The 57,671-nt window shown below is 67.4% G+C and carries 49 protein-coding genes (2 of these 49 cut by a window edge); 33 read left to right on the top strand and 16 right to left on the bottom strand.

The window, feature by feature from the left end:
- From WS66_RS05115 to WS66_RS05100, 4 genes are all read left to right on the top strand, one after another.
- Positions 1-557, top strand: partial view of an HPP family protein gene (locus WS66_RS05115; RefSeq protein ID WP_059607250.1) — the end only. Its footprint begins 619 nt before the window's first position; the window shows 557 of its 1,176 coding nt (coding positions 620-1,176); its start codon lies beyond the left edge, outside the window; the stop codon is at positions 555-557.
- A 103-nt stretch (positions 558-660) separates the two neighbouring features.
- Positions 661-1,074 carry a MarR family winged helix-turn-helix transcriptional regulator gene (locus WS66_RS05110; protein WP_059607248.1) on the top strand — a complete coding sequence of 138 codons (414 nt, stop codon included), beginning with the start codon at positions 661-663 and terminating at the stop codon, positions 1,072-1,074.
- Positions 1,075-1,104: 30 nt separating this feature from the next.
- Complete coding sequence (locus WS66_RS05105) at positions 1,105-2,892, top strand: chloride channel protein (RefSeq protein ID WP_059607246.1); 1,788 nt, start codon at positions 1,105-1,107, stop codon at positions 2,890-2,892.
- Positions 2,893-3,317: 425 nt separating this feature from the next.
- Positions 3,318-3,650, top strand: coding sequence for a hypothetical protein (locus WS66_RS05100; RefSeq protein ID WP_179955248.1), 333 nt, complete (start codon positions 3,318-3,320; stop codon positions 3,648-3,650).
- Between the two features lie 112 nt (positions 3,651-3,762).
- Here the strand turns inward: WS66_RS05100 and ppnP are convergent, their stop codons facing one another.
- Positions 3,763-4,083 (bottom strand): pyrimidine/purine nucleoside phosphorylase, encoded by a 321-nt coding sequence (ppnP, locus tag WS66_RS05095; protein ID WP_059607244.1) that lies wholly within the window; start codon positions 4,081-4,083, stop codon positions 3,763-3,765.
- 178 nt (positions 4,084-4,261) lie between these two features.
- Positions 4,262-5,164, bottom strand: coding sequence for a LysR substrate-binding domain-containing protein (locus WS66_RS05090; protein ID WP_059607242.1), 903 nt, complete (start codon positions 5,162-5,164; stop codon positions 4,262-4,264).
- A gap of 181 nt (positions 5,165-5,345) precedes the next feature.
- Here WS66_RS05090 and WS66_RS05085 point away from each other — a divergent pair, with 181 nt between their 5' ends.
- Positions 5,346-6,530 (top strand): M20 aminoacylase family protein, encoded by a 1,185-nt coding sequence (locus WS66_RS05085; RefSeq protein ID WP_108064619.1) that lies wholly within the window; start codon positions 5,346-5,348, stop codon positions 6,528-6,530.
- A 43-nt stretch (positions 6,531-6,573) separates the two neighbouring features.
- A complete protein-coding gene (locus WS66_RS05080) occupies positions 6,574-7,893 on the top strand; it encodes an MFS transporter (RefSeq protein ID WP_059607240.1) in 1,320 nt (439 codons plus the stop codon).
- A 195-nt stretch (positions 7,894-8,088) separates the two neighbouring features.
- Here the strand turns inward: WS66_RS05080 and WS66_RS05075 are convergent, their stop codons facing one another.
- From WS66_RS05075 to WS66_RS05055, 5 genes are all read right to left on the bottom strand, one after another.
- Entirely contained in the window at positions 8,089-9,192 is a 1,104-nt protein-coding gene (locus WS66_RS05075; protein WP_059533872.1) for a porin, read from the bottom strand.
- Between the two features lie 63 nt (positions 9,193-9,255).
- A complete protein-coding gene (locus tag WS66_RS05070) occupies positions 9,256-9,675 on the bottom strand; it encodes a DoxX family protein (RefSeq protein WP_059607238.1) in 420 nt (139 codons plus the stop codon).
- 176 nt (positions 9,676-9,851) lie between these two features.
- Positions 9,852-11,129: a cytochrome c gene (locus WS66_RS05065; protein WP_059607236.1), complete on the bottom strand. Its 1,278-nt coding sequence runs from the start codon at positions 11,127-11,129 to the stop codon at positions 9,852-9,854.
- A 2-nt stretch (positions 11,130-11,131) separates the two neighbouring features.
- Positions 11,132-12,751: a GMC family oxidoreductase gene (locus tag WS66_RS05060; RefSeq protein WP_059607234.1), complete on the bottom strand. Its 1,620-nt coding sequence runs from the start codon at positions 12,749-12,751 to the stop codon at positions 11,132-11,134.
- Positions 12,751-13,257 (bottom strand): sugar dehydrogenase complex small subunit, encoded by a 507-nt coding sequence (locus tag WS66_RS05055; RefSeq protein ID WP_059607232.1) that lies wholly within the window; start codon positions 13,255-13,257, stop codon positions 12,751-12,753. Before WS66_RS05055 ends, WS66_RS05060 begins: the two co-directional genes overlap by 1 nt.
- 304 nt (positions 13,258-13,561) lie before the next feature.
- Here WS66_RS05055 and WS66_RS05045 point away from each other — a divergent pair, with 304 nt between their 5' ends.
- Entirely contained in the window at positions 13,562-19,594 is a 6,033-nt protein-coding gene (locus tag WS66_RS05045) for an alpha-2-macroglobulin family protein (RefSeq protein WP_059607230.1), read from the top strand.
- Between the two features lie 10 nt (positions 19,595-19,604).
- Positions 19,605-21,842, top strand: a complete 2,238-nt coding sequence (gene pbpC, locus WS66_RS05040; protein ID WP_059607228.1) for a penicillin-binding protein 1C — start codon at positions 19,605-19,607, stop codon at positions 21,840-21,842.
- Positions 21,843-21,859: 17 nt separating this feature from the next.
- Here pbpC and WS66_RS05035 read toward each other — a convergent pair whose 3' ends face one another.
- Together WS66_RS05035 and WS66_RS05030 are read right to left on the bottom strand one after the other, a co-directional pair.
- The gene (locus WS66_RS05035) at positions 21,860-22,480 is read right to left on the bottom strand and encodes a LemA family protein (protein ID WP_059607227.1); all 621 of its coding nucleotides are present in this window, start codon (positions 22,478-22,480) and stop codon (positions 21,860-21,862) included.
- Positions 22,481-22,560: 80 nt separating this feature from the next.
- Positions 22,561-24,090, bottom strand: a complete 1,530-nt coding sequence (locus tag WS66_RS05030) for a TPM domain-containing protein (RefSeq protein WP_159086515.1) — start codon at positions 24,088-24,090, stop codon at positions 22,561-22,563.
- Between the two features lie 88 nt (positions 24,091-24,178).
- On the opposite strand from WS66_RS05030, the gene WS66_RS05025 reads away from it, so the two are divergent.
- Positions 24,179-24,871 carry a hypothetical protein gene (locus WS66_RS05025; RefSeq protein ID WP_059607223.1) on the top strand — a complete coding sequence of 231 codons (693 nt, stop codon included), beginning with the start codon at positions 24,179-24,181 and terminating at the stop codon, positions 24,869-24,871.
- Between the two features lie 46 nt (positions 24,872-24,917).
- Here WS66_RS05025 and WS66_RS05020 read toward each other — a convergent pair whose 3' ends face one another.
- A complete protein-coding gene (locus WS66_RS05020; RefSeq protein ID WP_059607221.1) occupies positions 24,918-26,165 on the bottom strand; it encodes a multidrug effflux MFS transporter in 1,248 nt (415 codons plus the stop codon).
- Between the two features lie 38 nt (positions 26,166-26,203).
- Here WS66_RS05020 and WS66_RS34655 point away from each other — a divergent pair, with 38 nt between their 5' ends.
- A complete protein-coding gene (locus WS66_RS34655; RefSeq protein ID WP_257792075.1) occupies positions 26,204-26,329 on the top strand; it encodes a hypothetical protein in 126 nt (41 codons plus the stop codon).
- 136 nt (positions 26,330-26,465) lie between these two features.
- Here WS66_RS34655 and WS66_RS05015 read toward each other — a convergent pair whose 3' ends face one another.
- Positions 26,466-27,362 carry a glutamate/aspartate ABC transporter substrate-binding protein gene (locus tag WS66_RS05015; protein ID WP_059607219.1) on the bottom strand — a complete coding sequence of 299 codons (897 nt, stop codon included), beginning with the start codon at positions 27,360-27,362 and terminating at the stop codon, positions 26,466-26,468.
- On the bottom strand, positions 27,326-27,577 hold the full coding sequence (locus WS66_RS33545) for a hypothetical protein (protein ID WP_159086514.1): 252 nt from the start codon (positions 27,575-27,577) through the stop codon (positions 27,326-27,328). The genes WS66_RS05015 and WS66_RS33545 overlap by 37 nt, the downstream gene beginning before the upstream one ends.
- A 198-nt stretch (positions 27,578-27,775) precedes the next feature.
- Between WS66_RS33545 and WS66_RS05010 the strand changes: the two genes are divergently transcribed.
- The 3 genes from WS66_RS05010 (at position 27,776) to WS66_RS04995 (ending at position 33,724) form a co-directional block, all read left to right on the top strand.
- Positions 27,776-29,422: a S8 family peptidase gene (locus tag WS66_RS05010; protein ID WP_059607217.1), complete on the top strand. Its 1,647-nt coding sequence runs from the start codon at positions 27,776-27,778 to the stop codon at positions 29,420-29,422.
- 716 nt (positions 29,423-30,138) lie between these two features.
- Positions 30,139-32,910, top strand: a complete 2,772-nt coding sequence (gene mgtA, locus WS66_RS05000) for a magnesium-translocating P-type ATPase (RefSeq protein WP_082729054.1) — start codon at positions 30,139-30,141, stop codon at positions 32,908-32,910.
- A gap of 67 nt (positions 32,911-32,977) precedes the next feature.
- Entirely contained in the window at positions 32,978-33,724 is a 747-nt protein-coding gene (locus WS66_RS04995) for a transporter (RefSeq protein ID WP_082729058.1), read from the top strand.
- A 72-nt stretch (positions 33,725-33,796) separates the two neighbouring features.
- Here WS66_RS04995 and WS66_RS04990 read toward each other — a convergent pair whose 3' ends face one another.
- Both WS66_RS04990 and WS66_RS04985 read right to left on the bottom strand, forming a co-directional pair.
- Positions 33,797-34,081 (bottom strand): hypothetical protein, encoded by a 285-nt coding sequence (locus WS66_RS04990; protein ID WP_059607319.1) that lies wholly within the window; start codon positions 34,079-34,081, stop codon positions 33,797-33,799.
- A gap of 71 nt (positions 34,082-34,152) precedes the next feature.
- Positions 34,153-35,028, bottom strand: coding sequence for a LysR family transcriptional regulator (locus WS66_RS04985; protein WP_059607213.1), 876 nt, complete (start codon positions 35,026-35,028; stop codon positions 34,153-34,155).
- A 93-nt stretch (positions 35,029-35,121) separates the two neighbouring features.
- On the opposite strand from WS66_RS04985, the gene WS66_RS04980 reads away from it, so the two are divergent.
- The 6 genes from WS66_RS04980 (at position 35,122) to WS66_RS04955 (ending at position 39,574) form a co-directional block, all read left to right on the top strand.
- Positions 35,122-35,367: a hypothetical protein gene (locus tag WS66_RS04980; RefSeq protein ID WP_082729057.1), complete on the top strand. Its 246-nt coding sequence runs from the start codon at positions 35,122-35,124 to the stop codon at positions 35,365-35,367.
- Between the two features lie 197 nt (positions 35,368-35,564).
- Positions 35,565-36,632, top strand: coding sequence for a serine hydrolase (locus tag WS66_RS04975; protein ID WP_059607209.1), 1,068 nt, complete (start codon positions 35,565-35,567; stop codon positions 36,630-36,632).
- A 46-nt stretch (positions 36,633-36,678) separates the two neighbouring features.
- Positions 36,679-36,915: a DUF7661 family protein gene (locus WS66_RS04970; protein ID WP_059607207.1), complete on the top strand. Its 237-nt coding sequence runs from the start codon at positions 36,679-36,681 to the stop codon at positions 36,913-36,915.
- 120 nt (positions 36,916-37,035) lie between these two features.
- Positions 37,036-37,491: a MarR family winged helix-turn-helix transcriptional regulator gene (locus tag WS66_RS04965; RefSeq protein WP_059607205.1), complete on the top strand. Its 456-nt coding sequence runs from the start codon at positions 37,036-37,038 to the stop codon at positions 37,489-37,491.
- Positions 37,492-37,559: 68 nt separating this feature from the next.
- Positions 37,560-38,123 carry an isochorismatase family protein gene (locus WS66_RS04960; RefSeq protein ID WP_059607203.1) on the top strand — a complete coding sequence of 188 codons (564 nt, stop codon included), beginning with the start codon at positions 37,560-37,562 and terminating at the stop codon, positions 38,121-38,123.
- Positions 38,120-39,574, top strand: coding sequence for a DHA2 family efflux MFS transporter permease subunit (locus tag WS66_RS04955; protein WP_059607201.1), 1,455 nt, complete (start codon positions 38,120-38,122; stop codon positions 39,572-39,574). Before WS66_RS04960 ends, WS66_RS04955 begins: the two co-directional genes overlap by 4 nt.
- A 29-nt stretch (positions 39,575-39,603) precedes the next feature.
- Here WS66_RS04955 and WS66_RS04950 read toward each other — a convergent pair whose 3' ends face one another.
- Positions 39,604-40,203, bottom strand: a complete 600-nt coding sequence (locus WS66_RS04950) for a LysE family translocator (protein ID WP_082729053.1) — start codon at positions 40,201-40,203, stop codon at positions 39,604-39,606.
- Positions 40,204-40,298: 95 nt separating this feature from the next.
- Between WS66_RS04950 and WS66_RS04945 the strand changes: the two genes are divergently transcribed.
- Both WS66_RS04945 and WS66_RS04940 read left to right on the top strand, forming a co-directional pair.
- On the top strand, positions 40,299-41,174 hold the full coding sequence (locus tag WS66_RS04945) for a LysR substrate-binding domain-containing protein (protein ID WP_059607199.1): 876 nt from the start codon (positions 40,299-40,301) through the stop codon (positions 41,172-41,174).
- 256 nt (positions 41,175-41,430) lie between these two features.
- Positions 41,431-42,672, top strand: a complete 1,242-nt coding sequence (locus tag WS66_RS04940; protein WP_059607197.1) for a mechanosensitive ion channel family protein — start codon at positions 41,431-41,433, stop codon at positions 42,670-42,672.
- Positions 42,673-42,730: 58 nt separating this feature from the next.
- Here the strand turns inward: WS66_RS04940 and WS66_RS04935 are convergent, their stop codons facing one another.
- Entirely contained in the window at positions 42,731-44,152 is a 1,422-nt protein-coding gene (locus WS66_RS04935) for an aminotransferase-like domain-containing protein (RefSeq protein WP_059607196.1), read from the bottom strand.
- A 152-nt stretch (positions 44,153-44,304) separates the two neighbouring features.
- Here WS66_RS04935 and WS66_RS04925 point away from each other — a divergent pair, with 152 nt between their 5' ends.
- From WS66_RS04925 to WS66_RS04865, 12 genes are all read left to right on the top strand, one after another.
- Complete coding sequence (locus tag WS66_RS04925; RefSeq protein ID WP_059607194.1) at positions 44,305-46,629, top strand: FdhF/YdeP family oxidoreductase; 2,325 nt, start codon at positions 44,305-44,307, stop codon at positions 46,627-46,629.
- Between the two features lie 12 nt (positions 46,630-46,641).
- The gene (locus WS66_RS04920) at positions 46,642-47,562 is read left to right on the top strand and encodes a bestrophin family protein (RefSeq protein WP_059607192.1); all 921 of its coding nucleotides are present in this window, start codon (positions 46,642-46,644) and stop codon (positions 47,560-47,562) included.
- Between the two features lie 161 nt (positions 47,563-47,723).
- On the top strand, positions 47,724-48,053 hold the full coding sequence (locus WS66_RS04915) for a hypothetical protein (protein WP_059607190.1): 330 nt from the start codon (positions 47,724-47,726) through the stop codon (positions 48,051-48,053).
- 247 nt (positions 48,054-48,300) lie between these two features.
- Entirely contained in the window at positions 48,301-48,633 is a 333-nt protein-coding gene (locus tag WS66_RS04905) for a hypothetical protein (protein WP_059607188.1), read from the top strand.
- A 138-nt stretch (positions 48,634-48,771) separates the two neighbouring features.
- A complete protein-coding gene (locus WS66_RS04900; protein WP_059607186.1) occupies positions 48,772-50,361 on the top strand; it encodes an ABC transporter substrate-binding protein in 1,590 nt (529 codons plus the stop codon).
- A 75-nt stretch (positions 50,362-50,436) separates the two neighbouring features.
- Positions 50,437-51,576: a hypothetical protein gene (locus tag WS66_RS04895; RefSeq protein ID WP_236872923.1), complete on the top strand. Its 1,140-nt coding sequence runs from the start codon at positions 50,437-50,439 to the stop codon at positions 51,574-51,576.
- 287 nt (positions 51,577-51,863) lie between these two features.
- A complete protein-coding gene (sapR, locus tag WS66_RS04890; RefSeq protein ID WP_059607184.1) occupies positions 51,864-52,751 on the top strand; it encodes a sap1 transcriptional regulator SapR in 888 nt (295 codons plus the stop codon).
- A gap of 16 nt (positions 52,752-52,767) precedes the next feature.
- Positions 52,768-53,331: a D-alanyl-D-alanine dipeptidase gene (ddpX, locus tag WS66_RS04885; protein WP_059607182.1), complete on the top strand. Its 564-nt coding sequence runs from the start codon at positions 52,768-52,770 to the stop codon at positions 53,329-53,331.
- Positions 53,332-53,401: 70 nt separating this feature from the next.
- The gene (locus WS66_RS04880) at positions 53,402-55,003 is read left to right on the top strand and encodes an ABC transporter substrate-binding protein (RefSeq protein WP_059607180.1); all 1,602 of its coding nucleotides are present in this window, start codon (positions 53,402-53,404) and stop codon (positions 55,001-55,003) included.
- Between the two features lie 10 nt (positions 55,004-55,013).
- Positions 55,014-56,084: an ABC transporter permease gene (locus WS66_RS04875; RefSeq protein ID WP_059607178.1), complete on the top strand. Its 1,071-nt coding sequence runs from the start codon at positions 55,014-55,016 to the stop codon at positions 56,082-56,084.
- Positions 56,085-56,150: 66 nt separating this feature from the next.
- Positions 56,151-57,065, top strand: a complete 915-nt coding sequence (nikC, locus tag WS66_RS04870) for a nickel transporter permease (RefSeq protein ID WP_059607176.1) — start codon at positions 56,151-56,153, stop codon at positions 57,063-57,065.
- Position 57,066: 1 nt separating this feature from the next.
- Positions 57,067-57,671, top strand: partial view of an ABC transporter ATP-binding protein gene (locus WS66_RS04865; RefSeq protein ID WP_059607174.1) — the 5' portion only. 310 nt of this gene lie beyond the right edge of the window; 605 of the gene's 915 nt are visible here — the first part of the coding sequence; it begins with the start codon at positions 57,067-57,069; the stop codon falls past the right edge of the window.

Genomic DNA, 57,671 nt, shown 5'->3' with positions numbered 1-57,671 from the left:
CCGATCTCGACGCCGTGCTGAAGCGCCGCGGCGAATGGCTCGACGTCGATCCGGACGACCTCGAGATGCTGCTGCGCGAAACCGAGATGCAAGCGTATGCGCGCACGTTCAGCCAGCTCACGTGCGCCGACCTGATGACGAAGAACGCGATCGAAGTCGCCCCGTCGACGTCGGTGACGGCGGCGCTGACGCTGCTCGACCGCCATCGCGTGAAGGCACTGCCCGTCGTGGACGGCGACGATCGCCTGATCGGCATCGTCACGCGCGCCGACCTCACGCGCCAGCTGCACCGCCCCGCTCCGCTGTGGCAGCAGCTGGCCGCGCGGCTGCCGCAGTCGTTCGGCGGCCAGCCACCCAGCGTCGCGACAGTGATGACCCGCGACGTCGCGTCCGTGCCGCAGACCATGCCGATCACCGCACTGGTGCCGCTGTTTACACATTCGGGCCACCACCACATCCCGGTCGTCGACGCATCGCGACGGCTCGTCGGCATCATTACGCAGACGGATCTCGTCACGGGCCTGTACCAGCAGACGCGGATGCTCGAGGCCGCGTAACGCCGACGAACAACGGAATGTGCTCCATTCCGCTGAAAATCGTCCATTTATATCATATTGTGATATATTTCACGTTACCGAAACCCCTGCCCGACCGACCGCAATGACCGATACCCGACGCTCCCTGACCAAAGCCGATTTCCAGCAACTGTCCGAGTTCCGCTACCAGATGCGCCGCTTCGAGCGCTTCTCCGAACGCGCCGCGCAAAGCGAAGGCGTGACGCCGCTGCAATACCTGCTGCTGCTGCACATCAAGGGCTACCCGCATCGCGAATGGGCCACCATCGGCGAACTCGCCGAACGCCTGCAGGCGCAGCATCACGGCGTCGTCGCGCTGGTGACGCGCTGCGAGGCGCTCGGGCTCGTGAAGCGCAAGACGAGCGAAGCGGACCGCCGGCAGGTCGAGGTCCACCTCGAGGAAGCCGGCGAAACGCTGCTCGCCCGCCTCGCGGCCATGCACCGCACGGAACTGAAATCGCTCAAGGGCACGTTCCAGGTTCCGCAGATCGATTATTGACCCAGGCTTGACCAACCTTTCCCTGCTCCGATGAACGCACCACACAAACGCGATTTCTCGACCAACGAACGCCTGCCCAGAATAGCATTGCTGGCTGCCGGGATCGGCGTGCTCAGCACGCTGGCGGCGTTCGTGCTGTTGAGCCTGATCCACCTGTTCACGAACCTGTTCTTCTTCCAGCAGTTCTCGTTCGCCGACCGCTCGCCCGCCCACAACACGCTCGGCGCGTGGGTGATCGTCGTGCCGGTGATCGGCGGGCTGATCGTCGGGTTGATGGCGCGTTTCGGTTCGGAGAAGATCCGCGGCCACGGCATTCCCGAAGCGATCGAGGCGATCCTGTTCGGCAAGAGCCGCATGTCGCCGAAGGTTGCGATCCTCAAGCCGCTGTCGTCCGGCGTCGTGATCGGAAGCGGCGGCCCGTTCGGTGCCGAGGGCCCGATTATCATGACGGGCGGCGCGCTCGGCTCGCTGATCGCGCAATGCGTGCACGTGACCGCGGCCGAACGCAAGACGCTGCTCGTCGCGGGCGCGGCCGCCGGCATGACCGCCGTGTTCGGCACGCCGGTCGCCGCCGTGCTGCTCGCGGTCGAACTGCTGCTGTTCGAATGGCGTCCGCGCAGTTTCCTGCCGGTCGCGCTCGCGTGCGCGGTGGCCGGTTTCGCCCGCGCCGTGTTCTTCGGTGTCGGCCCGCTGTTTCCGCTGGCCACCGCATCGCCGACGCCCGTCGCTCTGCTGTCGTGCATCGTCGCGGGCCTGCTGTCGGGCATGCTCGCGTGCGGCCTGTCGGCCGCGCTGTACCGCGTCGAGGACGCCTTCGCAAAGCTGCCTGTGCACTGGATGTGGTGGCCGGCGCTCGGCGCGATCGTGATCGGCATCGGCGGCTGGCTCGAGCCGCGCGCACTCGGCGTCGGCTACGACGTGATCGGCGACCTGCTGCACCAGCATATCGCGCTGAAGATCGCGCTCGCGCTGCTGATCGTGAAGGCCGTGATGTGGGTAATCGCGCTCGGCTCCGGCACGTCGGGAGGCGTGCTGGCCCCGCTGCTGATGCTCGGCGCCGGCCTCGGCACCGTGCTGTCGCCGGTGCTGCCCGGCGGCGATCCGGCGCTCTGGCCGCTCGTCTGCATGGCCGCGACGCTCGGCGCGACGCTCGGCGCGCCGCTGACCGCGATCGTATTCGCGTTCGGCCTCACGCACGACGCGAACGCACTGCTGCCGCTGCTCGCCGCGACGCTCGTCGCGCACGGCTTCGCGACCGTCGTGATGAAGCGTTCGATCATGACGGAAAAGATCGCGCGCCGCGGGTATCACATCTACCGCGAATACGGCGTCGATCCGCTCGAACGCCATGACGTGGCCGAAGTGATGACCTCGGCCGACGCGCTCGTCGCGATCAACGGGGCCATGACGCTCGACGCGGTCGAGTCGCAGTACTTCGGCGTAAAGCAGACACACCGTGCATACCCGGTCGTGCAGAACGGCCGCCTGCTCGGCATCGTCGATCGCGCGACGCTCGACGCGCAGCGCGCGCAGGCCGGTCCCGGCGCGGTGCTCGCGAACGCGTTCGCCGAGAATGTGCCGGCCGTCGCGCAGGCGCACGAAACGTGCCGCGTGGTCGCATCGCGGCTCGCGATGCTCGGCCTTGAACGCCTGCCGGTCGTCAACGATCCGCAATCGCTGCGCATCATCGGCATCGTGTCGCGCAGCGACTTGATCAAGCCCGCGCTCCAGCACTTCGACGACGAACAGAAGCGCGAACGCTTCCGTCCGGTCGTACCCGTCAACCTGCGCGACGCAGGTATGCGCAAGGCCGGCTGATACGCACCGCGCGCGCCGCCGCGTCCGGCGTTTAAACTTCGTTGACAATCGATCGGACGAAAGTTTGTCATCATGGTACTCATGCGACGGGGCCATCATTCAGCCGTTCCACATCGTCATCCAATAAAGAAGCGTCGCGGCGCGACATGCAGACACATGCAGCACGCCGCGGCCGTCAATCCGCCACACCTCAGGGCAGCGAGCCGACCTCACGACGCATGACGTCGTTGTCGCGTCTCCACACGGACCGCGCACGACGCATGCCGCCGCGCGACAGAACGCATTGCATCCGGAGTGCCGTTTGGCAAGCGCGTTAACAACTTGTTTCGGAATCGCCGGAACCGCATTTGTCCGATGCAATCTCACAGGCACGCAGTTCTGCTGCGCATCCCACTCAATCAATCACGACTCGAGGGAGATAAAACGTGAACGTGAAATACTTACCGCTCATCGCATTGACCGTGGCAATTTCTGCTCACGCGGCCGATCCGGCCGTGCAGAACGTGGGACAAAGCCAGAAGGCCGCCCCGGACGTCTCGGCGTGCATCGCCAAGACCTGGGCCGACAAGTCGCAACAGCAGGTGATCTCGCAGAACGTGCTCGCGAACGGCCTCGCGACCGATGTCTACGCACCGGGCCAGCAGCCGCCGAACGGCGTGGCCGCGATGGTTCGCCCGTCGTCGAAGCCGAACGCGAAGACGTGGGTCGGCGTGCGCGGCGACGCAGCTGCCGCCGGCGACATCAGCGCCTGCCTGTAAGCCCCGCGCCGGACGGCGTTGCGCCGTCCGCATGCGACAAGCCCCGCCTAGGCGGGGCTTTTTTGTTTGGGCGCACGGGCCGCACGCACGCGTCGCGACCGTGCTTGCGCGCTTACAGGTAGCTGCAGACGTAGTCGAGCGTCTCGAGCGCTTCGATGTCGAAGCGGCTCTTGCCCGGCACAGAGAACGATTCGCCGGCGCCGTAGGTCTGCCAGTCGCTGCTGCCGTCGAGCTTCACACGGCACTTGCCGGCCTGCACTTCCATCAATTCGGGCGCGTCCGTGCCGAAGTTGAGCGCGCACGGCAGGATCACGCCGAGCGTCTTGCGCGTGCCGTCCGGGAAGAGCACGGTATGCGACACGCACTTGCCGTCGAAATAGACGTTCGCGCGCTTGACGACCGATACGTTGTCGAATTGGGTTGCACTGGTCATGTGATGCCTCTGATTGCTGGATGCCGGATGGCGTGTTGTCGGAAGCCGGCCGGGGCGGCAGGCCGGCCGCTATGATACCGGCTCGCGGCGGGCGTGCCGCAAGCGGGGCCGATCGCAGGCGCGCGACCGATAATCAGGATCACTATTCGATGCATTGTGTGGCCCGCATGGAGCATGCTCAACGGAGCCCCTTGCGTCGCGCGGAATCGCGCAGGCAGTCGAGCAGCATTGCCGCAGCCGGCGTGAGCGGACTGTCGCGGCGCGTGACGACCTGCACGGACACGCCGGGCAGCCGCTCGCGGATCGGCAGCACCACGAGCTGGTCGCGCGCCCACTCCCCTTGCAGCAGCTGTTCGGGCATCGACGCGATCAGGTCGCAGCCCGTCATCAGGCTGTGCGCGAGGCCGAAGCTCGGGCATTCGACGACCCGCTGCGGCACCGGCAGCCCGTATGCGATGAACGTGTTGAACAGCACCTGGGTCGAGCTTTCCGGCGACGGATTCATCAGCCAGTCGGCCTCGACGAGATCGGCGAGCGACGTGGCCGACGCGAGCGGATGCCCCTTGCGCGCGACGATCAATGATCGGCTCGCATAGAGTTCCGCGTGATCGAACTCGGCCGCCAGCAGTTCGGGCACGACGACGGCCACCGCGAAATCGAGGGATCCGTCGTGCAGCCGCGGCAGCGCGACGCCCGGAAACCCTTCGATCAGATTGACGCGCGCGACCGGAAAGCGCCGCCGGAACGCGCGAAACGCATCGGGCAGGATCGTCACCGCGGCGGCCGGCGTGATCGCCGCCGCGACCGAGCCCGTCATCGCACCCTGCGCCTGCTCGATGTCGTCGCGCGCACGCTGCATCTCGGCGACGATCAGCCGCGCGCGCACCTGCAACTGCTGGCCGAACGCCGTGAGCTGCACGCCGCGCGCGGTGCGCACGACGAGCGACACGCCGAGCGCGATCTCCAGTTCCTTGACCGCCTTCGTCAACGCCGCCGGCGACACGTTCAGGCGCCGCGCGGCCGCTCGGATGCTCCCTTCGTCCGCGACGGTGACGAACGCTTTCAACTGATGGTATTTCATGGCGGCATGCGTGATTCGTGGAAACCCCCGTGCAGCGCGGCGCATGCAGGCTCAGGGTATTCCCGAGCGGCAACCGGTGGTGTGCACCAAAGCAATTTAGCAGCTTCTGGTGCGCAAAAGAAATTTATATCCTTTACCGTCATATGCGCGTCAAACGTCCACCGGCCCCACAGGAGACACCATGCTGCAAGCCGCGAACCCCGTCATCCCCGGCATCGCCGCGATCGCCCCGGACCTCATCGAAGTGCGCCGCCGCATCCATGCGCACCCGGAACTCGCGTTCGAGGAAACGCTGACGAGCGATCTCGTCGCGGAACTGCTCACCGGCTGGGGCTACGAAGTGCATCGCGGCATAGGCAAGACGGGCGTCGTCGGCGTGCTGCGCGAAGGACAAGGCACACGCACCGTCGGCCTGCGCGCCGACATGGACGCGCTGCCGCTCGCCGAGGCCACCGGCCTGCCCTACGCGAGCCGCCATGCGAACAAGATGCATGCATGCGGCCACGACGGCCACACCGCGATGCTGCTGTGCGCGGCGCGCCACCTCGCCGCGACGCGCCAGTTCTCCGGCACGCTGAACCTGATCTTCCAGCCAGCCGAGGAAAACTTCGGTGGCGCGAAATCGATGATGGCCGACGGCCTGTTCGACCGCTTCCCGTGCGATGCGATCTTCGCGATCCACAACATGCCGGGCCGGGCCGCCGGCGACATGGCATTCCGCACCGGCGCCGCGATGGCGTCGGCCGACCGTGTGACGATCACGCTGCGCGGCGTCGGCGGTCATGGGGCGATGCCGCACTTCGCACGCGATCCGATGTCGGCCGCGGGCAGCATCATGGTCGCGCTGCAGACGATCGTCGCGCGCGAGGTCGATGCGCAGCATGCGGCCGTGATCACGGTCGGCAGCGTGCAGGCCGGCGAGACCTTCAACATCATTCCCGAAACCGTCGTGATGAAGCTGTCGGTGCGCGCGCTGAACGCCGACGTGCGCGCGCTGCTCGCCCGCCGCATCGAAGCGCTCGCGAAGGGCCAGGCGGAAAGCTTCGGCCTCACCGCGGAAGTGGATTACGACTACGGCTACCCGGTGCTCGTCAACCATCCCGAACCCACCGCGTTTGCAGCCGACATCGCGCGCCGGATGCTCGGCGCCGAGCGTGTCGAGACCGAGGCCGCGCCGCTGATGGGCAGCGAGGACTTCGCGTTCATGCTCGAGGCGCGCCCCGGCTGCTATGCGTTCATCGGCAACGGGATCGGCAGCAAGGGCGGCTGCATGGTGCACAACCCCGGCTACGACTTCAACGACGACATCCTCGCGATCGGCGCGAGCTACTGGGTCCGCGTCGCCGAAGCCTGGCTCGCGGCCTGACGGCCCTTCATCACGCAGTTCCGCGCTTTAGCAGGGGAACCCCATGGAAACGTCCGCCCTTCCGTTCGCCGGCTCGCCGGCCGATGCCCGCGCCGCCGCGAAGAAACGCCGCCTGATCGCGGCCGCCGCAGTCGGCAACGCGCTCGAGTTCTACGACTTCACGGTCTACAGCTTCTTCGCAATCCTGATCGGCAAGCTGTTCTTTCCGGTCCACTCGTCGTTCGGGCAGCTGATGCTCGCGGTCGCGAGCTTCGGCGTCGGCTTCGTCACGCGTCCGCTCGGCGGCCTCGTGATCGGCATGTATGCCGACCGCGCCGGCCGCAAGAAGGCGATGATCCTGACGCTCTTGCTGATGGCGCTCGGCACCGCGACGATCGCGGTCGCGCCGACCTTCGCGCAGATCGGCATCGCCGCGCCGCTGCTGCTCGTGCTCGCACGCCTGCTGCAGGGGTTCGCATCGGGCGGCGAAGTCGGCGCGTCGACGACGCTGCTGCTCGAACAGGCACCGCAGCACCGCCGCGGCTTCTACGCGTCGTTCCAGTTCTCGAGCCAGGGGCTCGCCGCGCTCGCCGGCGCGCTGACCGGCGTCGCGCTCACGTCGACGCTCAATGCCGCGCAGCTCGAAAGCTGGGGCTGGCGCGTGCCGTTCATCATCGGCACGCTGTTCGTACCGCTCGGCTACTGGCTGCGCAAGACCGTCGATGAAGTGCCGGCTGCCGCGCACGCCGCCACGCACGACGAGCCGGTCGCGTCGCTGCCGCTCGCGGACGTGCTGCGCCATCACGGCAAGGCTGTGTTCGCGGGCCTCGGCGTGACGATCGGCGGCACGTCGATCCACTACATCATCGTGTTCTACATGGCGATCTACGGCGTGCAGGTGCTGCATCTTCCGACCTGGCTGTCGATGACGGCAGGCTGCGTCGCGGGCGCGATCCTGATGCTGGTGACGCCGATCGGCGGCCACCTGTCCGACGTCTACGGGCGCAACCGAATCGTCTGGTGGACGCGCATCGTGCTGATGGGCGCGATCTACCCCGCGTTCATCGCGCTGAACCGGTGGCCAGGCGCCGCGTCGCTGCTGTCGATCATCGCCGCGCTCTCTGTCGTGCACGCGATCAACATCGGCGCGACCGGTGCGATGCTCGGCGAGCTGTTCCCGCGTGCGGTTCGGGCGACCGGCGGTGCGCTCGTCTACAGCGTCGGCGTCGCGATCTTCGGCGGCTTCGCGCAGTTTTTCGTGACTTGGCTGATCGCGGCGACCGGCAACCCGAACGCACCCGCGTGGTATGCGATCGGCTGTGGTGCGATGACGCTGCTCGCCATTCGCTGCATGGACGAGAAGGCCGGGAAAGCACTCGATTAACTGACAGGCGATGCGCGGCACGTGCGCGGCCGCAACGTCGTCGATCCACCGACCCCGCCGGTTTCGGCGGGGTCTTTCCTTTTGTGTGATCGACACCGCTCACATGAACCGGCAGCGTCAGAGGACCGTCCGTCGCCGTAAACGCAACAAGGCACGGGCCACCATCACCCGTGCCTTGCGTGCGCTACGCCTCGATCAGAACGTATGCATCATCCCGACATACGCGCCCGTCTGCGATTCGCCCGTCATCGGGCTCGTGCCCGACGTCGCGTCGCGCGGCGACGCGAGCAGCGAGAAGTTCGAGTTGCCGCCGTTGCGCACATACGCGACCGTCCCGTACAGGAACGTGCGCTTCGACAGGTTGTACGTCGTACCGAGCACGTACATGATCGCGTGCCCTGACGGATCGTGCGACGCATCGCCGCCGCCGTCACCGACCTTCACGTAATACCCGCCGCCCGTCACGGCCCACTGCGGCGTTGCCGTGTAGGTCGCGCCGAGCCAGTAGTGATCGGCGCGATCGGCGACGCCCGCCGGGCTGTCCGGCGCCTGGTAGTGCGTATAGGCGCCCTGGATCTTGAACTTCGACACCTTCACGTTCGCGCCGACGAAATACTCGCGCGACGCGGTGAAGATGTTGCTGAACTTGCCGTTGTTGTCGCGCAGCTCGTCGTAGATACCGCGCACGTCGAGCACCGGCGAGTGGTACGAGATCATGATCCCGTCCGAGCGGCCGAAGTCGTCGGCCGCGCCGTAGTTGAAGCCGCGCGACTGGTTGCCGAACGCATATTGCGCCTGCACGTCGAAGCCGCCGATCACCGGGCTGTGATATTCGATGTTGTTGCTGCTCTGCTGCCAGTTGCGCCCGCGCACGAGCGATGCGGACGAAAACGCCTGCTGCACGAACGGATCGAATTCCCACACGCCATCACTGTCGATGAACAGGTTGCGGCCGGCCTGCAGCTGTCCCCACGTGTCGCTCTTCAGCCCGACATACGCGCGGCGCGACCACATGCGTCCGCCGCCCGTCGTGCCGTTCATCACCTGAAACGCGGTTTCCAGGTTGAAGACCGTCGACATCCCGCCGCCGAGATCCTCGACGCCTTTCAGGCCGAACATGCTGGTGCCCCAGTCGCCGCCTTCCGCGCTCCAGCGCGTCGAGCTGCCGTTGGGCGTCGCGATGTGGTTCAGGTATTCGACGCCGCCGTCGATCCGGCCGTACAGCGTCACGCTTGTCTGCGCGAACGCGGCCGCCGGCGTGGCGGCCACGATCAGCCATGCGAAATGTTTGAGTCGCAAAATGATGCCCCCTCGGAGTCCCGACCGTCCGACACGCGCCCCATGCGCGCGCCGGCGATCCGTTTACCCGCGATCGATCGAAAAACGTCCGGGGCCCGCCGCGCAGAGCGCGAGCAGGCCGCCCGAGATCGCGATGTTCTTGTAGAAATGAATCATGTTGTTCATCTGCTCGCCGCCCGTCATCGTCCAGTAGTGGTGGCCGATCAAGCCGGTGCCGATCGTATACAGCGCAAGCAGCAGCGCGAGCGGCCGCGTCTGGAAACCGACGAGGATCGCGATGCCGGCGAACAGCTCCATCACGACGGAGATTGCCGCCGAAACAATCGGTGCAGGCGCACCCTCGCTTCCCATGAACGCGATCGTACCGGAGAAGTCGACGATCTTCTTCCAGCCGAACATCACGAACAGGATCACGAGCAGGATTCGGGACAGCAGCAGCAGCACATCGCGCTGGGAAGCGAGAAACGGTTGATTCGGTGTCATGGTGTGATCAACGAAAGCGGTGCGCGAACCGCGCGCACCGGATTGCCTGTGAACCGGAACGGGCGGCTGCCGGCCGCCCGCCCCGCTCTGCAACAACCGGCATCGGGGCCCGCCCGATGTGCTGTGCGCCTCCTCTTGTCAGTGTTGCCCTGCTTCGTGCCGCGTCGCGTCCGGCGTCAACGCGCCTTCGCGACGTCCTGCTCGGTCACCTTCGCGGCCGGATTGCCGAACTGGCCGGTCAGGTAGTTCACCAGCGCGGCGATCTGCGCATCCGACAGCTCGTTGCGGAACGCGGGCATGCCGACGTCCTCGCTGCCGGCCTTGCGCTGCACGCCATTCAGGATCACCTGCACCAGGTTCGCCGGATTCGACGCACCCACCGTCGAGTTGTGGAACAGCGACGGGTAATAGCCGTCAGGCGTGCCCTTGCCCTGCATCTGGTGGCACGTCGCGCAGTTGCCGAGATACAGCCGCGCCGGATCGATGCCCGACGACGCGAGCGCCACGCCGCGCAGCTTCAGGCCGTCTTCGGCCGGCTTGCCCCACGACGAGCGCGACTGCTTCGCGTCGCCGCTGGCCACCGCCGGCACCGTGCGGATATACGTCGCGATCGCGCCGATGTCGGCGTCGGTCATCTTCGAGAAGCTGTGCTCGACCGCCTCGGCCATCGGACCGGCCGCCTGCGCGAGGCCCGGCACGCTGCCGGTACGCAGGTACTGGACGAGTTGCTGCTGCGTCCAGCCGCCGATCCCCGCGTTCGGGTCGGACGTGATGTTGTAGCCGTCCCAGCCCGCGAGCACCGAGCCCGACAGGAAGCTGCCGCCCGACTCGTCGAGCGACTTCTCCTGCATCGCGATGCCGCGCGGCGTGTGGCACGTGCTGCAGTGCGCGAGGCCCTGCACCAGGTACGCGCCGCGGTTCCACTCGGCGCTCTGCGTCGGCTTCGGCGCGTACGCGCCGTCCTTCAGGAACAGCCAGTTCCAGATCTTCAGCGGCCAGCGCATGCTCAACAGCGCGGGAATCTCGTTCTTCGGCGGCGTCTGCTTGACCGGTTCGACACCGTGCATGAAGTACGCATACAGCGCCTGCACGTCGTCGTCGTTGATCTTCGCGTACGACACGTAAGGCATCGCCGGGTACAGGTTGGTGCCGTTCTTCGACACGCCGTGACGCACCGCCCGCTCGAAGTCGTCGAACGTCCAGTTGCCGATGCCGGTGTCCGGGTCGGGCGTGATGTTGCTCGTATAGATCTTGCCGAGCATCGGCACCGGCATCCCGAGGCCGCCGGCGAACGGCTTGCCGCCCTTCGCGGTGTGGCAGGCCATGCAGTCGCCCGCGACCGCGAGATATTCGCCGCGCTTGATCTGCGCGGGATCGGCCGAGTCGGCCGCGCGCACGAGGCCCGGTAGCGCGAGGCAGCCAGCGAGGAGGAAGGTGAGAGTAGATTTCCGCACGGTCAGACTTCCTTCTTCAGCGTGTCCGACATCCGCAGCGCCAGCGCCGCGATCGTCAGCGTCACGTTCACCGTACCGACGGTCGGCATCGTCGAGCTGCTCGAGATGAACAGGTTCGGATGGTCGAACGTGCGGCAGTCCTTGTCGACGACCGAGTCGCGTGCATCCGCGCCCATGATCGTCGCGCCCGTGATGTGGTTGTTCGGCGCGAACTCGTCGTTGAACACGACGTCCGTGCCGCCCAGCACCTGCGCCGCGGTCGCATAGACTTCGCGCGTGTGCACGGCGCCGCGCTTCACGTAGTCGTCGATCGCATAGGTGATTTCCGGGCGCGGAATGCCGATCGCGTCGGTGGCGGTCTTGCTCGGCACGATGCGGTTCTCGGGCTGCGGCAGGATTTCGTGGAAGCAGTCGAACTGCACGTAGCGGGCCGAACGATCGCGGATCTGCGCGTCGAGCTCGTCGGACTTCATCAGCTTGCCGGCCTTGAAGATCTTCTGCGTCTCCTGGTTGATGCGCGACATGTTCGACAGATGGATCTTCTTCGCGGCTTCGGTCGCGCGGAACGGACCGTCGCGGAAACCGATCAGCGACGTCATTTCCTGCGGACCGCGACCCGGCCACAGCTTCTCGCTCGCATAGAACGACACGCCCGTGCCCGGGTGGTCCATCAGGTTGCGCCCGACCATGTCGGAGCTGTTCGCGACGCCGTTCGGGAAGTCGCGGTTCGCCGACATCAGCAGGATCTTCGGCGTCTCGATGCCGTTCGCGGCGACCACGAAGTACTTGCCCTCGACGCGATGGTCGGCGCCCGTCTTGTCCTTGTAGATCGCGGCGACGATGCGCTTGTCCGGACCCGTCTCGAGCTTGTAGACGACCGCGCTGTCGATCAGCTTCGCGCCGGCCTGCTCGGCCTTCTCGACGTGCACGATGCCGTTGTACATCGCACCGATCGGGCAGATCGGCATGCAGTTGTTGTTCCCGCAACAGGTTGGCCGGCCGTCGTACGGACGGCTGTTGCGCGCGACCGGTTCGGTCACCACGTGGAACTTCGGGTCATGGCCGTTGAGCGCGCTCTTGATCGTCTGCTCGTTGAACGACAACGGCAGCGGCGGCATCGGATACGGCTGCTTGCGCGGCGAGTACAGGTCCTCCTCGGGGCCGGGGCCCCACACGCCGAGTTCTTCCTCCGCGCGCTGGTAGTAATGCTCGAGGTCGTCGTACTGGATCGGCCAGTCGCGACCGACGCCGTACACGGTCTTCATCTTGAAGTCGTTCGGGATGAAGCGCCACGCCGACGCGGCCCAGTGCCACGTCGTGCCGCCCACCGCGCGGATGTACTGCGAGTTGAACTTGTGCTCGCCCTTCAGGACCAGGTAGTCGTTCGGCGGGCCGTATTCCGGATGCGGCGCCCACGGGCTCGACGGATACGGCGCCATGAAATCCGTCTTGTCGGGCTGGTTGCGAAAGCGTTCGACGATTTCCCAGCGCGGCATGCGCGGGCCTGCCTCGAGCAGGATCACCGACTTGCCGGCCATGGCGAGCTGGTGCGCGACGATCGCGCCTGCGACACCGGATCCGACGACCACGACGTCGGCTTTTTGCGTATCGGTATCGGCCATCAGGCTTGCCTCTCGATCGGTTTTTCGGCCCAGAAGCCGGGTTTGTTGGGGCAATACGAAGGAATCACGAGCGTATCGGATACGACGCTGAACATTAATGCTTCCTCGTACGTAATCACGACGTTGTCGACGATGCCGAGATACCACGCTTCGAGAATCGACAGCGCGGAGGCCTGCTGATCGGGACTCAATGAACCGGACGCGAGCGTGCCGGCGAGTTGCGACAGACCGTCGGCGGTCTTGAACGAGCCCTTCTGCAAGGCCTGCAGGAAGCGGTCGCCGAGCACGCGGCTCAGCCCTTTCTTACCTGTCAGTGCTTCGGAGAGCGTCATGAACGTATCGAGCGGCGCGGCGCCGGGATTATCGGCCAAGGCTCGCAACGCCAGCGAGCCGGTGAGGCCTGCCGCCGTCAGCGCCAGTGCGCCCTGCAGCCATTGACGCCGCGTGATGCCGGATGCGGCTGCGTCGCGATCGCGACGCGAGTGGGGGGTGTTGTCGTTGTGCATGTTTCCTTCTCTCGAACACCGGATTCGGGAAAACCACGCTTGATATTTCTCAAACTTTCGCGCGGCCCTGAAATGTACGCGCACAATTCGAATTGGACAATGCTTTTATAGTCCAATAAATGTTCCGCAATCCGAGACAATCGACATTTCGCTGCATTTTTGTGTCGTCGACGCGACAATTCTGCTTCGGAATGCCGGCGTGTCGCAAGCCGGCGACACGCCGTCTCCATTCATCCGCTCACATTCGCGTCGGTTAGAATCGCGTGCAATCAAACAGAAAGCTTCCCTCCGAGGGCATCGAGCGATGAAGCAGCACGACAAGCACAACAATACGAATTCAACCCGTCACACCACACGGCTGCTCTGGCGCATCGGCGCGGTCACGGCGCTCGGCGCTGCCGCGGCACTGTCGCTGCATGCGGGCGCCGCACGCACGGTGAGCGTGTCGCCGCAAGGCACCGTCACCGAAGTGCGGCAAAGCGTCGTCAAGTTCGACGAACCGATGGTCGCGTTCGGTTCGGCCTCCGCGCCGAGTCCCGCGCGCATGACCTGCAACGACTCCACCGCCGCACGCGGCCAGGGACACTGGCTCGACGACAAGACGTGGGTCTACGATTTCGAGAACGACCTGCCGCCCGGCGTGCGCTGCTCCGTCGCGCTCAACGACACGCTGCGCTCGGTCGCCGGCAACGCGGTCAGCGGCCCGCGCCGCTTCACGTTTCAGACCGGCGGCCCGTTCCCTGTGACAGTGCGTCCCGGCTCGCGCGAGATCGAGGAGCGCCAGGTTTTCGTGCTGAAGCTGAACGGCCCGGCCGAGCCGCGCTCCGCGCTCGCGAACATCTGGTGCGAAGCGGCCGGCATCGGCAACCGCATCCCCGTCACGGCCGCCGACGACGATACCCGCAACGCGCTGCTCGACCACTTCGGGCTGAAGAAGGACGCCGCGCGCGTGCTGACGCTGTCGTGCGCGCAGGCGCTGCCCGCGAGCGCGAAGATGCAACTCGTCTACGGCAAGGGCGTCGCGAGCCCGAGCGGCATCGCGAACGACACCGAGCGCCGCTTCGACTTCACCGTGCGCGCGCCGTTCGCCGCGAGCTTCTCGTGCGAGCGCGAAAATGCGAAGGCGCCCTGCACGCCGCTGCGTCCGCTCACGCTGTCGTTCAATGCGCCGATCTCGCGCAAGAACGCCGAGGCGATCAAGCTGCGCGGCCCTGACGGTTCGCTTTCACCGACCTTCGCGGCCGACGATCACAGCGACGAAGTGACGACCGTCACCTTCAACCCGCCGCTGCCCGCGCAGGCGAACCTGACGATCGAGCTGCCGTCCGGCCTGCACGACGTAACCGAGCGCTCGCTCGCGAACGCAGACCTGTTCCCGCTCGCGACGCGCACCGCGCCGATGCCGCCGCTCGCGAAATTCTCGTCGGGCACCTTCGGGATCGTCGAGCGTTTCGCCGAACCGGATACGCCTGCGCTCGTGCCCGTCACACTGCGCAACGTCGAGGCCGACCTGCATGTCGCGGGCCTCAACACGAGCGGCGCGCAATTCTCGAACCTGAAAGTCGACGACGACACCGCGATTCGTCAATGGATGCGCACCGTCGAGCGCTTCGACAACTGGTCGATGACGGCCGGCACGATCGACGAGCGCATCCCGGGCCTGCTCCGGCGCAAGGGCCAGCACCCCGTCTACGTGCCGCTCCAGGCCGGCGAAAAGATGCCCGCGCCGCAGAACCGTCGCATCGACGTGCGCTCGCTGTCGCTGCTCGCCGGAGAGCCGGGTGCGCAGGCACTGACGTTGCCGAAGGCCGATCCGAAGGCGCTGCGTCCGTTCGAGGTCGTCGGCGTGCCGATCGAAAAACCCGGCTTCTACGTGCTCGAACTCGCGTCGCCCGCGCTCGGCCGCTCGCTGCTCGCGAAGCCGTCGAGCATGTACGTACGTACCACCGTGCTCGTCACGAACCTCGGCGTGCATCTGAAACAGGGCCGCGAGAATAACCTCGTGTGGGTCACGACGCTCGACAAGGGCAAGCCCGTGCCGAACGCGCGAATCCGCGTGTCGGATTGCAACGGAGACGAAATCGCGTCCGGCAAGACCGATGTGCACGGCCTGCTGAAGATCGACGGTGCATTCGAGCCGAAGCACGAATGCAGCCAGTCGGAGCGCTTCGACGACTACTTCGTGTCGGCGCGCGTCGACGATCCCAGGACCGGCCCGGACATGGCGTTCGTCAGCTCGAACTGGAACCGCGGGATCGAATCGTGGCGCTTCAACGTGCCGACCGACACCGACAGCGCGCCGACCGTGCGCGCGCATACCGTATTCGACCGCACGCTGCTGCGTGCCGGCGAAACCGTGTCGATGAAACACTTCCTGCGCACCGAGACGCTGCACAGCCTCGCGTTCCCGGCGCAATACCCGACGCGCGTGACGATCCGCCATCTCGGCTCCGACCAGACCTACAAGCTGCCGCTCACGTGGTCCGCCGACCACAGCGCCGACACGCGATTCACGCTGCCGCCCGCGGCGAAGCTCGGCGAATACAGCGTCTCGCTCGAAGGCGGCCCCGACGATGCACCGACCGCCAGCTACTACAGCGGCAGCTTCCGTGTCGAGGCATTCCGCCTGCCGGTGCTCAAGGGGTCGATCGGCGCGCGCGACGCGCAGAAGAGCCCACTCGTCGCGGTCAAGGAAGCGCCGCTCGCGGTGCAGATCGACTACGTGTCGGGCGGCGGCGCATCGAACCTGCCCGTGCAGGTGTCGGCGCTGATGAAGTGGGCGTCGCCGCCGTTCGCGGATCGCTTCGAGGACTTCAGCTTCACGCCGTATCGTTCGGAGCGCAGCGACGGCAATGCCGACGACGATGCGCAGGACGGCGACAGCGCATCGGCCGCGAACAACGATCCCGACGCGACCCGGTTGATCGCGGACAAGCTGCCGCTGACGCTCGACCGCAACGGCGCGGGCACCGTCACGCTCAAGGGCCTGCCCGACGTCGACGCGCCGAAGCGCATCGCGCTCGAGGCGACGTTCGCGGACCCGAACGGCGAAGTGCAGACGATCCGCGGCGACACGATCCTGTGGCCGGCCGCGGTCGTGGCCGGCATCAAGGCCGGCCGCTGGGTGTCGGTCGGCCAGCGCGTGCCGGTGCAGGCGCTCGCGGTCGACCTGCAGGGCAAGCCGCGCGCGTCGGTGGCGGTCGAGATCAAGGGTGTCGCGCACATCACGACGTCGTCGCGCAAGCGGATGGTCGGCGGCTTCTATGCATACGACAACAAGAGCGACACGCGCGACCTCGGCGTGCTGTGCTCGGGCAAGACCGACGACAAGGGCCGCATGGCCTGCGACGCGACGCTCGAACAGGCCGGCAACATCCAGTTGATCGCGGTCGCGAAGGACGGCGACGGCCGCACGTCGAATGCGTCGACGTCCGTCTGGGTCACGCGCGAGGACGAACTCTGGTTCGGCGGCGACAACACCGACCGGATCGACGTGATCCCGGAAAAGACGTCCTACGAGGCGGGCGAAACGGCCCGCTTCCAGGTTCGCATGCCGTTCCGCTACGCAACCGCGCTCGTCGCGGTCGAACGCGGCGGCGTGATGGAAACGCACATCGTCGAACTCAACGGCAAGAACCCGACCGTCGACCTGAAGGTCGGCGAATCGTGGGGCCCGAACGTGTACGTGTCGGTGCTCGCGTTGCGCGGCCGAATTCGCGAAGTGCCGTGGTACTCGTTCTTCACCTGGGGCTGGAAGGCGCCGGTCGAATGGGCCCGCGCGTTCTGGCGCGAAGGCCGTCACTATGAAGCGCCGACCGCGTTCGTCGATTTGTCGAAGCCCGCGTTCCGCTATGGCCTCGGCGAGATCAAGGTCGGCACGGGCGTGCATCGTCTCGGCGTGTCCGTGACGACGGACGCGACGCGGTACACGGTGCGCAGCAAGGCGCAGGCGCACGTGAAGGTCACGCTGCCGAACGGCCAGCCGGCGCCAGCCGGCACGCAGATCGCGGTCGCGGCCGTCGACGAGGCACTGCTCGAGCTGATGCCGAACAACAGCTGGGACCTGCTCGACGCGATGCTGCAGCGACGCGCGTACGGTGTCGAGACGGCCACCGCGCAGATGGAAATTGTCGGCCGCCGCCACTTCGGCCGCAAGGCCGTGCCGGCGGGCGGCGGCGGCGGCAGCTCGCCGACACGCGAGCTGTTCGACACGCTGCTGCTGTGGAACCCGCGCGTGACGCTCGACGCGAACGGCAGCGCGACCGTCGAAGTGCCGCTGAACGACGCGCTCACGCGCTTCCGGATCGTCGCGATCGCGGCGGTCGGCCCCGATCGCTTCGGCACCGGCAGCACGTCGATTCGCAGCACCCAGGATCTGCAGCTGATCTCCGGGCTGCCGCCGCTCGTGCGTGAAGGCGATGCGTTCCGCGCGCAGGTCACGCTGCGCAACACGACCGACCGCGCGATGCAGGTCGTCGTGACGCCGCGCGTGACGGGCCTCGACGTCGCGCCGCAAACCGTGTCGCTCGCGGCCAATGCGGCGACGGAGATTGCATGGACGATCACCGTGCCCGAGCAGGCGCTCGACGCGGCCGGCGCGCTGAACTGGCGCATCGAGGCGGCCGAGCAAGGAGGCAAGCGCGCGTCCGATGCGCTGGCCGTCGCGCAGAAGGTCGTGCCCGCGCTGCCGGTCACCGTGCAGCAGGCCACGCTCACGCAGGTCGACGGCACGCTGACGGTGCCCGTGTCGGCTCCGGCCGGCGCCGTCAACAACGCACAGGGCGCGCCGCGCGGCGGCATCGCCGTGTCGCTGCAGTCGAAGCTCGCCGACGGCCTGCCCGGCGTGCGGCGCTGGTTCGAGCGCTATCCGTATCGCTGCCTCGAACAGCAGACGTCGCGCGCGATCGGCCTGCACGACGCCGCGCAATGGCAGGCGCTGGTTGCACGCATGCCCGTGTACCTCGACAGCGATGGCCTCGCGAGCTACTTCCCACCGTCGTCCGATGATGCACACTACGGCAGCCCGACGCTGTCGTCTTACCTGCTCGTGGTCGCCGACGAGGCCGCACGCCTCGACGCGCGCTTCGCGCTGCCGGAAGACCTGCGCACGCAGCTCGAGGCCGGGCTCGCACGCTTCGTCGATGGCCGCATCGAGCGCAACGCGTGGGCGCCGCGCCAGGATCGCGATCTGCGCAAGCTCGCCGCGATCGAGGCGCTGTCGCGTTACGGTGCAGCGCAGGGCCGCATGCTCGGTTCGATCGAGATCGCACCGAACCAGTGGCCGACGTCGGCGGTGATCGACTATCACGCGATCCTCACGCGTGTGAAGGACATCCCGCAGCGTGACGAGAAACGCGCGCAGGTCGAGCAGATCCTGCGTGCGCGCCTCACGTACCAGGGCACGCAGCTCGTGTTCTCGACCGCGCGCGACGACGATCTGTGGTGGCTGATGACGAGCAACGAGACCAACGCCGCGCGTCTCGCGCTGGAATTCGCGGGCGACCCGGCGTGGAAGGACGAGATGCCGCGCATCGCGACCGGCCTCCTCGCGCTGCAACGCCAGGGCGCATGGCAGACGACGACGTCGAACGCGCTCGGCCAGCTCGCGATCGAACGCTTCTCGCGCACCTACGAGAGCACGCCGGTGGCGGGCACGACGAAGGTCGCGCTCGGCGGCAACGAGCGCGCGATTTCCTGGTCGCAGCCGCCGGCGCCCGCCGACGCCCCCGCGTCGGCCACCGCCGCGACCCGCGCCGCCGCCGCGCGCAGCGTGCTGATGCCGTGGCCGCGTGCGGCGCAGGCGCCGGCCACGCTGTCCGTCATCCAGGACGGAACGGGCCGCCCGTGGGCGACCGTCGAAAGCCTCGCGGCCGTTGCGCTGCGCGCGCCGTTCGCGGCCGGCTACCGGATCACGAAGACGGTCACGCCCGTGTCGCCCGCCGTCAAGGGTGTGCTGACGCGCGGCGACGTCGTGCGCGTGCATCTCGACATCGATGCGCAGAGCGACATGACGTGGGTCGTCGTCAACGATCCGATCCCGTCCGGCGCGACGATCCTCGGCTCCGGCCTCGGCCGCGACTCCGAAGCCGCGACCCAGGGCGAGAAATCCCCGGACGGCGCATGGCCGGCGTTCATCGAACGCGACTTCGACGGCTACCGCGCGTATTACGACTATCTGCCGAAGGGCAAACTCTCGGTCGAATACACGGTGCGGCTGAACAACGTCGGCACCTTCGGGCTGCCGCCGACGCGCGTCGAGGCGCTGTACGCGCCGTCCGTATACGGCCTGTGGCCGAACCCGCCGATGACCGTGAAGCCGGCCGACGCGGGCAAGTAACGAGTACGTGATGATCGATCGTGTATCGCCGCGGCCGGTGCGTTTCGCCGGCCGCGTATTCGTCGCCGTCGTGCTCGCCGCGCCGCTGGTCGCGCACGCGCTGCCCGGCTACGACGACGTGCGCCGCAACTGGCGCAGTTCCGACTGGGTGCTGCTCGCGCGCGACGGCACGCCGCTGCAGCGCACGCGCGTCGACCTCACCGAACGGCGCGGCGACTGGGTATCGCTCGCCGACGTGTCGCCCGCGTTCCGCGAGGCGATCGTCGTGTCCGAGGACAAGCGTTTCTACGAACACAGCGGCGTCGACTGGCGCGGGATCGTCGGCGCGGCGTGGGGCAATCTGTGGAACGAGCGCACGCGCGGCGCGTCGACCGTGACGATGCAGCTCGCCGGGCTGCTCAGCGATTCGCCGCGCCGCTCAGGCCAGCGCTCGCTGCCGCAGAAGGCCACGCAGGCGATGAACGCGCTGCTGCTCGAGCGCGGCTGGCGCAAGGACCAGATCCTCGAGGCCTACCTGAATCTCGTGCCGTTCCGCGGCGAGACGGTCGGGCTCGCCGCGCTGTCGCAGGTGCTGTTCGGCAAGGCGCCGTCCGGCCTCGACGCGCGTGAAGCCGCGATCGCGGCCGCGCTGGTGCGTGCTCCCAACGCAGCAAGCGCGAAGGTCGCCGGGCGTGCGTGCCGGATCCTGCGCGACATGCACGCGGAACAGGCGTGCGCATCGCTCGACGGCTACGTGCAGCTCGTGATCGCACGCCCGGCCAACGCCGTGCGCGACGACGGCGCCGCCCTCGCCCCGCACTTCGCGCGCCGCATCGCGGCCGAGGTCAGACCGGCGGCCGGCGCGCAGGTGCGCACGACGCTCGATGCGCCGCTGCAGCGCTTCGCGCGCGACACGCTGACGCGCGCGCTGACCGAGCTCAACGCGCCCGCGCACCGGCGCAACGTGCAGGACGGCGCGGTCGTCGTGATCGACAACGCGACCGGCGAGATTCGCGCATGGGTCGGTTCGTCGGGGGCGCTGTCGAGCGCGCGCGACGTCGACGCCGTGCTCGCGCCGCGCCAGGCGGGCTCGACGCTCAAGCCGTTCCTCTATGCGCAGGCGATCGACGAGAAACGGCTGACCGCCGCATCGCTGCTCGACGACGCACCGATCAACCTCGCGGCCGGTGGCGGACTCTACATTCCGCAGAACTACGACAAGGATTTCAAGGGCTGGGTGAGCGTGCGCAGCGCGCTCGGCGGCTCGCTGAACGTGCCGGCCGTGCGCACGCTCGTGCTCGTCACGCCGCACCGCTTCGCGCGCACGCTGACCGCGCTCGGCCTGCCGCTGGCGCAGGAAGGCGATTACTACGGCTTCAGCCTTGCGCTCGGCAGCGCGGACGTCACGCTGCTGTCGCTGACCAACGCGTATCGCGCGCTCGCGAACGGCGGCGTCGCGCGCAAGATCGTCGACTTGCCCGCGCCGTCGCCCGCTTCCGGCATATCGGCATCGGGGCGCACGGACAACGGCACGCGCGTATTCAGCGAAGCAGCCAGCTTCGTCGTCACCGACATCCTCTCCGACAACAACGCGCGCGTGCGCACGTTCGGCTTCGACAATCCGCTCGCGACGCGCTTCTTCTCGGCGGTGAAGACCGGCACGAGCAAGGACATGCGCGACAACTGGACGGTCGGCTTCACGTCGCGCTATACGGTCGGCGTGTGGGTCGGCAATGCGGACGGCTCGCCAATGTGGGACGTGTCAGGGGTGACGGGCGCGTCGCCCGTGTGGTCGGCCGTCGTCGGCTACCTGCACCGCGACCTGCCGAGCCGCACGCCACGTCCGCCGGCCGGTGTCGAAACGCGCCGCATCACGTTCGAGCGCGACGTCGAGCCGTCGCGCGACGAGTGGTTCATCGCGGGCACGGCGCTCGACACGATCCGGCTCGCGGCGCCCGTCACGCCGGGCAAGGACGGCGCGCGCGCACCGCTGACGATCGGTGCGCCGACCGACGGCACGATCTTCGCGATCGATCCGGACATTCCGCCGAAGAACCAGCGGATCTGGTTCGAGCGGTCTTCCGGGCATGCGGCGCGGTTCGCGTGGCGGCTCGACGACAAGGTGATCGGGCACGCCGACCGCCTCGCGTGGATGCCGTGGCCGGGAAGGCACCGGCTGGAACTCGTCGACGCGCGCGGCAACGTGGCGGATGCGATCGGCTTCGAGGTGCGCGGCGCGTTCGCGAAGCCGGCCGCGCGCAAGCCCTGAGTGCCCGGGCAGGCCGCTTACTGGCCGGCTGCGTTCGTCTTCGGCGGCTGATTGGAGAAGTCGATGACGGGCGCGGTCGAAATCGCGGATTCGTTCGCGACGCTGAAGTTCGGGCGCGGCTGATAGCCGAAGATCCGCGCGATCACGACACCCGGGAACTGGCGGATCTGCACGTTGTACTGCTGCACCGTCTTGATGTAGCGGCCGCGCGCGACCGCGATGCGGTTTTCGGTGCCTTCGAGCTGCGTCTGCAGATCGCGAAACGCCTCGTTCGCCTTCAGCTCCGGATATCGCTCCGACACCACCATCAGCCGGCTCAGCGCGCCCGATAGTTCACCCTGCCGCTGATCGAACGCCGCCAACGCGGCGGGATCCTTTGCCATCTCCGGCGTCATCTGCACGCTGCCCACGCGCGCGCGGGCCGACGCCACCTCGGTCAGCACGCGTTCCTCGTGCGACGCGTAGCCCTTCACCGACGCGGCAAGGTTCGGCACGAGGTCGGCACGACGCTGATACTGGTTCAGCACCTCCGACCACGCGGCGTTGACGTCCTCATCCGACGACTGGATCGCGTTGTAGCCGCAACCGGCGAGCGGCGCGAGCACGCAGCACACGAGCAGGATTCGAAACCATTTCATTGTTTGTGACTTCCGGTTGGACGCTCCGGCTGGAGCGGTAAGTTGAAAAGAAACGTTCGCGCACGCGCCGCGCATGGCGGTTACCAGCGGCCCGATGCCCCACCGCCGCCGCTCGAGCCGCCACCGCCGGTGAATGAGTCGGACGAACTGGAACTGGAGCTGGACGAGCCCGAGCCGGACGATGGCCATTTGAAGGACGAAGACGAAGACGAGGACGTGGAGCTGGATGACGACCCATCGCTGCCCGTCAGTTTTTCGACGATCCACAGGATCGCCACCACCACGCAGAAGACCGCCACCAGAACCTCGCCGGGCGAATATCCCATCAGATGCCCGATCCCGATCAACGCCAGCAACGTCCCGCCGATGATCGCCGTATTCTTGCGCACGCGTGCCGAGCGAACGACGCCGATACCGAGCAGCCACGCACCGACACCGATGCTCGTCGGGACAATCGCCAGCGCACCCAGGATCGCTTCCAGATCGCCTCTGAAAATCGCGCCGACCGGCAACATCGCAGCCGGCACGATCGTCGCAACGAGGAAGCTGGCCGGCAACATCACCTGCCAACGCAGCTTGCGCCATTCGGTGACGACACCCAGCGTGACGCCGGTCAGCCCGAGCAGCAACCAGAACAGGAAGCTCCCGACGTCGACGGGGGGAGTCTCCGGCAAGCCGTTCGACAGCCGCTTCGCATCGCCGGACGCCGCGCGCCGAGCGTCCTCGTCGAGCAGTGCGCTATCCGACGCCGCCATTTGCGGCGGCGTCATCTCCCGCACCAGTGCATCGACCGTATCGCTCACGCCGGCTTCGATACGCTTCTCGCGAAACGCCGGCACGATGCGCTCGCGGATGATTCGCCCTGCGACGATGTCCGGAATCGCGCCTTCGAGGCCGTATCCGACCTCGATCCGGACGGTGCGATCGTTCAGTGCGGCGACCAGCAGCAAACCGTTGTCGATCTTGCTCTCGCCGAGACGCCATTTCTCGAACACCGTGGTCGCGAACTGCTCGATGGTCGCGTGGCCGGTCGACCCGACCAGCAGGATCGCCATCTGCACGCCGAGCCGGCGCTCGAGATCGGCGAGACGGTCGGTCAATTCGGACGCACAGGCGACACTGAGCACACCCGTCATGTCGGTCACGCGGCCTGTCAGCGGCGGCGCCGCTTCGGGGTCGTGGGCCACGGGATAGGAGGCTGCGGCAGCCACGTTCGTGCAGGCCGACGGCGCATTGGCTACCGACGGAATCGCGCCATCGCCGGCGTCGGCCGGGGCGGCGAAGGCCGGGACGCAAAGGAACGCCGCGCCGGTCAGCAGCGCGGCGGCCACCGCCGCGTTGCCGATGCGGGCCTTGCCGCGGATACGCGCGGGTCGCACCGCGTCGCGGGGCGTGCATGCCATCGATGCCGGATCGCCCTCGCAATCCGGGAGGCTTGACCGCCCCATCAGTCGTTTCAGGTTCATGTCGGAAACGGCGCACCGGCTCCGTCGGAAACGGCGCGTTCTCTCGTCGTTTTTTAATCGTCCCGCAGCATAACCAATTGCGAAGGGAATCGAAAGGTTCAGGATCCGGCACGTTCGGCCGCGTCCCGTCAGGAAAACGGGCAAGCACCGCCCGGATTCGAGACATAAAATAGGAGCGGCACCGCCCCGCCGGCGCCCGCCGGTTGCTCCACTCGCCCAAAGGCCCGCGACCATGAACCTTCGCCACCCGCGCTTCGTCCGCCCCGCGCTGGGCACCGCCTGCGTCGCCGCCGTCGCGGCACTTGCAGGCTGCAACGGCGACGCCTGCTTCGGCGTCGATGTCTGCTTCAACAACACCAACACGCAGACCATCGCGCTGTCCGGCACGGCCGCCACGGGCGCCGCGCTCGCGAGCGCGTCGGTGACGGTCAGTTGCGCACAAGGCTCGGCGACGACGCTGACCGACGGCGGCGGCAACTACCGCGTGACGGTCAACGCCGTGCTGCCGTGCGTGATCACCGTCGCATCTAGCGGCACGAGCCTGCATTCGCTCGCCTACGCGGGCGGCACCTTCAACACGACGCCCGAGACCGAGCTGATGCTCGTCTATCTGGCCGCGCAACTCGGCACCAACACGGCCGGGCTGATCGGCAATTTCCAGGGGAATGCGCACTTCCAGAGCGTAATGGGCAGCCCGGGTGCGGTGCAGTCCGCGCAATCGGCGGTCGTGACGAATCTGCAGCAGCGCTATTCGGTCACACTGTCGACACCGGCCTTCCTGACGACGCCGTTCGTGGTCGGCCAGCCGGGCGTCGACAGCGATCTAGACGCGCTGGCCAAGGCCGGCGCGATCGATTCGAACGGAATGCCGGATCCGGCCGCGATTTCGCTGCTGGCGCAGGCGGGCGCGGCGCAGCCGCTGTGAGCGGCCGGCGTGCCGTTGCGGCACGCGTTCACGCGGCCTATATGGCTTACGCGGCTTCCCCGCGCCCGCACGCCACGCTCGCGGCCTGCTGCTGCGTCAGGTAGCGCAGCAGCTTCGTCACCATCCACACGACGATAAGCGACAGCGCGACGAAGAACACCGCGAGCGGCGTCAGCACCTGCACCGACACGAAACCGGCGAGGCCCATCATCGCGGACGACACGAGCAGCAGCGCGCACCCGAGAATCGCGCTCGTCAGCCCCGCGATATGCGGAAACAGCGAATTGCCCTTGGCCATCAGCGTCGGATACATCGCGCCCGCGCAGAAGCCCATCACGAGCACCGGCGTCGCGAGCGTCCACACGCGCAGGCCGACGGTCAGCGCCAGCACGAGCATCGCGACCGCCGCGACCGCCATCACGCGTGCGCCGATGCGCAGCCGCTGCTCGGCACTCGGCAGCCCGCGCCCGTGAATCCGGTTCGACAGCCCGCCGAGGAAATACATCAGTCCGATCCCGAGCGCAAGATAGCCGAAGAAGGTCGGCGGCTTGTGCAGCGTGGTCTGCACCATGAACGGCCCGACGATGTTGAACACCAGCAGGATGCTGTAGCACAGCCCCTGCGCGAGGAAGCAGCTCTGGAACACCGGGCTCGCGAGCACCTTGCCCGCGTTCGCCATCAGCGTGCGCGGCTCGAGATGGACCGGTTTCGGCAAGGTTTCGCGATAGCGCCACAGCAGCGCCCACATCACCAGCGAGTACACCAGCAGGAACACGAGGCACGCGCGCCAGCCGAACCATTCCTGAAGGTGCGCGCCGATCACCGGCGCGATGATCGGCGCGAGCCCCCATGCGATCGACATGTACGTAAACGCATGCATCAGCGCCTGGCCCGAGAACGAGTCGGTGATGATCGCCTTCGCGAGCAGGTTCGTGGTCGCGATCCCGAAGCCCTGCAGGCAGCGCGCCAGCACGAACGTCTCCAGGTTCGGCGCGCCGAGCGACAGCAGGCAGCCGATCGTGTAGATGACGAGCCCGAACGCAAGCACGCGCTTGCGCCCGTACGCATCGGCGACCGGGCCGAAGATCAGCTGGCCGAGCGCGTAGGCGGCCATGTAGCCGGAGACGCTCGACTGGATCGCCTGCGGCGTGGTCGCGAACGAGCGCGCCATATCGGGCAGCGCGGGCACGTAGATGTCGATCGCGAGTTGGCCGGCGGAGGCGAACAGGCAGATCAGGAACAACAGGAAGCGCGGCGAGTTCGATTCGCGCGCGCGTGTGAGCGAGGCGTTCATGACAACCGGGAAAGATTCGGACGGCGGCGACACGCGCCGTGCTGTTCGAACAACGAACAACGGTGCGCGGCGAAGTGCGTATTGTGCCTGTTGTTGCGCAGCGCGACAGGAATCCCATGGCGCGGACACGGTTGAATGCCGATTTCGGCACAGTCTCCGCCTGACAGGCCGGCAGCGCCCGGGCCGAAAATCAGGTCTGACGCACACTTTCGCCGCGCCAGCGAGCGCACCAGAAACGGAAACCGCCGGCATCTGCCGGCGGCTTTTCATGTGCGATGCAATACCACGACGACGCTTCGATCAGTATTGCGCCTGATCCGTCGGATTCCTGAACAGCTGCTTCATCTCCGGCGACAGCGGATAATCGAGGCTCACGCCCTTCGGCGGAATCGGCTGCATGAACCACTGGTCATAGAGCTTCTCGGCCGCGCCGGAGGTCTGCATCTTCGCGATCACGCCATCGACCACGCGCTTGAACGCCGGATCGTCCTTGCGCATCATGCACGCGTAGTTTTCGTGAACGAGCGGCGTGCCCGTCACCGTGTACGCACCCGGATTGCGGTCCTTCGCGATCTCGCCGTACAGCAGGGGCTCGTCCATCACGAACGCGACCGCGCGCCCCGTCGTGACGTTCATGAACGCTTCAGCGTGGTCCTTCGCGCTGATGATCGTCATGTTCATCCCCTTCTCCTCGTTGAGCTTGCGCAGCAGGCGCTCGTCGGACGTGCCGGCCGTCGTCGCGACCGTCTTGCCGGCCAGGTCCGTGAAGTCCTTCACGCCCGAATCCTTGCGCGTGCTGAAGCGGATCCCGTACAGGAAAATACTGTTCGAGAACGCGGCCTGCTTCTGCCGCTCCAGCGTGTTGGTCGTCGACCCGCACTCGAAGTCGATCGTGCCGTTCTGCAGCAGCGGAATCCGGTTCTGCGACGTGATCGGAATTTCCTTCACCGTCAGGTTCGGCGTCTTCAGCTCGGCCTTGAGCGCATCGATGATGCGCGCCGCGATGTCGCGCGAGTAACCGATGTTCTTCTGCTGGTTGTCGGAATACGAGAACGGCACCGACGATTCGCGGATACCCAGCGACACGATGCCCGTGTCCTTGATCTTCTTCAGCGTGCCGGTGAGCGCCTGCGCATGCGCGGTGCCCGCCAGCGCGCAGGTCAGCGCGACGGCCAGCCAACGGAAGCGGCGATCCATGCTTTTCTCCTGACGAAACGTTGATCGAATCGCGATCGTACGCCTGACAAAATTCGCACCTCATCGGGGAAAGCGCCAAACACCATCGTCGAGGCCACGCCGCGAACAATCGTTTCCGTGGCGCGCAAAAGCGCCCGCGCCGCACGTTTCGCCCGCTCAACCGCCTGCGATCTTGCACCGCGTGAACAGATCATCCGTTCCAAACGCGCGTTCATGCTGCAACACCGCAAGTCAATCGTTTGCGTCTCGCACTTTTTCACCCAAAACACATTCAAGAAACCGCCTCATCCGCCGTTACCCAGTGCATGGCGCGTCGCATCAGTCCCGTGCGCGCCCGATAAAAAACAGGTCCGGTTCACGCCGGGCAGGCACGACCGCCAGCACGACGGTTATCTACGAGGATCAGTTTCACCATGAGAGCCAAACGTTTCAATTTCGCGCTGGCCCGCTCCGCTCATGCGCGCATGCTTGCCGGCATGCTGTCTGCCACAGCCCTGCTTCCGATCGCCGGCTGCGGGGGCGGTGGCGGCGACGGCAGTAGTCCGTCGACTTCCAATGCAGCGCCGGCCCCCTCGCCGTCGCCTTCCCCGACGACCCCGCCCGCGACCAACGGCAGCAATGCATGCACGACGCAGCAGGCCGCCGTGCAGACGGCCGCCCAGCCGAATGCGCCGGCCGAGCCGCCGGTCGATCATTTGATCGTCAAGCTGAAGACGGCGACAGCCGCGCGCGCGATGGCTGCCCTCGACACCGGCACGCGGCTCGACGCGGTGATCCAGCGCTCGATGACGCGCTGGACAGCGCCGACGACGACCGGCGCCGCACGGACGTATGCCGCCGTGACGACGTCGCAGGCACCGCTGAACGTGCAGGTGGAGCGAACCCTGTCGGACGGCGCGGCCGTGCTGTCGATCGGCCAGCGCATCGCGTCCGGCGACGCGGCGGCGCTCGCGCAGGCATTCGCGGCTGACGGCGACGTCGACTACGCGGAACCCGATCACCCGATGCGAATCCGCGACACGCCGAGCGACCCCGCATATGGCCAGCAGTGGTATCTGTCCGACGCCAGCGTCGGTATCAACGCGCCGCCCGCATGGACGCGAACCAAGGGTGCGCCGACCGTCGTCACGGCGGTGCTCGACACCGGCTACCGGCCACACCCCGACCTCGTCGGCAACCTGCTGCCCGGCTACAGCTTCATCTCGAATGCCAACACCAGCAACAACGGTCAGACGCGCGGCACCGATGCATCCGATCCGGGCGACTGGGTCACGCAGCAGGAACTGGACGACACCAGCGGCCCGTACTATCACTGCGCGAGCGAACCGAGCACCAGCAGCTGGCACGGCACGCGCGTGATGGGCGTGATCGGCGCCGCCGCCAACAACGGCATCGGCGTCGCGGGTGTGTCGTGGCTCGGCCGGATCCTGCCGGTGCGCGTGCTCGGCAAGTGCGGCGGCACGACGAGCGACATCGCGGACGCGATGCGCTGGGCAGCCGGCATCCCGGTCGCCGGCGTGCCGACGAACCCGAATCCCGCGAAGATCATCAACCTGAGCCTGGGCGGCGTCGGCGCGTGCAGCGCGACGTTCCAGCAGGCGATCGACGATGTGAACGCGAAGGGCGTGACCGTCGTCGTCGCCGCCGGCAACGATGGCCTGGCGACCGCGCTCGACCAGCCGGCGAACTGCCGCGGCGTGATCAGCGTCGGCGCGACCGACGCGACCGGGCGCCGCGCATCGTTCAGCAACTTCGGCTCCGACGTCGCGCTGAGCGCGCCGGGTGTCAACATCCTGTCGACGGCCAACAGCGGTACGACGACACCGGGCACGGACACGTATGGCACCGCAAGCGGCACGAGCCTCGCGACACCGCAGGTGACGGGCATCGTCGGGCTGATGCTGTCGGTGAACGGCAACCTCACGCCCGCTCAGATCCAGCAGAAGCTGCAAGGCGGCGCGCGTGCGGCGATGCTGCCGGCCAGCACGTCGTGCACCGCGCTGCCGGCCGGTTCCGGTATCGCCGATGCAGGCGCTGCCGTCACCGCGGCCACGCAGTAACCGGTACGTCGCCTCGACGCAAGCGCGCGCATGCCTGCCTGGCGTGCGCGCATTTTTTCGTCCGTGGAGCCGGTGCCGTTGTGCCGACGTATCCCAGGAATTGCCTGAAAAAAGGGCGGAAAAAGGGTTGACGCTTCGCACGACGACCCATTACCATCGCCCCCGTCTGATTACATGGAGTGTTCTGTGAACACCGATGCGAGTTGTAGTTGGTCCTCGACCGACTTGACTGCTGCCTGAGGAAACCGCGCAGAGCCTCGTCTTCTGCCGCATCCCGGGAAGCAGGATGCGGCGCCCTTCCGGCCTGACCGGCCAGAATCCCCCGCCCATTTTTTCGATATCGCCGAATGTCCGCGCTGCGCAACCGTGCGTTGCCGCGCGCATACGTTCGCGCCGCACGCAGCGCACGCCGCGTGCGTGTTCCGTTCGCGTGCCGTCCGGCCGCGCGCCCTCGAGCGTGCGCGGCTGCCGATCGCCCGTGCCGCCCACCCGCAACCGACAGGAGTGCAGATGAACTCAGACGACAGTAGTCGATTACCGCTCGCCGGTGCGACGCCGCGCTTCGCCCTGCGGACCGCACTCCGCGCGCCGGCGAGCCTTCCTCCCTTCACCGATCCACAGCCGATCGCGCCCGGCGCGACGCGGCGGGAAGCGTTCGTGCGTCGATAACGTCACGGTCGCTTCCCGTCCGCCGCCGCGCGCGCAAGGAGCGACTCATGACACAACGAAACACCTCGCAGAAGAAACAGCGCGGCTTCATCAACGCCGGCCCCGGTCAGCAGAACGAACCGCGCGCCATGCGCGCCGCGCAGGAAGCGGCTCGCCCGCTCGAAGAAACCTTCAAGTCGCTGCATACCAGCATGCGCGGCCTCACCTGCGCGCAGGCCGCCGACCGCCTCCAGCACGACGGCCCGAACGAAATCGCGCACGACAAGCCGCCGCACTGGACGCGCCAGCTGCTGCATGCGTTCCACAATCCGTTCGTCTACGTGCTGCTGGTGCTGGCCGCGATCAGCTTCTTCACCGACGTCTATTTCGCGGCACCTGACGATCGCGACTACGTCGGCATGACGATCCTGCTTGCGATGGTCACGATCAGCGCGCTGCTGCGCTTCGTGCAGGAATTCCGGTCGCTTCGCGCGGCCGAAAAGCTCAAGGCGATGGTTCGCACGACGGCGACCGTGCAGCGCGCGGTGACCGACACGTCCGAGCCGGCGCGACGCGAGGTGCCGATGCGCGAAGTGGTGGTCGGCGACATCGTGCACCTGTCGGCCGGCGACATGATTCCCGCCGACGTGCGTCTGCTCGCGTCCCGCGACCTGTTCATCAGCCAGGCGGTGCTGACCGGCGAAGCGCTGCCGGTCGAGAAGTACGACACGCTCGGCGCGGTTGCCGGCAAGTCGGCCCACGCGGGCATGGCGGGCACGCCGGGCGCGGCGAACGACGCGTCGACGTCGCTGCTCGATCTCGAGAACGTGTGCTTCATGGGCACCAACGTGGTCAGCGGCACCGCGACGGCCGTGGTCGTCGCGACCGGCGAGGACACGTATTTCGGATCGCTCGCGCGCAACGTGGTGAGCCACAAGCGCATCGAGACGAGCTTTGACCGCGGCGTCGCGAGCGCGAGCTGGCTGCTGATCAGGTTCATGTTCGTGATGGTGCCGATCGTGTTCATGATCAACGGCCTGACCAAGGGCGACTGGCTGAGCGCGCTCACGTTCGCGCTTGCGGTGGCCGTCGGCCTCACGCCCGAGATGCTGCCGATGATCGTCAGCGCGAATCTCGCGCGCGGCGCGATCGCGATGGCGCGCCGCAAGGTCGTCGTGAAGCGGCTGAACTCCGTGCAGAACTTCGGCGCGATGGACGTGCTGTGCACCGACAAGACCGGCACGCTCACGCAGGACAAGATCATCCTCGAACAGCATCTCGACCTGTCCGGCCACCGGAACGAGGACATCCTTCGGCTCGGCTGGCTGAACAGCTTCCATCAGAGCGGCCAGAAGAACCTGATCGACATCGCGGTGGTCGCGCGCGCCGACGAGATCGGCGAGCGCGTGAAGCCGCAGGGCTGCAGGAAGATCGACGAGCTGCCGTTCGACTTCGTGCGCCGCCGCCTGTCGGTCGTCGTCGAGGACGCGCACGGCGCGCACCTGCTGATCTGCAAGGGCGCGGTCGAGGAAATGCTCGCGGTATCGACCCACGTGCAGGACGAGCACGGCGTGCGTCCGCTCGACTTCGTCGCGCGCAAGCGACTGCTCGAACAGGCAAACGCATACAACGAGGACGGCTTCCGCGTGCTGGTGCTCGCGACGCGCGCGATCCCGCGTGGCGACGAACGCGAACAATACCGCACCGCCGACGAGCGCGACCTCGTCGTGCGCGGTTTCCTGACCTTCCTCGATCCGCCAAAGGAATCGGCCGCACCGGCGCTCGCCGCGCTGCGCGATAACGGCGTGTCGGTGAAGGTGCTGACGGGCGACAATCCGACCGTCACGATGAAAGTGTGCCGCCAGGTCGGCCTCGAACCGGGCAAGCCGGTGCTCGGCACCGAAATCGAGGCGCTCGACGACGCGACGCTCGCGCAAGTCGTCGAACGCACGACGGTGTTCGCGAAACTCACGCCGCTGCAGAAGGCGCGCATCGTGAAGGCGCTGCAGGCGAACGGCCACACGGTCGGCTTCCTCGGCGACGGCATCAACGACGCGCCCGCACTGCGCGACGCCGACGTCGGCATTTCGGTCGACAGCGGCGCCGACATCGCGAAGGAAACCGCCGACATCATCTTGCTCGAAAAGAGCCTGATGGTGCTCGAGGAAGGCGTGATCAAGGGCCGCGAGACGTTCGGCAACATCCTGAAGTACCTGAACATGACGGCCAGCTCGAACTTCGGCAACGTATTCTCGGTGCTCGTCGCCAGCGCGTTCCTGCCGTGGGAGCCGATGCTCGCAACGCAGTTGCTCGTGCTGAACCTGATCTACGACACGTCGCAGATGCTGCTGCCGTGGGACAAGATGGATCCGGAGTTCCTGAAGAAGCCGCGCAAATGGGAAGCCGGCAACATCGGCCGTTTCATGCTGTGGGTCGGGCCAACGTCGTCGGTGTTCGACATCACGACCTACGTGCTGATGTGGACCGTGTTCGGTGCGGGCGCGATGTATCACCTGCAAGGCGGCTCGGGCGGCCAGATCGTGATGAACTCGGGCTGGTTCATCGAGAGCCTCGTGTCGCAGACGCTCGTCGTGCACCTGCTGCGCACGCAGAAGATTCCGTTCCTGCAGAGCACGGCCGCACTGCCGGTGCTGCTGTCGACATTCACCGCGATCGCGATCGGCTGCTGGCTGCCGTTCTCGCCGTTCGCGGATTCGCTCGGCTTCATGCACCTGCCGGGCACCTACTGGCTGTGGCTCGCCGCAACGATGGTCGGCTACATCCTGCTCGCGCAGATCGTCAAGACGATCTATGTGCGCCGCTACAAGCAGTGGTTCTGATTTCCTCCAGGCGACGGCGTGCCGGCTCGCATGGGCCGGCCGCCCACGACGCACTACAGGTGACATGATGAAAAGAAGAATGCTTCCGCTCGCAGCCGCGAGCGCCCTCCTCGCGCCGCTGGATGCCTACGCAGCTCATCCGCTCGTCAGCGACGACACGGGCACGCAGGGCAATGCGAACTGGCAGTTCGAGTTCAACGGCGAGGAAACCTCGAAACAGGACGAGAACGGCCGCCATCAGTTATGGAACGCGACGCTCACGCGCGGGTTCGGCGAGCACGTCGATCTCTACGTGAACGCGCCTTACACGCATCTGCAAACGCGGACCGACGACAACGGCGCGGGCATCGGCGATGTCGAGATCGGCATGAAATGGCGCTTCGTCGAACACGGGCCGCTATCGCTTGCGCTGAAACCGAAGGTGACGATGCCGACCGGCAACGACGGTCGCGGGCTCGGCACGGGCCGCGTCGGCACTGGCGCGACGCTGCTCGCGCAAGCCGACGTCGCGCGCTTCTCGCTGCTCGCGAATGCGGGCCTCGCCTACCAGCCGAATCGCCAGGGCGATCTGCGCTCGGTCTGGGCCGTGTCGGCCGCGGCGCTCTACAAGGCAACCGACACGCTGCAGTTCGTGGCGGACATCGGCCTGTCGCGCAACACCGAAAGCACGGCCGGCGCGAATCCTGCTTTCGTGATCGCCGGCGCGATCTACTCGCCGAAGCGCTGGTTCGATCTCGACATCGGCTACCGGCACGGGCTGAACGACCAGACCTACCGTCATTCCATCATGGGTGGCGTAACGGCGCGGTGGTGATGCCGCGGTGATGCGGCCGACGCCGCATGTCTGAGCGCACCACGACGGGCCGCCTTCGGGTGGCCCGTTTTCTCATTTGCCGTCGTTCGCGCCGAACAGTTGCGCGCACACGGCGCGCCCCTCTTCGGTCAATGCGGCGCTGCCGGTGCCGTCGTCGTTCAGCGTCGTCCCGCTCAGGCCGGCGGCGTCGAGTTGGGTCAGCACGCGACGCAGCGTGCTCATCGGCAATTGCGCGCGCTTCGCGATCTTCGGCAGCGACCACGTTCTGCCGGACGGATCGGTCGCGGCTTCGTGCAGCGTCGCGAGCGTCGCAACGAGTGCGGGATCGAGCGGGGCGTCGTCGGATTCTGAAGTCATCGGTTCGGGTTCGCGAGCCGGCGCGGGACCGGCATTCAGGACGGATGCAATCGCGGACACTATACGCCCGGTCACGCGCCCTTGATCGCAGTGCGCATGAACGACACGAAACGCGTCGTCACGGGATCGTCGCGGCCGGACAGCCACGCCAGCCCGACGCGCCATTTCGCGTCCCTGCCGGCGAGCGGCAACACGGTCGCGTCGCGCAGCAGGTACTGCGCACGCGACGGAATGAACGCAACGCCGACCCCGGCCGCGACCGACGTGAGCACTGATTGAACGTCCTCTGCCTGCTGCGTGACCTGCGGCACGAAGCGCCGCTCGACGCACCACCGGTCGATCTGCGCGGCGAGCCCGGGGCCGCGTGCGCGCTGCAGCGCGATGAAGCCGATCTCGTTGAGCACGCCGAGATCGGCCGGCACGCGCTTGAAGCCGAGGTGCGGCGGCACCGCGAGCGCAAGCCCTTCGTCGATCACCTTGAACGACGACAATCCTTCATCCGACGGCAATCGCAGGAACCCCGCGTCGAGCTTGCCCGCGCGGAGCCGACGCGTTTGCTCGGACGACGACAGGTCGCTCAGCGTGACCGCGATGCCCGGATTGCGGCGCCGGAATTCCGCGACAAGTTTCGGCACGAGCGTCAGCACGGACAGGCAGATGCCGAGCCGCAAATGCCCGCGTTGCCCGCTGGTCGCCTCCCGTGCGCGCGCGAGCATCTCGTCGGCATCGCGCACGAGCGCCTGCGCATCGGGCAGGAAGCGTTCACCGAACGGCGTCAGCTCCGCGCCATGCCGCCCGCGCTCGAACAGCTTGCCGCCGAGGCTCGCCTCGAGCGCGCCGATCTGCTTGCTCAGCGCCGGCTGGCTCATGTGCAACGTGTCGGCCGCGCGGCTGAAATGGCTGAGTTCGGTGACCGTCAGGAAAGTGCGCAGCAGTTTCAATTCCATTCTTCAAAGGAATCGTATCGATCGAAACATTCATTTTACTGATCGAATGGCGTGACGTTCAATACGGGCACGCCCCTTTCGGAATTCACCATCATGCCTCTCGATCATGCGGCCGAGTGCCTGACCGACGTGTCCCACGACACGGTCGTCACCGACGCAAGCGATGCCGAGCCCGACGCGCCGGCGCCCGAGCGTCGCACCGCACGCACCGCACGCGCCGACGGCCGCAGCCGCCGCTTCCGCTTCGGCGATGCGCTGGACGACGCGCAGCCGCGTGCCGTCACCGGTTCGATCGCGATCAGCTTCGCGGTCGTATCGCGGCGGAACTGGCCGCGTTGAGTCGACACGCCAGGCGCCCGCCGACGAACGCACGCGTTCGACCCTCCGCAAAAAAACAGCAGAAATCCGCGCGCATCACGCGTCATTGCGCGCACATCCATCGTCATCGTCACGCGATCGACCTTATAATTTCCCGCAGCCACTGACCGCCCACGCATTTCGCGCCGCCGCAACGCGCGTGAAAAGGAGACTTTCGCTTGACCGGCCTCATCGCGCGCCTGCCTCGCGCCCGGACCACCCTGATCATCGCCCTCTCATTGCTGACACTCGCATTCGCGACGAACGCGTCCGCGCAGCCGCATCGCACCGCGTCGCCGCATGCGCATGCGAAAGTCGTCAAGAAGAAACCCGCGCCCCGCAAACACAAGGCCGTCAAGCATCGCCGCCCGCGCGTGAAGCATCATGCGGTCAAGCGTCACGCGGCGCCCGCACCGCACCGGCGCGCGAAACGCACGAACGCGGTCCACCCACGCCCCGCCGCGAAGCCGCGCCTGCTCGCGAGCTGCGGCTACAGCCCGCGCGCGGTACGCTCGCTGCACTCGCGCGCGGCCTATGTGCTCGACGTCGACTCCGGCACGCCGCTGCTGGCCCGCAATGCACGCACGGTGCGGCCGATCGCGTCGATCTCGAAGCTGATGACCGCCGTCGTCGCGCGCGACGCGGACCGGCCGCTGAACGGCGTACTGCGCGTCACCTCGCGCGATCGCGACACGATCAAGTTCACCGGTTCACGGCTGCCGATCGGCGCCGAACTGTCGCGCCGCCAGATGTTCCATATCGCGCTGATGTCGTCGGAAAATCGCGCGGCCGCCGCGCTGAGCCGCGACTATCCGGGTGGCCGCGCCGCGTTCGTGAAGGCGATGAACCGCGAGGCGCGCCGGCTCGGGATGCGCCATACGCATTTCCGCGAACCGACCGGCCTGTCGCCGCACAACGTGTCGACCGCCGAGGATCTCGCGCGGCTCGTCGACGCAGCCGCGCAGGATCCGCTGATCCGCTATTTCTCGACGGACACGTCGACCACCGTGCAGGCCGGCGATGGCGATCTGCTGTACGTGAACTCCGATCCGCTCGTCCGCTACGGCCGCCTGCCGATCCGGATGCAGAAAACCGGCTTCATCAACGAATCGGGGCACGGCGTCGTCATGCGCATGCACGTGAAGGGCCGCCGCGAAACTGTCGTGCTGCTTGGCGCGCCGACGCGCGCCGGCGTGTCGAGCGATGCACTGAAGATCCATCGCTGGCTGGCCTGCTCGATCCAGTAAGCACGACGCGCGCGGCCGGCGCGCTCATCCACGAAGGAGCGATGCCATGCAGGACGAATACCGTTTCAACGCGTTCGGACGCCTGCTCGCCGTCGTGCGTTCGAACGGCCGCTGGGCCGTGTTCGATCTCGGCGCCGAAGGCAAGCGACGGCCGGCCAACCTGCAGATTCCGTCCGCGCTCGCCGCGGACGAACTTGCGCAATATCTCGGCGACCTGCCGCACGAGGATGCATCGCCGAAGTACAACGACGTCGTGCCGATTCCGTCCCCGCGCCGCGCGTAACGCGCCGCCGCCCGCCGCCGACGTCCCGCCCACCGGTGGTTGCCGCGCCACCACCCGCCACTCCGGTCGTATCGAGGTCAAATTTGACAGCTTAACTTGCAAGTTAAACTGTCGTGTTCTATGATCCGCCGCATGACACCGCCACGCACACCCGGCGTTTCCGCCGATACCGTCGCCGCCGAACTGACCCTCGCGGTCGGCCAGTTGATCCGCCGGCTGCGTTCCGAGATCGAATCCGAAGGGCTCGGCATGTCGCAGACGAGCGCGCTCGCGCGGCTCGAACGACAGGGCCCGATGACCACCGCCGATCTCGCCCGCGCCGAGGCGATGAAGCCGCAGTCGATGAAGGCCATTCTCGCAAGCCTCGAAGAAGACGGGCTCGTCGAACGCGAGCCTCATCCGACCGACGGCCGCCAGATCCTGTTCCTGCTGACCGCAGCCGGCCTCGCGGCACGTCGCAAGCGCGACACCGCGAAGCACAAGTGGCTCGGTGCCGCGATCGAGAAGCTCGGCCCGGAAGACATCCGCACGCTCGCCGCCGCGATTCCGCTGATCCGGCGCATCGGCGAGCAATGACCCCGCCTGCGTGATGCGCGGCATCCGCGTGCACGCTTTTCTTCGCCCAATTCACGGAGCATCACGCCATGAGCACAACCCGTCTCGACACGCAAACGGCGCTCGTCGTCATCGACCTGCAGAAGGGTATCGTCGCGCTGCCCACCGCCCATCCGGTCGCACCGGTGATCGAGCGCGCGCGCGAACTGCTCGACGCCTTCCGTAGCCGCGGCCTGCCCGTCGTGCTCGTCAACGTCGCCGGCAGCGCGCCGGGCCGCACGCAGCAGCAGGTGCGTGTGGATGCCTTTCCCGCCGACTGGACCGATCTTCTGCCCGAACTGAACCGCCAGCCGAGCGACCATATCGTGACGAAGAAGACCTGGGGCGCGTTTACCGGCACCGGTCTCGACGCGCACCTGAAAGCGGCCGGCGTCACACAGACCGTGCTGGCCGGCATCGCGACGAGCATCGGCGTCGAATCGACGGCCCGCCAGGCGCACGAGCTCGGCTACAACGTGACGCTCGCGATCGACGCGATGACCGACCTCAACGCCGACGCGCACACGAACAGCGTCGAACGGCTGTTCCCACGTCTAGGCGAGACGGGCCCGACGCAAGAAATCCTCGCGCTGCTCGACCGGCGCGGCGCGTGAGCGACAAACGCGCTCAGCGGGTGCCGGGCCACGCGGCCGGCCGGCTCGATCCATCGATCTGGAAAGTCAGCGCGGTCGCAACGCTCGGCTCGCTGCTGTCGCAACTCGACGCGACGATCGTCAACGTATCGCTGGCAAGCCTCGCGACCGACCTGCACGCGAGCCTGTCGACGATCCAGTGGGTGACGAGCGCCTACCTGCTCGCCCTCACGCTGGTGTTGCCGCTGAACGGCTGGCTGGTCGACCGCATCGGCGCGAAGGCGCTGTACCTGTGGTGTTTCGCCGCGTTCACGCTGACGTCCGCGCTGTGCGGGCTCGCGTGGTCCGCGCCGTCGCTGATCGCATTCCGCGTGCTCCAGGGCGTCAGCGGCGGGCTGCTCGCGCCGATGGCGCAGATGATGATCGCGCGCGTGGCCGGCCAGCAGATGGCGCGCGTGATCGGTTACGCGGCGGTGCCCGTGCTGATCGCGCCGATCCTCGGGCCCGTCATCGCCGGTGCAATCCTGCAGCACGCATCATGGCGCTGGCTGTTTCTCGTGAATCTGCCGGTCGGTGCACTGGCGCTTGCGCTGGCCGTGTGGTTCCTGCCCGGCGACCGCGAGCAAACGCAGCGGCGCGAACTCGACTGGGTCGGCCTCGCGCTGCTGTCGCCGGCGCTCGTGCTGTTCCTGTATGGCGCCGAGCGCATCGACGCGGTGCCCGGCATCGCCGCGATCGCGGGTTCGGTGCTGCTGCTCGCCGCGTTCCTGCGCGTCGCGCGGCGCAAGGGCGAGCATGCGCTGATCGACCTCGCGCTGTTTCGCTCGCGCGTATTCAGCGCGGCCGCTGCCACGCAGTTCCTGTCGAACGGCGCGATCTACGCGGGCCAGATGCTGATTCCGGTGTTCCTGATCGAAGCGTGCGGCCGCTCGCCCGGCGAAATGGGCTGGCTGCTGGCGCCGCTCGGGCTCGGCATGCTCGTCACCTATCCGTCGATGGGCGCGCTGACCGGCCGGTTCGGCGTGCGCCGGCTGGCCGCCGCCGGCGCGCTGCTCGCGCTCGCCGCGACGCTGCCGTTCGTGTATCTCGCGCTGGCCGGCTACGATCCCTACGTGCTGGTGCCTGCGCTGTTTCTGCGCGGGATGGGCCAGAGCGCGATCGGCGCACCGTCGATTTCCGCCGCGTATGCGTCGGTCGAACGGCGCAACCTGCCGATGGCGACGACGTCGCTCAATATCGTCCAGCGCCTCGGCGGCCCGACGTTCACGACGATCTGCACGCTGCTTCTCGCATGGCGGCTGCAGGCCGAATCCGTGTCGACCGGCGGCACGCACGGGACCGCCTACGCGTGGGCGTTCGGCCTGCTTTGCGCACTGCATGCGGCGAGCTTCGTGACGACGCTGCGGCTGCCGCGATGGTCGAGCGGCGCGGGCGGACGGCCGGCGGAGGCCGCTCGGGCCGGTCCGCGCTGAATGCCGGGGCCGCGCCGCGCGTGGCGCCGCTACTTAAGCCACATCGGCACGATCGACGCCGCGAGCAGGATGCCCAACCCGGCATTCACGCAACGCCACTGCCGCTCCGTGCGCAGCACGCGCGCGAACAGCAGCCCGGCACAACACCAGAGCGACAGCGACGCCATCGCCGCCACGCCGAATGCCAGCCCGATCAATACCCCGAGCCTCACGGGGCCGGACGCCAGCGCGGCGAACGACGCGGCCGCGCCGAGCGTCATCGCCCAGCCCTTCGGGTTGTGCCACAGCATCCAGACGCCGCTGACGAACCCTTGCGGCCGATGCACGGCCGCGTCGACGCCGGGCTTGCCGCCGCGCGCGATCCGCGTGGCCAGCCACAGCAGATACAGCGAGCCGAGCACCTTCATCCCGAGTTGCAGCGCAGGCAGCGCCAGCAGCACGCTGCCGAGCCCGGCCGCGGCGGCGGCGGCCATCGATGCCAGACCGGCCGCGATGCCCGCCATCATCGGCAACGAACGCCGATAGCCGAAATGCGCGCCCGATGCTGTCGCCAGCGTTGTCGCGCCACCCGGCGTCACCGTGGACACGATCACGAACAGCATCAGCGGAAAGTAGTCTTGAAGCGGCACGCGGGCCCCCGGTCATGGTCGTCGAAGCCCCGTTTTACCCGCGATCCACGCATTACGAAAGCGAAAGCTTTTTATGTCTTCCATTAGCATTCATAATGCGACCTATGGTACGCAACCTCGACATCGCCCTGCTTCGCGCCTTCGTCACGGTCGCCGATCACGGCAGCATGACGGCGGCGAGCCGCGCGCTGAACCTGACGCAAGGCGCGGTCAGCCAGCAGGTCGCGCGGCTCGAAACGCTGTCCGGCCCGCTGTTCGTGCGCGAGCATCGCAACCTGCTGCTCACCGCGGACGGCGAGCGTCTGCTCGCGCAGGCGCGCCGGCTGCTCGCCGCGCACGACGCGCTGCTGACCGACATGACGGCCGGCGCGATGGAAGGCGCCGTGCGCATCGGCGCGCCGCAGGATCTCGTCGGCAGCTGTCTCGCGCCGATCCTGAAAGGCTATGCGCACGCGCATCCGCAAGTCGCGCTGTCGCTCGTGTGCGCGGCGTCGCCCGAACTGCGCAAGGCGCTCAGGCAAGGCGAGATCGATGTCGCGTTGATCGAGGCGCCGGTCGGCCCGTCGCGCGGCGAATGCGTCGCCGTCGACCGTCTGGTCTGGGTCGGCGCGAAAGGTGGCAGCGCCCATCTGCAGACATCGCTGCCCGTGTCGATGGTCGACCGGACCTGCGCGTTCCGCCCGACCGTGCTCGACGCACTGCGCGCCTGCGACCGCGCATGGCGCACGGTGTTCGAGAACGGCAGCATCGACGCAACGGCCGCGACCGTGCGCTCCGATCTGGCGGTGACCGTCTGGCTCGCGTCCACCGTACCGGTCGATCTCGACATCCTGCCCGCCGACAGCGGCCTGCCCGCGCTGCCGAATTTCGCGATCAACCTCCATCTGCCGCGCGGCGAGCCCACGCCGGCTGCGGCGGAACTGGGCCGCCACCTGCGCAACGGCTTCGCGCGCATGCGCACGGCCGCCTAGCCTTCTTCCCCGCTTGCCGCTACGCGACACGTGCCCCGAGCGAGCATTGCATGGCAATGCGCGCAGTGTGTTGCCCGCCATGAAAACAAGGCAGTGCGACGTAACGGTGAAAATGTTCCGGAGCCCTACGTCATGCATTCGCGGCATCCGGGCGGAACCCGATGGCACAATCACGGTCCCTTTCATGTGCCCTTCAGCGGGCGCGCGCCGCATCGCGGCGCAGATTCAACGCACGAGAAGGACCCTATCTGCCCTTATGACCCTGAACGAATCCTGGTTTGCGCCGCTCGTCGGCATCCTCATCCTGCTCGCCGCCGCCGGCGCGATCACGGCCACCGCTCATTTCCTGCTGTTCCGCGTGGTCGCGCGTCTTGCGCGGCTGTCGGCCACCCACATCGACGACGCGCTGTTCGAGTTCGGCGCATTCAAGTGGCTGAACCGCATCGTGCCGTTCGTCGTGATCAAGCTCGGGCTCGGCGCGGTGCCCGGCATCCCCGCCGTGGCCGCTCAAACCGCCGACAAGGTGCTGTTCGCGCTGATCGTGTTCCTGGTGTCGATGACGATCAGCGCGACGCTGTCCGCGCTCGAGCACACGCATCGCACGAGCCGGCGCGACCAGCCGCGCCTGTCGCTGAAAGGCGCGATGCAGCTCGTCAAGCTCGTGATGTTCATCACGGCCGCGCTCGTCGTGATCGGCGACGCGACCGGCAAGCAGATCGGTCTGCTGCTGTCGGGCATCGGCGCGATGTCGGCGGTGCTGATGCTGATCTTCAAGGACACGCTGCTCGGCCTCGTCGCCGGCGTGCAGCTGTCGTCGAACGACATGCTGCGGATCGGCGACTGGATCACGATGCCGTCGGCCGGCGCGGACGGCACCGTGATCGACATCACGTTGAACACGGTCAAGGTTGCGAACTTCGATCACACGATCATCACGGTGCCGACCTGGAAGCTGATCACCGAAAGCTACCAGAACTGGCGCGGGATGACCGAGGCCGGCGGGCGCCGCATCAAGCGCGCGCTGTTCGTCGACGCGACGAGCGTGCGCTTTCTCGGCAACGACGAGATCGAACGGCTCGAACGCCTGACGCTCCTGAAGGACTACCTGGAAGACAAAGTCGACGCGATCGCGCAATGGAACGGCACGCTCGGTGCCGCCGGCGAATGCCAGGCGAACCGCCGTCAGCTCACGAATCTCGGCACGTTCCGCGCGTACGTCGCGAACTACCTGAAGGGCCATCCGCGGATCCGCCGCGACATGACGTGCATGGCGCGCCAGTTGCCGCTAACGGCCGAGGGCATTCCGCTCGAACTGTACTGCTTCACCGACACGACGACCTGGGTCGACTACGAGGCGATCCAGTCCGACCTGTTCGATCACCTGATCGCGGTGCTGCCGGAGTTCGGGCTGCGCGTGTACCAGCATCCGTCGGGCTTCGACATGCGCCGGATGGCCGGCGCGGCGCAAGCCGACATGCCGGCGCTGCACGCGCGATAGTGCTTGCCGCGGCGGCCTGCAACGGGTCGCCGCCGGCATCTCGCGCGCGTGGCGCCGCTCACCGCCCCGCGCACTCGGATGCGAGCCGCCCCACCACCTTCAGCGCATCCTCGATCTGCCGCGACCACGGATAACTGTAGTTGAGCCGGATGAAGTGCCGGTAATCGGCGGTCGCCGAGAACATGTGGCCGGGCCCGATCGTGATCCCCTTCGCGAGCGCGAGCGCATACAGCTTCATCGCGTCGACCTGCGGCGGCAGCTCGACCCACAGCACATACCCGCCCTGCGGCTGCGACAATCGCGTGCCTTCCGGGAAGAAGCGCCGCACCATCGCGCTCATCAGGCTCGCCTGCTGCGCATACTGCTTGCGCATCCGCCGCAGATGAAAATCGTAGCCGTCGTGCTTCAGGTATTCGGCGATCGCGAGCTGCTCGATCGCGGGCGTCGCGAGCGTGTTCAGGAATTTCAGCTTCTCGACCTGGTCGCGGTAGCGGCCGGGCATCGCCCAGCCGATCCGGTAGCGCGGCGACAGGCTCTTCGTGAACGACGCGCAATGCAGCACGAGCCCGTCGCGGTCGTACGACTTCAGCGCGCTCGGCGTCGTGTCGCCGTAATGCAGCTCGTGATAGACGTCGCTCTCGATCGCGGGCACGTCATGCTTCGCGAGCAGCTCGACGAGCGCGCGCTTGCGCGCATCGGGCATCTGGAAGCCGAGCGGATTGTGGAAATTCGGCATCACCATGCACGCGGCGATGCGCTCGCGCGCGAGGATCCGTTCGAGCGCGTCCAGATCGATGCCGTCGCCCGGATGGGTCGCCACCTCGAGCGCACGCATGCCCATGCGCTCGATCGCGTGCAGCATCGCGTAGAACGTCGGGGACTCCACCGCGATCGTGTCGCCGGGCTTTGCGACGGCCTGCAGGCACAGGTTGATCGCCTCCGTCGCACCGATCGTCATCACGATCTCGCCCGGCTCGACCGGGATCCCGCGCTCCGCGTAGCGCCGCGCGATCTGGCGGATCAGCTCCTGGTTGCCTGGCGGCAGATCGTCGATCACGCCCCAGCGCGTGCGGCGCCGGCCGATCGTCTGTGCATAGCGCGCAAGACGCTGCACCGGGAACTGCGACGCATCGGGATACGGCGAACCGAGCGGCACCGCGTCGTCGCGCGCGATCGAGCGCAGCGTCGACAGCACGAGCCGGCTCACGTCCACCGCCGACGGCTCGTCGGCCGGCGCCGACACGTGCAGCTCGGCCTCCGCCGGCGCCGTGGCCCGCGCCCGCACGAAATAGCCCGACTGCGGCCGGCTCTCGATCAGCCCGCGGCTCTCGAGCACGAGATATGCGCGCAGCACGGTCGTGACGCTGAGCTGCTGCTGCCGGCTCGCCTGGCGTACCGACGGAATCCGCTCGCCGGGCCGGTACACGCCGCGCTCGATCTGCGCCTGCAGATCATCGGCCAGTTGTTCGTAACGCTTCACGCGCCTCCCCTTCAACTTCCCTTCAACAACACAGTTGCGGTCCGCACTGCCTGATTGGCCGCAACTGTACTCTTTTTCGAAGACGAAAGGTGTACACACAGCGGCCGGAACACTGCGCGTACTCTCCGTGCATCGACCCCGACACACGCATCATGAAAAAGAAATCCGCCGCCGCGCGCATCGAACCGTACACCCACCCGGCCGCCGGCTGGGGCGCGCTGAAAGCCGTCACGATCAACCTGATCAAGGAAAAGGTCGCCGGCGGCAACTACCGCACGCTGCTGCGCCAGAACCAGCCGGACGGCTTCGACTGCCCGGGCTGCGCGTGGCCCGACCGCCAGCATGCCTCGACGTTCGAATTCTGCGAGAACGGCGTGAAGGCCGTGGCCGCCGAAGCGACGAGCAAGCGCGTGACGCCCGAATTCTTCGCCGCGCACACCGTCGCCGAGCTGCTCGAACAGTCGGATTTCGAACTCGAACAGCACGGCCGCCTGACCGACCCGATGGTGTACGACGCGCGGACCGACCGCTACGTGCCGATCGCGTGGGACGACGCGTTCGCGCTGATCGCACGCCACCTGCGCGCGCTGCCGGACCCGAACCAGGCGGCGTTCTACACGTCCGGCCGCGCGAGCAACGAGGCGGCATTCCTGTATCAGCTGCTGGTGCGGCTGTACGGCACCAACAACTTCCCCGACTGCTCGAACATGTGCCACGAGGCGACCAGCCGCGGGCTACCGGCGTCGGTCGGCGTCGGCAAGGGCACCGTCACGCTCGACGATTTCGAGCACGCGGATATGCTGCTCATATTCGGCCAGAATCCGGCAACCAACCACCCGCGGATGATGGGCGAGCTGCGCGAATGCGCGAAGCGCGGCGCGACGATCGTGTCGATTAACCCGCTGAAGGAACGCGGACTCGAGCGTTTCGCCGATCCGCAAAGCCCGCTCGAGATGCTGACGATGTCGGGCACGAAGATCGCGTCGACGTTCATCCAGCCGACGATAGGCGGCGATTTCGCGCTGATCAAGGGAATGGCGAAGCGCGTGCTCGAACTCGACGATGCCGCGCGCGCTGCCGGTGCACCGCGTGTGCTCGACACGGCGTTCATCGGCGAGCACACGGCCGGCTTCGATGCGTTCGCCGAAGATCTGCGCAACGAAAGCTGGTCCGCGCTGACGGCCGAAAGCGGCGTGCCGTACGAGCAGATCGACGGCCTCGCGCAACGCTATGCACGCAGCGAGCGCGTGATCGCGACCTGGGGCATGGGCATCACGCAGCACAAGCATTCGGTCGCGACCGTGCAGATGCTGACGAACCTGATGCTGATGCGCGGCAACATCGGCCGCCCCGGTGCGGGCCTGTGCCCGGTGCGCGGTCACTCGAACGTGCAGGGCAACCGCACGGTCGGCATCGAGGAAAAACCGTCGCAGGCGTTCCTCGACCGGCTCGGCCACGTGTTCGACTTCGAGCCGCCGCGCCATCACGGCTACGACGTCGTCGAAACCATCGAAGGCATGCTCGAAGGCCACGTGAAGGTGCTGATCGGCCTCGGCGGCAACTTCGCGATGGCGACGCCCGACACGCCGCGCACGTGGGAAGGCATGCGCCGCTGCGATCTCTCCGTCCACATCACGACGAAGCTGAACCGCAGCCACCTGATCCACGGCCGCGACGCGCTGATCCTGCCGACGCTCGGCCGCACCGAGATCGACCTGCAGGACAACGTCGCGCAGGGCGTGACGGTCGAGGATTCGATGAGCATGGTCCACGTGTCGTACGGGATGAACAAGCCTGCGTCGCCGAACCTGATGTCGGAGCCCGCGATCGTCGCGCACATCGGCCATGCGCTGTTCGGCAGCGGCAAGATCGACTGGCTCGCGTACAAGGACGACTACGCGAAGATCCGTGACGCGATCGAGGCGACCGTCGACGGCTTCTACGACTACAACGCGCGCATCGCGCGGCCGGGCGGCTTCCACCTGCGCGTCGCGTCGCGCGACCGCGAATGGCTGACGCCGACGGGCAAGGCGAACTTCATCGCGCATGCGCTGCCGACCGACACGCCGATCCAGCGCGCCCGCGCGCTACACGGCGAGCGCCTGATGACGCTGATGACGACGCGATCGCACGACCAGTACAACACGACCGTCTACGGGCTCGACGACCGCTATCGCGGCGTATTCGGCCAGCGTCGCGTGGTGTTCGCCAACCGCGACGACCTCGCGATGCTCGGCCTGAAGGCCGGCGAATGGGTCGACATGGAAACCGTGTGGCACGACGGCATCGAGCGGCGCGCGGACGGTTTCCTGCTCGTCGAATACGACATCCCGCGCGGCTGCATCGGTGCGTACTACCCGGAAACGAACCCGCTGGTGCCGCTCGACAGCGTCGGCGACGTGTGCAACACGCCGACGTCGAAGTCGGTGCCCGTGCTGCTGCATCGCGCGGCCGCGCCGGCGTCGGCCGCTGCCTGACGGAGCGCCGCGATGATCGTTCGGCCGCGCGAGCACTGGTTTCGGATGCTGCTCGTCTGGAACGGATCGGTACTGCCGACCATCCTGCCGCAGCTCGCGCTGACGCTCGCGATCAGCTTGGTCGCGGTATGGGGCGGCGGCCGCCTGCTCGGCGAGAAGGTACCGCTGAATCCGACGCCGTTCACGCTGATCGGCCTCACGCTCGCGATCTTCGCGGGGTTTCGCAACAACGCGAGCTACGAACGCTATCGCGAGGGACGGCAGCTGTGGGGCGGCGTGCTGACCGCCACGCGCACGCTGGTGTCGCAGGCGCTCTGCTACGGCGCGATCGACGGCGACGACGCTGCGCGGCAGGCGTTCGTGCGCAAGGTCGTCGCGTTCGTCCATGCGTTGAAGCATCAGCTGCGCGGCACCGATCCCGCGGCGGACCTGCGCACGCTGCTCGACGGCGCGACCTATACGCGCATCGTTGCCGCCCGGTTTGCACCGATCGCGATCGTCCATGAACTGCGCGAAGCATTCGCCGCGCGCGCCGACGCGGGCCATCTCGCCGATACCCGGCTGTGGATGCTCGACGTGCGCCTCGACGATCTCGTGTCGATGGTGAGCGGCTGCGAGCGCATCGCCTCGACGCCGATCCCGTTCTCGTACGACGTGCTGCTGCACCGGACCATCTACGCGTACTGCGTGCTGCTGCCGTTCGGTCTCGTCGATTCGATCGGCGCGGCGACACCGTTCGTCACCGTGTTCGTCGCCTATACGCTGATCGCGCTCGACGCGATCGCGCATGCGATCGCCGAGCCGTTCGGCGACGGACCGAACCAGCTCGCGCTCGATGCAATGACGCGAACGATCGAGCGCACGCTGCTCGAACTGAACCGCGAACCGCTGCCGGCCGAAGTGACGCCGAGCCCCGCGTATCGGCTCACCTGACGGGCCGACGCTGCCGACGCGCGACGCACGCTCGGCCGGCCTGGCCGCTGTAATGAAGACTTGCAATCGATACAGCCGGAAACGTCAACAGCCGGGGGGCGCACAGCGTTTTTTCCACAAGCGCGCACGTTTCGTGACGCGCAACGACAGGAGAAAACGTCATGCGAGCCCTCACCCGCCATCTCACGATCGCCGCCACCCTGATGTCGGTACTGACCGGCACCGCGTTCGCCGAAACGCCGTGGCAGCAAGCGCATCCGCGCCGCGAGGAGGTCAACCAGCGCCTCGCCAACCAGAATCGCCGGATCCGTCACGAAGTGAAGGAAGGCGAGATGTCGCACGCCCAGGCCGCGCGCCTGCACCGTGACGACCGAAAAATCCGCCAGGAAGAGCGGGACATGGCCGCGCAGGATCGCGGTCACATTACGCAGAGCGAAAAGCACGTGCTGAACCAGCAGGAAAACGCGGTCAGCCACAAGATCGGCCAGTAACGCCGGCAAGCGTCGATTCGCCATCGCTTGAAACGCCCGCTGCCGCCGTGCGGCAGCGGGTGCTTGTTGTTGTATCGAATCGTTTCAGCAGGCCGTTCGCGTCAAGTGCCGCAGGTATACTTCGACGTCAGCCGCCATCCGCATCGACCGTCGACAACGGCACGATTCCGGCGGTTTCGTCGCGAAGCTCCGCGTTTCGCGTACCCCGCGCCCCAGCCTCGACACGAGACACACGACGATCCCGATCATGAAACGATTCCTGCTGCTCCTTCCCGCCGCCCTGCTCGCCGCCTGCGGCTCGGCGCCCTCGTCCGATTCGGCCGCGTCCGGCTCGGCACCGATGATCTACGTGTCGTCCGCGCGCCCGGCCCACGCGATCGCCAACTGCCTCGACAGCCGCCTGTCCGGCACCGCGCAGTCGCAGCACAACGGCGTGACCGACATCACCGTCGGGTCGCGCTCGTATTTCGTCACGCTCACGCCGTCGGGCAACGGGTCCGTCGTCAAGGTCGTGCGCGGCTCGGGCAGCGAGCCGGCCGAGGAAGCGATGCGCTTCGCGATCGCGCGCTGCGTGATCTGACCGCCACCGGCGCCGGGCGCTCCGCCCGGCCCGCAAGCCACGTCACCCGGGCGCCGTCATGCGCGTCCGTCGAATTTTTTCATCCGGGCCGCCGTCGATGAGAGAATCGCACCACGATTCCCTTTCAACGGAGCCCGCATGAAGCACCTGCTGTCCCGGCTGTTCGTCAGCGCCGCGCTCGCCGCGCTTGTTCCGGCGCTGCCGGCGCAGGCCGCGACGCCGCCCGGCATCTTCGTCGTCGCCACCCAGCTCGGCGAATTCACGACCCTCGATCCGAGCGAAATCTACGAGCTCGTGCCGTCCGAGTACGTCGCGAACACCTACGAACGGCTCGTGCGGGTCGACCTGAAGGACCCGACGCACTTCGACGGGCAGATCGCGCAATCCTGGTCGGTCGGCGCCGACGGCGTCACTTACACGTTCAAGCTGCGCCCCGGTCTCACGTTCCACTCCGGCAACCCGGTCACCGCCGACGACGTCGCGTGGTCGCTGCAGCGCACCATCCTGCTCGACAAGGGCCCGGCCGGCGTGCTCGCCGATCTCGGCCTCACGAAGGCGAACGTGATGCAGAAGGTGCGCGCGGTCGACCCGCAGACCTTCGTGCTCGAAACCGACCACAAGTACGCGCCGAGCTTCGTGCTCAACGTGCTGAGCGCGTGTCCGGCGTCGGTGCTCGACAAGAAGCTGCTGATGTCGCACCAGCAGGGCAGCGATTTCGGCAGCGCCTGGCTGAAGACCAACGACGCTGGCTCGGGCCCGTACCAGCTCGTCAAGTGGACGCCGAACGAAAGCATCGTGCTGCAGCGTTTCGACAAATACCGCGCGCCGTACCCGATGAAACGCGTCGTGCTGCGTCACGTGCCCGAGGCATCCGCGCAGCGGTTGCTGCTGGAAAACGGCGACGTCGACGCCGCGCGCAACCTGAGCCCCGACAGCCTCGCCTCGCTGACCAAGGCCGGCAAGATCAAGGTCGCGTCGTGGCCGGTGTCGGCGCTGCTGTACCTGAGCCTGAATACGAAGAACGCGAATCTCGCGAAACCCGACGTGCAACAGGCGATGAAGTGGCTGGTCGACTACGACGGCATCCAGCGCAACATCGTCAGCACGACATACAAAGTGCACGAGACCTTCCTGCCCGAAGGCTTCCTCGGCACGCTGAATTCGAACCCGTACAAGCTCAACGTCGCGAAGGCGAAGGCGCTGCTCGCGAAGGCCGGCTTGCCGAACGGATTCGACGTGACCATGGACATGCCGAACGATTATCCGTACATCGAGATCGCACAGGCACTCCAGGCGAACTTCGCGCAGGGCGGCATCCGCGTGAAGCTGATCCCGGGCGACGCAAAGCAGGCGATCGGCAAGTATCGCGCGCGCCAGCACGACATCTTCATCGGCGAATGGTCGCCGGACTACATGGACCCGAACAGCAACGCGCGCGGCTTCGCCTGGAATCCTGACAATTCCGACCAGTCGAAGACGAAGATGCTCGCATGGCGCAACAGCTGGGACATCCCGCAACTGACGAAGGACACCGAGGCCGCGCTCGTCGAGCCGTCGCCCGCGAAGCGCGCGCAGCGTTACGAGGCGCTGCAGAAGGCCGTGCTCGCGAACTCGCCGTTCGTCATCATGTTCGAGAAGGTCGTGCAGGTTGCGACGCGCCCCGGCACGACCGGGCCGGAGATCGGGCCGATCAACGACCTCGTGTCGTACCGGACGCTGGCAAAATAGGGCCGGCTGCCCGCGCGGCCGGCGACGCCGGCGCGCGCAGGAACGGCACGAGCATCTCGTACCACGCGCGGTCAGGTGGCCGTCATCGGCTACGGGCTGTCCGAGCACAAGCGGCGCATCCTGGAAAGCCAGTCGGTCGACGTGATCGACGCGTCGAGCGCGCGTGCGCTCCCGGTCGGCCGCTTCATCGAGGCCGCCGGCTATTGCGCGCGCAATCCGCACATCACGAAACTCGCACTGTACGACGCGGACATCTGGTTCTGCGCGCCCTCCTTCGACCTGTTCTCGCGGATCGCCGACGATCGCCTGTATGCGTGCCCCGACCCGCTGTTCTGCACGTTCGTGGTCACGCCGCTGATCGGTGAGCGGCGCGACGAGCATTGGCGCCTCGTCGTCGACGAGGTGCAGACGCGTCACGGCGGTGCGCTGCAGGCCGGGCTCGTCGCCGGCACGGCCACCGCGTGGGCGCGCTTCGCGGCGCACCTGCGCGACTGCGTCGCCCGCATCGGCACCGACTTCCAGGAATGCTTCGGGATCGACACGACGTTCCTGCACCTGTGGGGCGCACGCGGCGAAACCGCGTTGCTCGACCCGGTCCAGAACTTCGTCAGCAAGAACGGCATTCACGAATCGTTCGACGCGAGCAACGGCACCACGACGCTGCGCTATCAGGGCGAACCGATCCGCGCGCTGCACATGACCGGCGACATCCGCTTCCTCGACCGCTGGCGCTACTACGCGAACCACGTCGACGCCGCATTGCGCGACGGCATGCCGTTCGCGCTGTCGGACGGCACGCCGTCGCCATCCGACACGGCCGCCGCCAGCATCGCCGCGACCGGGTTCGTGCGTTTGGCCGGGCTGACCGTCACTTCCGCCGCGGTCGAGCGCAGCGCGGGCGCGTACCTGCAGGCGATCGACGAACCGGGCGGCACGATGCTCGTCGGCAGCGCGAACCACGAGATCGTGTTGACCGCGACCCGCGACATCGCGCGACTGAACGTGTACGTCACGCATCCGTCCGGCACGCCGTCGCCGCTGCGATGCGAGGTGCTGATCGATGGACACGCGCAGCGCAAGGGCACCGAACTGATGACGCATTTCTGGTATCAGATCGCGGCCGGCACCGTCATCACGCTGCGCTCGACGAGCCTCGGCGGCCAGCAGTGCAATGCGATCTGGCGGCTGCGCGAGACGTCGGACATGCAGCAGTAGTCGATGGGCAACGTCGAACGCTCGCGTGCCCGGCTTCGAGCGCGCGGCATGTCGTCGAGGCGCCGCGCGGCGAAGCGCCCCGGCAAATTATCCCTGTCAGGCATGAACGCGAAATATGCGTGACAGGAACAATTTCTCCGTTGCCCATCGCGATCCTGTCGTTGGACGCGCACGTCCGCCCCTATCACCTCCTGTCAAACGATAGTTTTTATTCGCTGGCGCCAATGATTTTGGCTTTGTTAGATAGATGTCAAAGAATCATCCAATGACAACGATCTAACAGCCCGATGACCAGCGCATTCGCCCATACCGTCGAATCCCGCTTTGCCGAGCTGACGCCGACCGCGAAGCGTATCGCGAGCTACATGCTCGCGAACCTCGATCGGCTCGGCCTCGAAACCGCCGACCAGATCGCGCAGCAGACCGGCACCAGCGGCATTTCGGTCGGGCGATTCCTGCGCAGCGTCGGCTACCGGAATCTCGACGACCTGAAACGCGAACTGCGTGGCGGCAGCGATCGCCCATGGATGATCACCGACCGCCTCGACGAGTACCGCCGCGCCGCCGCCACGCAAACGACCGCCGGCGAAGGCGACAGCGATCGCAGCAGCGGCACGCTCGCGTCGTCGCTCGACCGCGAGCTCGACGCGATCCGCCACGTGTACCGGCTCGCCGAAGAACCGGTGTTCGCGCAGGTCGCGGACCGGATCGCGCATGCCGATGCCGTATTCATCCTCGGCATCCAGTCGACCCGCGGCATCAGCAATGCGTTCAGCAGCTATCTCGAATACCTGCGCCCACGCGTGTTCTATTCCGACGGCCAGTCGGGCTCGTACGTCGATTCGCTGAATTCCGAGTTCGAACGGCCGTACTGCATCGTCACCGACACGCGCGCGTATTCGCGCAGCGCGCGCCGCTATTGCCAGGCCGCCGCCGAACGCCGCCAGCCGTTCGCGCTCGTCACCGATCTGTATTGCCCGTGGGCGCGCGAATGGCCGGCCGACCTGCTGCAGGTGAAGACCGACGTCGGCCAGTTCTGGGATTCGCTCGCGCCGCTCACCTGCCTGTTCAACCTGCTGATCACCGCCGTGGTCGACCGCCTCGGTCCCGCGGTCGACCGGCGCGTCGCGCGCAATCGCGAACTGCAGCGCACGTTCGACCAATTCGAATCCTGAGTCAACCGGACCGCCGATGAACCATCACCGTCTCGTCGAAATCACGCCCGCCACGCATCGCATCGAGATCGATCTCGTCTACGCGACCGAGCACAACCTGACCGGCAAGCCGATCTACCGCAACGCGCACTGTCTGCTGCTCGAGCCGGCCGAAGCCGCGCTGCGCCGCGCGGTCGACGTCGCCGCGCAGGCCGGCTTCACGCTGCGCATCTACGACGCGTACCGGCCCCCGGAGGCGCAGCAGGTGCTGTGGGATTTCCTGCCGGATCCGAACTTCGTCGCCGATCTCGGCCGCGGGTCGAACCACAGCCGCGGCACCGCGCTGGACCTGACGCTCGTCGGCGCGAACGGCGAGCCGCTCGACATGGGCACCGGCTTCGACGAGATGGTGGCCGCGTCGGGTCACTTTCACGCGGGGTTGCCCGAGCACGTGCAACGCAACCGGCTGCTGCTGCTCGGCGTCATGCATGCGGCCGGCTTCGCGCATATCGACAGCGAGTGGTGGCACTACGAGCTGCCCGGTTCGCATGCGCTGCCGCAGATCGACAACGCGGCGAGCGGCCCGTGGCGCCTGATGTAACGATGCTGCACGCCCCCTTTTTCATGCAGGTTCACGTTCAACGACTCAAACGACAGATGGAGAAGCGCCCATGAAATTCCCGACCTCCCGGCTCGTCGCGGCGCTGGCCGCCGCGTCCCTGTTCGCCGCCGTTCCGCTTTCCACCGCCCATGCGGAAACGCCGAAGGACATGTTCGTGATGGCCACGCTGCTCGACGAATTCACGACGCTCGATCCGGGCGAAATCTACGAGCTGGTGCCTGAGGAGTACGTCGCGAACACGTACGACCGGCTCGTGCGCGTGGACCTGCGCGATCCGTCGAAATTCAACGGCGACGTCGCGCAGTCGTGGACGGTGAGCGCCGACGGGCTGACCTACACGTTCAAGCTGCGCTCGGGCCTCAAGTTCCACTCTGGCAACCCGCTGACGGCCGACGACGTCGCATGGTCGATCCAGCGCGCGGTGCTGCTCGACAAGGGACCGGCCGCGGTGCTGACCGGCATCGGGCTCACGAAGGCCAACGTCGTGGCGAACGTGAAGAAGCTGGACGACCAGACGGTGTCGATCACGACCGATCACAAATACGCGCCGACTTTCGTGCTCAACGTGCTCGGCTCGTGGCCCGCGTCGGTGCTCGACAAGAAATTGCTGCTGTCGCACCAGCAGGGCAACGACTTCGGCAACGCGTGGTTGAAGACCAACGAGGCCGGCTCCGGCGCGTACAAGCTCGTCAAGTGGTCGCCCAGCGACAGCATCGTGCTGCAACGCTTCGACGGCTACCGGCTGCCGCTCGCGATGAAGCGCATCGTGCTGCGCCACGTGCCCGAAGCGGCGAGCCAGCGACTGCTGCTGGAAAACGGCGACGTCGACGCGGCGCGCGACCTGAGCCCGGACGATCTCGCATCGGTCGTGAAGTCGGGCAAGGCGAAAGTCACGGCCTCGCCGCAGGCGACGCTGCTGTATCTCGGCCTGAACACGAAGAACCCGACGCTCGCGAAGCCCGACGTGCAGGAAGCGCTGAAGTGGCTGGTCGACTATGCGGGCCTCCAGGCCAACGTCGTGAAGACGACCTACAAGGTGCACCAGACCTTCCTGCCCGAAGGCTTCCTCGGCACGCTGAATGCGAACCCGTACAAGCTCGACGTCGCGAAGGCGAAGGCGCTGCTCGCGAAGGCCGGCGTGCCGAACGGCTTCTCGGTGACGATGGACGTGCGCAACGACTATCCGTACACGGAGATCGCGCAGGCCGTGCAGGCGAACTTCGCGCAGGCGGGCGTCAAGGTGCAGCTGATCCCCGGCGACAACAAGCAGACGCTCGCGAAATACCGCGCGCGCCAGCACGACATCTACATCGGCGAATGGTCGGCCGACTACATCGACCCGCACAGCAACGCGCAGGGTTTCGCATGGAACCCCGACAACTCCGACAAGTCGAGCTACAAGATGCTGGCCTGGCGCAACAGCTGGGACATTCCGCAACTGACGAAGGAAACCGACGCCGCGCTTGCCGAGCCGACCGCCGCGCAACGCGCGCAGCGGTACCAGGCGATGCAGAAGGAAATGCTCGCGCGCTCGCCGTTCGTGATCATGTTCGAGAAGGTCGCGCAGGTCGCGACGCGGCCCGGCGTGAGCGGGCTCGAAGTCGGGCCGATCAACGACCTCGTGTCGTACCGTAACCTGAAGAAGCAATAAGGTTCGCCGCATGTCGACTCCCGCCTCCTCCCTCGAAGCACTGCGCACGCTGCCCGCGCGGCGCCCGGCCGTGCGCTGGGTGCTACGCGTGCTGCGCTGGGCGCTCACGCTCGCCGTCACGTTCACAGGGCTGCTCGCGCTGACGTTCGTGATCGGCCGCAAGGTGCCGATCGATCCCGTGCTCGCGATCCTCGGCGATCGCGCGTCGGCCGAGGCCTACGCGGCCGAGCGCATCGCGCTCGGCCTCGACAAGCCGCTCGTCACGCAGTTCCTGATCTACGCGCGCGACGTGCTGCACGGCAATCTCGGCATGTCGCTGCTGACGTCGAACCCGGTGCTCGACGACATCAGGCGCGTGTTCCCCGCCACGCTCGAACTCGCGACGATCGCGACGGTGATCGGCATCGCGATCGGCGTGCCGCTCGGCGTCGCGGCCGCGGTGAAGCACAACCGGCCGACCGACCACATCGCACGCTTCGTCGGCCTGATCGGCAATTCGGTGCCGGTATTCTGGCTCGGCCTGATGGGGCTGCTGCTGTTCTATGCGCGGCTGCACTGGGTCGGCGGCCCCGGCCGGCTCGATCCGGTGTACGACGGGATGGTCGACCCGCGAACGGGCAGCCTGCTGATCGACTCGGCGCTCGCGGGCGAGTGGGACGTGTTCCGCAACGCGGTGTCGCACATCGCGCTGCCGGCCGCGATCCTCGGCTACTACTCGGTCGCGTACCTGAGCCGGATGACGCGCTCGTTCATGCTCGACCAGCTGAGCCAGGAATACATCGTCACCGCACGCGCGAAGGGCTTGTCCGAGCGGCGCGTCATCTGGCGGCATGCGTTCGGCAACATCGCGGTGCCGCTGCTCACCGTGATCGCGCTCACGTACAGCAACCTGCTCGAAGGCTCGGTGCTGACCGAGATCGTGTTCGCGTGGCCGGGGCTCGGCTCGTACCTGACCGGCGCGCTCCTGAACGCCGACATGAATGCCGTGCTCGGCGCGACGCTCGTGATCGGCGTGATGTTCATCACCGTCAACCTGCTGACCGACGCGCTGTACCGTGTGTTCGATCCGCGTGCGCGCTGAGGGCCGCTTCGACATGACCGTTTCCATCCCGCTTCCTTCACCGACCATGCCGAAGGCCACCCGTCCATGAATGCCGAACCTCTCACGCTGCGCGCGTGGCTGCTTTCCGATGCGCCCGCGTCGCGCTCGCAGGCCGCGTTCGGCCTCGCCTACCGCCGCTGGCGCCGTTTCGCGGGCAATCCGCTCAACCTGTTCGGGCTCGCGATCCTGGTGACGCTGATCGTGGTCGCGATCGTCGGCCCGCTGATCATGCCGCACGATCCGCTGCGCCAGGTGCTGTCGGACCGGCTGCTGCCGCCCGGCTCCGCATCGCACTGGCTCGGCACCGACCAGCTCGGCCGCGACATCCTTTCGCGGATGATCGCGGGCTCTCGCCTCACGCTCGGCATCGCGATGCTCGTCGTCGTGATCGTCGTGCCGATCGGCCTCGCGATCGGCACGACGGCCGGCTATTGCGGCGGCTTCGTCGACAGCGTGCTGATGCGCATCACCGACATCGCGCTCGCGTTCCCGAAGATCGTGCTTGCGCTCGCATTCGCGGCCGCGCTCGGGCCCGGCGTGATCAACGCGGTCGTTGCGATCTCGATCACCGCGTGGCCCGCGTATGCGCGGCTCGCGCGCGCGGAGACGATCCGCATCGCGCAGGCCGACTACATCCACGCCGCGCGGCTGCAAGGCGCGTCGGGCCCGCGGATCCTGCTGCGCTACATCATGCCGCTGTGCATGTCGTCGGTGATCGTGCGCGCGACGCTCGACATGGCCGGCATCATCCTGACCGTCGCGGGCCTCGGCTTTCTCGGCCTCGGCGCGCAGCCGCCGAGCCCCGAGTGGGGCTTCATGGTCGCGTCGGGCCGCAACGTGCTGCTCGACGCGTGGTGGGTCGCGACGCTGCCCGGTATCGCCATCCTGCTCGTGAGCCTCGCATTCAACCTGCTCGGCGACGGGCTGCGCGACGTCTTCGATCCCCGCCATGGAGCATGACATGCCGATGAATTCCACCACCGCGCCCGCGCCGCTCTGCGAGATCGACGGCCTGAAAATCGGCTTTCGCGGGCACGACGGCGTCGTCACCGACGCGGTGCGCGACCTGTCGCTGACGCTCGCGCCCGGCGAACGGCTCGGCATCGTCGGCGAATCGGGCTCCGGCAAGTCGCTGACGGGCCGCGCACTGCTCGGCCTGCTGCCCGAAGCCGCGCGCTGGTCGGCCCGCACGATGCGCTTCGCGGGCCAGGACCTGCTCGCGATGTCCGCGAGCGAACGCCGACGCCTGTGCGGCAGCCAGATGGGGATGATCCTGCAGGATCCGAAGTATTCGCTGAACCCGGTGATGACCGTCGCGAAGCAGATGGGCGAAGCGTTCCGGCGGCACGAGCCGCGCCTGCGCGGCCGCGCGCTGCGCGAGCGGATCGTCGACGCGCTCGCGGCCGTGCAGATCCGCGACCCGGCGCGCGTCGCCGATGCGTATCCGCACGAGCTGTCGGGCGGCATGGGCCAGCGCGTGATGATCGCGATGATGGTGTCGACGGGCCCGCGCCTGCTGATCGCCGACGAGCCGACCTCCGCGCTCGACGTCGCGGTGTCGATGCA

This window comes from Burkholderia sp. LA-2-3-30-S1-D2 (assembly GCF_001523915.2).
In the GTDB taxonomy this organism is placed as follows: Bacteria; Pseudomonadota; Gammaproteobacteria; order Burkholderiales; family Burkholderiaceae; genus Burkholderia; species Burkholderia diffusa.
The sequence above is the reverse complement of the archived record's forward strand: the minus strand, read 5'-3'. Positions and strand labels throughout refer to the sequence as shown.

Bases quoted from the DNA above. Each gene is read 5' to 3' on its own strand.
- WS66_RS04880 (WP_059607180.1), top strand. From the start codon at position 53,402: ATGAAATTCCCGACCTCCCGGCTCGTCGCGGCGCTGGCCGCCGCGTCC.
- WS66_RS04965 (WP_059607205.1), top strand. From the start codon at position 37,036: ATGATCCGCCGCATGACACCGCCACGCACACCCGGCGTTTCCGCCGAT.
- WS66_RS04995 (WP_082729058.1), top strand. From the start codon at position 32,978: ATGAAAAGAAGAATGCTTCCGCTCGCAGCCGCGAGCGCCCTCCTCGCG.
- WS66_RS05110 (WP_059607248.1), top strand. From the start codon at position 661: ATGACCGATACCCGACGCTCCCTGACCAAAGCCGATTTCCAGCAACTG.
- WS66_RS04985 (WP_059607213.1), bottom strand. From the start codon at position 35,028: ATGGAATTGAAACTGCTGCGCACTTTCCTGACGGTCACCGAACTCAGC.
- WS66_RS05045 (WP_059607230.1), top strand. From the start codon at position 13,562: ATGAAGCAGCACGACAAGCACAACAATACGAATTCAACCCGTCACACC.
- WS66_RS05070 (WP_059607238.1), bottom strand. From the start codon at position 9,675: ATGACACCGAATCAACCGTTTCTCGCTTCCCAGCGCGATGTGCTGCTG.
- WS66_RS04915 (WP_059607190.1), top strand. From the start codon at position 47,724: ATGCGAGCCCTCACCCGCCATCTCACGATCGCCGCCACCCTGATGTCG.
- WS66_RS33545 (WP_159086514.1), bottom strand. From the start codon at position 27,577: ATGAACGCGCGTTTGGAACGGATGATCTGTTCACGCGGTGCAAGATCG.
- WS66_RS04980 (WP_082729057.1), top strand. From the start codon at position 35,122: ATGCCTCTCGATCATGCGGCCGAGTGCCTGACCGACGTGTCCCACGAC.
- WS66_RS04990 (WP_059607319.1), bottom strand. From the start codon at position 34,081: ATGACTTCAGAATCCGACGACGCCCCGCTCGATCCCGCACTCGTTGCG.
- WS66_RS05020 (WP_059607221.1), bottom strand. From the start codon at position 26,165: ATGAACGCCTCGCTCACACGCGCGCGCGAATCGAACTCGCCGCGCTTC.
- WS66_RS04970 (WP_059607207.1), top strand. From the start codon at position 36,679: ATGCAGGACGAATACCGTTTCAACGCGTTCGGACGCCTGCTCGCCGTC.
- WS66_RS04945 (WP_059607199.1), top strand. From the start codon at position 40,299: ATGCGACCTATGGTACGCAACCTCGACATCGCCCTGCTTCGCGCCTTC.
- mgtA (WP_082729054.1), top strand. From the start codon at position 30,139: ATGACACAACGAAACACCTCGCAGAAGAAACAGCGCGGCTTCATCAAC.
- WS66_RS05035 (WP_059607227.1), bottom strand. From the start codon at position 22,480: ATGAAATGGTTTCGAATCCTGCTCGTGTGCTGCGTGCTCGCGCCGCTC.
- WS66_RS04920 (WP_059607192.1), top strand. From the start codon at position 46,642: ATGATCGTTCGGCCGCGCGAGCACTGGTTTCGGATGCTGCTCGTCTGG.
- WS66_RS05105 (WP_059607246.1), top strand. From the start codon at position 1,105: ATGAACGCACCACACAAACGCGATTTCTCGACCAACGAACGCCTGCCC.
- pbpC (WP_059607228.1), top strand. From the start codon at position 19,605: ATGATCGATCGTGTATCGCCGCGGCCGGTGCGTTTCGCCGGCCGCGTA.
- WS66_RS04900 (WP_059607186.1), top strand. From the start codon at position 48,772: ATGAAGCACCTGCTGTCCCGGCTGTTCGTCAGCGCCGCGCTCGCCGCG.
- sapR (WP_059607184.1), top strand. From the start codon at position 51,864: ATGACCAGCGCATTCGCCCATACCGTCGAATCCCGCTTTGCCGAGCTG.
- WS66_RS05085 (WP_108064619.1), top strand. From the start codon at position 5,346: ATGCTGCAAGCCGCGAACCCCGTCATCCCCGGCATCGCCGCGATCGCC.
- WS66_RS05010 (WP_059607217.1), top strand. From the start codon at position 27,776: ATGAGAGCCAAACGTTTCAATTTCGCGCTGGCCCGCTCCGCTCATGCG.
- WS66_RS04960 (WP_059607203.1), top strand. From the start codon at position 37,560: ATGAGCACAACCCGTCTCGACACGCAAACGGCGCTCGTCGTCATCGAC.
- ddpX (WP_059607182.1), top strand. From the start codon at position 52,768: ATGAACCATCACCGTCTCGTCGAAATCACGCCCGCCACGCATCGCATC.
- nikC (WP_059607176.1), top strand. From the start codon at position 56,151: ATGAATGCCGAACCTCTCACGCTGCGCGCGTGGCTGCTTTCCGATGCG.
- WS66_RS05025 (WP_059607223.1), top strand. From the start codon at position 24,179: ATGAACCTTCGCCACCCGCGCTTCGTCCGCCCCGCGCTGGGCACCGCC.
- WS66_RS04905 (WP_059607188.1), top strand. From the start codon at position 48,301: ATGAAACGATTCCTGCTGCTCCTTCCCGCCGCCCTGCTCGCCGCCTGC.
- WS66_RS04940 (WP_059607197.1), top strand. From the start codon at position 41,431: ATGACCCTGAACGAATCCTGGTTTGCGCCGCTCGTCGGCATCCTCATC.
- WS66_RS04875 (WP_059607178.1), top strand. From the start codon at position 55,014: ATGTCGACTCCCGCCTCCTCCCTCGAAGCACTGCGCACGCTGCCCGCG.
- WS66_RS05090 (WP_059607242.1), bottom strand. From the start codon at position 5,164: ATGAAATACCATCAGTTGAAAGCGTTCGTCACCGTCGCGGACGAAGGG.
- WS66_RS05015 (WP_059607219.1), bottom strand. From the start codon at position 27,362: ATGGATCGCCGCTTCCGTTGGCTGGCCGTCGCGCTGACCTGCGCGCTG.
- WS66_RS05060 (WP_059607234.1), bottom strand. From the start codon at position 12,751: ATGGCCGATACCGATACGCAAAAAGCCGACGTCGTGGTCGTCGGATCC.
- WS66_RS04925 (WP_059607194.1), top strand. From the start codon at position 44,305: ATGAAAAAGAAATCCGCCGCCGCGCGCATCGAACCGTACACCCACCCG.
- WS66_RS05055 (WP_059607232.1), bottom strand. From the start codon at position 13,257: ATGCACAACGACAACACCCCCCACTCGCGTCGCGATCGCGACGCAGCC.
- WS66_RS05080 (WP_059607240.1), top strand. From the start codon at position 6,574: ATGGAAACGTCCGCCCTTCCGTTCGCCGGCTCGCCGGCCGATGCCCGC.
- ppnP (WP_059607244.1), bottom strand. From the start codon at position 4,083: ATGACCAGTGCAACCCAATTCGACAACGTATCGGTCGTCAAGCGCGCG.